Source organism: Lysobacter antibioticus, from assembly GCF_001442535.1.
Lineage (GTDB): Bacteria > Pseudomonadota > Gammaproteobacteria > Xanthomonadales > Xanthomonadaceae > Lysobacter > Lysobacter antibioticus.
This window is the reverse complement of the sequence record NZ_CP013141.1, coordinates 4,870,934-4,921,015: the sequence shown is the minus strand read 5'-3', so window position 1 is coordinate 4,921,015 and position 50,082 is coordinate 4,870,934. Positions and strand designations below refer to the sequence as shown.

The window sequence follows — 50,082 nt, the reverse complement described above, 5'->3', positions numbered from 1 at the left end:
TATCGCCGGAAGCGCAGCGCGTCGACGCCGCGCTCAAGGCTGACAGCCAGCAGTCCACGCCGCAGACCAGGCCGAGTTGAAGGCTGCGATCCAAGCCGAGAGTGAAGGCGCGTTCGGGCGCCGCCTGATCGTGCCGGCCGGCAACGGCGCCGAGGCGGCACTCGCCAGCCGCGTCGAAGCGCGCACCGGCCGCACCCTGCTCGAAGTCTGCGCGATGCTCTGCGGCCGCGCCGAACTGCCGCAGGCCCAGCCCGCACCGCTGCTGCGTGCGCCCGGCCTCGACATGCGCGATGTGCGCGGCCAGACGCAGGCCCGGCGCGCCCTCGAAATCGCCGCCGCCGGTGGTCACCACCTTCTGCTGATCGGCCCGCCGGGCTGCGGCAAGACCCTGCTGGCCTCGCGCCTGCCCGGCCTGCTGCCCGAGGCCAGCGAAGACGAAGCGCTGGAGACCGCGGCGATCGCGTCGGTCGCCGGCGGCGCGCACGGCCACGGTCTCGACCCGGCGCGCTGGCGCGAACGCCCGTTCCGCTCGCCGCACCACACCGCCAGTGCCGTCGCCCTGGTCGGCGGCGGCGCCGATCCGCGCCCCGGCGAGATTTCGCTCGCGCATCAGGGCGTGCTGTTTCTCGACGAACTGCCCGAGTGGGAACGGCGCGCGCTGGAAGTCCTGCGCGAGCCGCTCGAATCCGGCGTGGTGACGGTGTCGCGCGCGGCGCGCAGCGCCGAGTTCCCGGCGCGCTTCCAACTGGTCGCGGCGATGAACCCCTGCCCTTGCGGCTGGGCCGGCGACAGCAGCGGACGCTGCCGTTGCGCCGGCGACGCGATCCGCCGTTACCGCGCGCGCATTTCCGGCCCGCTACTCGACCGCATCGACCTGCACATCGAGGTGCCGCGTCTGCCCTCTTCGGCGCTGCGCCCCGACCAACCCAGCGGCGAAAGCAGCGCCGCGATCCGCGAGCGCGTCGTCGCCGCGCGCGAACGCCAGTTGGGGCGCAGCGGCAAGACCAATGCGCAGCTCAGCCAGGCCGAGACCACCGCGACCTGCGTCCTCAGCCAGTCCGACCATGCCTTGCTCGAACGCGCCGTCGATGCCTTGCAACTGTCGGCGCGTTCCATGCACCGCATCCAGCGGGTCGCGCGCACCGTTGCCGATCTTGCCGAGAGCCCGCAGATCGCCACGGCGCATTTGACCGAGGCGATCGGGTATCGGCGCGGCGATCGCGAGGTCGCGACCTAGAGCAAGCTTGGCACTCACGGGACGATCGGCGACTCAAAGAAAGCGACCCGCCGCTTTGGTGGCGAGAGCTTCGGGCGTTCGATCTGGATGGCTCGATGCGACGCGAGACCGCAGCCGCGCGGTCGCGACTCGCGTCGCTCCTACCCTTGAAGCAACCGTCTGGGCGCTCGATCTTGATCCCGCACGATCGATGCCCCGTACTCCGCCAGAGGCTTGCCGGTCAGCGTGGACTTGGCTTTGACGAGATCGGCTAGTGGCTCGAATCTTGCGATGTCGCTGCCGGCGATATCGCTTTGGGCGCACCTGACGCCTCCAACTGCCGGATGACGGCCTTGACGACGTCGCGGGTGGATTGCCAGTTCATGCCGGTGACGAGCCGGCCGTCGATTTCCACGTGCGAGCTGTTGCGGGCACCGTAACGGAACAGGCCCTTGCGCTCCTGCAAGCGCTGCTCGAGCGAGAACGGCAAGGTCTTGTAGTACGGCGCTTGCTTGTCTTCGAAGGCATCGGGATAACCGGTGACGCGCTTGCCGCTGACCAGCGCCGTGCCATCGGACAACGTCAGGTTCGCAAGGCCGGCGCTGCCGTGACAGACCGCCGAGACAATGCCCTGCCGCTGTTCATAGATGCGGACCGCCAGAGCCTTGAGGCCGGGGTGATCGACGACGCCGTACATCGCGGCGCTGCCGCCGATGTACATCAGCGCGGCATAGTCGACAGCACTCACGTCCTCGGGTTTGCGCGTATTGGCCAACGCCCACATGAAGTCGCCGTCGTAGATCCTGGCCGTGTGCTCCGGATCGCGGGTGTCGATATAGGCCAGCGGCACGGCCCCGCCTTCGGGACTGACGAACTGCACGCCGTAGCCGGCTTCGCGGAAGGCGGTGTAGGCGTGGATCAGCTCCGCAAAGCTGTTGCCGGCGCTGAGGCGGGTGCCGGGTATCGTGCCGACATTGGACACGACCAACACCACTTGGCGGCCATGAGCCGGCGCCTGGTAGCGGGTCGCGGTCTTGCTGATGACCTGCCATCCCTCGCCGAGCTTCTTGAGCAGGAACAGGTCGACGTAGCGTGCCTGGTCCTTGCCGACCAGGATCTCCGCCTTCGCGGTCGCGATGTTGCCCTCGACCTGCACGCTGATCAGACGGCCGGAGCGCCCATTGAACTGGTCCGGGTTCTTGCTGAACCAGCCGACATACTCCTCAACACCCACCTCTCGCATGCCGTTCGCCCCCTGGCTCAGGTACAGGCGGGCATCGGGATGGAACGCGCGTCGCAGCTGCTCGGTCCGGTTGTAGGAACTCCCCTGCAGGTAGTCCTGGATCACCGCTGCGACCTGGCGGTCGTCGGGAAGCGACTGGGCATGCGCCACGCCGCTGGACAACAGCAACACGAAGGCGCAACCCAGCAGTCGGACGAGGATTGCGCGGAGCGGGACGGCACGGATGGCGGCTGGGGTGAACGGCAGGTTTGGCATGGCGGGTTCCTGTCTGGGAAGCCCGCATGCTGCCGACTTTCCTTTTTAAACAATATCTTGGATGGCGTTTCCGGAGTTCGGAAACGTGTTTCAGGAGCCGGCGTTCGGCCGCGGTTGCGCCTGCGCTCAGCGGCCGGCGCCGTGCCTCGATCTTTTGAAGCTCACCTTTTTGAAGCCGGTGCATAACCTGGACATGCACAGGAACCCGAAAGCCAACGCTGTTGCGATTATCTCGATCGCTCGGCGCCTCTACGACGACCCGAGCCAACCGTCCTAGGACTTCTTCGACGACTTCCCGCGGGCGCCGACGTAGTCCGCGAGATGCTTGCCGGTCAGCGTGGACTTGGCCTTGACCAGCTCGGCCGGGGTGCCTTCGAACACGACTCGCCCGCCGTCGTGGCCGGCGCCGGGGCCGAGGTCGATGATCCAGTCGGCGTGCGCCATCACCGCCTGGTGGTGCTCGATGACGATCACCGACTTGCCGGAGTCGACCAGGCGGTCGAGCAGGCCGAGCAGTTGTTCGACGTCGGCCAGGTGCAGGCCGGTGGTCGGTTCGTCGAGTATGTAGATACCGCCCTTCTCGGCCATGTGGGTGGCGAGTTTGAGGCGCTGGCGCTCGCCGCCCGACAAGGTGGTCAGCGGCTGGCCCAGGCTGAGGTAGCCCAGGCCGACATCGACCAGCCGTTGCAGGATGGCGTGTGCGGCCGGGGTGTGCGCCTTGCCGGCGCCGAAGAAGGCTTCGGCCTCGCTGACCGGCATCGCCAACACTTCGCTGATGTCGCGGCCGCCGAATTTGTACTTCAACACCGAGGCTTCGAAGCGCTTGCCCTCGCAGTCCTCGCAGGTGGTCGCCACGCCGGCCATCGTCGCCAGATCGGTGTAGATCACGCCGGCGCCATTGCAGGTCGGGCAGGCGCCTTCGGAGTTGGCGCTGAACAAGGCCGGCTTGACCGCGTTGGCCTTGGCGAAGGCCTTGCGGATCGGTTCCAGCAGATCGGTGTAGGTGGCCGGGTTGCTGCGGCGCGAGCCGCGGATCGCGCCCTGGTCGACCGACACCACGCCTTCGTCCGCCGGCAGCGAGCCGTGCACGAGCGAGCTCTTGCCCGAACCCGCCACGCCGGTGATCACGCACAGCACGCCGAGCGGAATATCGACGTCGACCTTGCGCAGGTTGTGCTTGCTGGCACCGCGGATCTGCAACTGCCCCTTGGCCTTGCGCACGCTCGGCTTGAGCGAGGCGCGGTCGTCGAGATGACGGCCGGTGAGCGTGTCGCTGGCACGCAGGCCTTCGACGCTGCCTTCGTAGCAGACCGTGCCGCCGGCCGAGCCGGCACCGGGACCGAGGTCGACGACGTGGTCGGCGATCGCGATCGCTTCGGGCTTGTGCTCGACCACCAACACCGTATTGCCCTTGTCGCGCAGCTGCAGCAGCAACTCGTTCATGCGCTGGATGTCGTGCGGGTGCAGGCCGATGGTCGGTTCGTCGAAGACATAGGTGACGTCGGTCAGCGACGAGCCGAGGTGGCGGATCATCTTGGTGCGTTGCGCTTCGCCGCCCGACAAGGTGCCCGACGGCCGTTCCAGCGACAGATAACCCAGGCCGATCTCGACGAACGAATCCAGGGTGTGCAGCAGCTTGGCGAGCAAGGGCGCGACCGAGGGCTCCTTCAGGCCGCGCACCCAGTCGGCCAGGTCGCTGATCTGCATCGCGCAGGCGTCGGCGATGTTGATCTTGCCGATCTTCGACGAGCGCGCCGCCTCGCTGAGGCGGGTGCCGCCGCAGTCGGGACAGGCGCTGAAGGTGGTCGCGCGCTCGACGAAAGCGCGGATGTGCGGCTGCAGGGCGTCGACGTCCTTGGACAGGAACGACTTCTGGATCTGCGGGATCAACCCCGCGTAGGTCAGGTTGATGCCGTCGACCTTGATCTTGGTCGGCTCCTTGTGCAGAAGATCATGCAGTTCTTTCTTGGTGAACTTGCGGATCGGCTTGTCGGGGTCGAAGAAACCGCAGCCGTTGAAGATGCGGCCGTACCAGCCGTCCATGCTGTAGCCGGGGATGGTGATCGCGCCCTCGTTGATCGACTTGCTGTCGTCGTATAGCTGGGTCAGGTCGATGTCCGAGATCCGGCCCATGCCTTCGCAACGCGGGCACATGCCGCCGGTGCGGTTGAAGGTCTGGCGCTTGGTCTCGCCCTTGACCGTGATCGCGCCGACTGCCTGCACCGAGGCGGTGTTGAAGGAGTACGCGTTGGGCGAGCCGATATGCGGCTTGCCGAGGCGGCTGAACAGGATGCGCAGCATCGCGTTGGCGTCGGTGGCGGTGCCGACGGTGGAGCGGGCGTTGGCGCCCATGCGTTCCTGGTCGACGATGATCGCCGTGGTCAGGCCGTCGAGCACGTCCACTTCCGGGCGCGCCATCGACGGCATGAAACCCTGCACGAAGGAACTGTAGGTCTCGTTGATCAGCCGCTGCGATTCGGCAGCGATGGTGCCGAACACCAGCGAGCTCTTGCCGGACCCGGACACGCCGGTGAACACGGTCAAGCGGCGCTTCGGCAACTCGACGCTGAGGTCCTTGAGGTTGTTCACGCGCGCACCCTGCACGCGGATCAGGTCGTGGCGGTCGGCCGCGTGCGGCGCGGACGACGGCGTGTTCTTCCTCGTGGCCTTACTCATCGTGTCTCCATCGGTGGGGCGGGATGTCTGCGCGGGCGCGGTCTGGCTCGGGGGGGCATCGCTGGATTCAGTGCCCGCAGCATCGCCGCGGTTGCGGCGATGCTGCTGCGAGTTGGCGCGGCCGCCGGCAGGGCCGGCCACCGTCCAAGGCATGCGATGCGCGGCGAGCGCGCGCGGTTTACGGCCCGCTTGCGCCGCCGCGTTTGCCGAACCACTTGCTCGCATACGGCAGCGCGAACAGGTACAGCCCGGAAAGCAGCAACAAGGCCAGCGGCGCCAACGGCACGTAGGATACCCAGACGATGGGCTTTTCCTGCGCCAGGACGATGAAAGTCGCGATCACGGTCACCGTAAAGATCATCGATAGCCAACGGTGGATCTGCCGAATCCATTTGTTCCAGTTCACGAGGACCTCCTGCGAAGACCGGCCACCCGGCCCCGGCGGATTGCCGGGCGGATGCGCTCAGTCGGTGGTGGAAGCGTGTGGCGGCGATCGACGGTAACGCCGAGCGATCAAGATCGATGAGCGGCCGCGCTTACTCGATGGCGTTGCCGCGGGCGCCGGCCGAGCCGAGGCCCGCGCCGTGTCGCTGCCGAGGTCCGTGGCCGCGCTGGCGACGTCGCTGCGGGTCATGACGGCATTCGCTCGACGGCTCAGCGCAGCTGGTTGATGCGGATCAGGTTGCCGGAGGGGTCGCGCACCGCGCAGTCGCGAACGCCGTAGGGCTGTTCGATCGGTTCCTGGACGATTTCGGTGCCGGCCGATTCGAGCCGCGCGAAGGTGGCGTCGAGATCGGGCGTGGCCAGGGTGATGATGCCGTAGGTGCCCTTGGCCATCATTTCGGCGATGGTGCGGCGCTCCTCGTCGGTGATGCCCGGGCTGGCGGCCGGCGGATGCAGCACGATCGAGGTCGCCGGCTGGCCGACCGGGCCGACGGTGATCCAGCGCATGCCGCCGTAAGCGACGTCCTTGCGCACTTCGAAGCCGAGGGTGTCGCGGTAGAAAGTCATTGCCGCGTCCGCATCGTTGTGCGGGAGGAAGCACGCGTGAATGCTGATGTTCATGGCAGTCGTCCTGTGGGTTGGGGTACGTGCTGTCATGCTAGGTGCGGTTCGCGTTCGGCGCTTCTCGATTCCTGATCGATTGGGACGCCGGCTTCCCTCGCACGGCGTAATCCCCCGGCCCCAAGCGCCGTACGTTGCCGATCGTGCCGGGCGCTGCATCGGCCCGCTTGCGGTATCGCCCCGCTGAAGACCGGTCTGCCGCGACGCACCCAGGCTGGCGCGAACCCGCGCACGGCCGAGTCGCTGCGGCCTGCCGGTCACCCGCGCGATCCTGCCACGCCGCACCGGGGGGCTCAAGCCGTCGACGATGGCCGGTCCGTCCGCGGATTCGAGGCCGCGCCGGCGTGCGCGGCGACCCGATGCCGACCCGACTCGGGATGCTCCGAAGCGCCCCGCCGCCCTGCCCCGCAAACGAAACAGCCCGGCCGCATCCTGCAACCGGGCTGGTTTCATCCTTCGATGTCGGGCGCGCAGCGAACCTGCGACGCAATGGATCGCCCGCACTCGGTCGAGGTCGAACCTCGCTTACGGGGGCAGGATCTCGTGGGCCGTGTTGGAGGCGCTGGCCGCGGTGCCGACGTTCTCCGACAGCAGGTAGCCGCCGACGTCCACCGCCACGATGATCACCCAGTGCCACCAGCGGCGCTTGCCGGTGCTGGAAGTACCGCCGGTCTCGGCCACGTGCTTGGCCCAGAACTGGCTCGAATGACGGGCGACGCTGAGTCCGCCGAGGATGGCCTTGCCGTTGCGCGACTTGGCGTCGAGCTGGGCGATGGCTTCGGCTTCCAGCTCGGCGAACATGGCATCGGCCTGGTCCAGGTCGGCAGCCTTGGCGACGACCTGGTCGATGCGCTCGAAGAAGGAGAACTCGTACGCACTGTAGCGACCGCGCTGCGACGCCATCTTCTGCGCCAGCGGCATGGTCGGTTCGATATCGAGGATCGGCTGGTTGGCCTTGACGAACTGTTCGGTCGACATGCCGGCGTCGAAACCGCACTTGTCGACCACATAGGCCAGCGAGGTGGCCTGGGTCGCTCCGGTGTCGAGCAGGCAGCCCAGGTACATGTTGTGCTGGATGCCGGCCGTATCGACCGGGTTGGCGGCGGCGAATGCCGATGCACCGTAGGTGCTGCCCAACAGCAGGACGACTGCGGCGGCGAGAGACTTCGACTTCATTGGCGATTCCTTGCGAGGTGATGGATTCAGAGGGGGCGATACGGACGGGCGTGCCGTCCCTGGACTCGACGCCTGGGGAAGCGGCACCCGTTCCCCGGCGTTTTGGCGCTGCTGTGGCGCCGAATCCAAGCTAGGCAGCGCCGCCGCCGCGGCCAAGGACGAAGCCGGGCCATGCCGGGAGCAAGGCGGGTCGAAAGCGCGGCGGGACCCGGCTGCGGCGCAGGCAGCGGCGCTTTCGCAAGGCATGGCGCCGGCCGGCGCCGAGCGCAGCGGGGGCGCGACGCCATAAGAAACAAAGCCTTAGGCGAATTGATTCCCGTTTTATACCCGCGACCGAACTGGCGTCCGTCGCGCCGCTGCACCTACTCTGGAAACACGCCCTTCTTCTTCGGATCGCCCATGTCCCTGTCCCGCGCAGTCGTCTCCCTCGCGTTCGGCGTCCTGCTCGCATCGCCGCTCGCCGGCCGGGCCCACGAGGTCGTGCCGGCGGACTGGTGCATCAAGGAAAAGGAGACGCCGAAGATCGTCGCCAAGTTCGAATTCGACGGCCCGCAGCTGCACGAGCTGATGAACAAGTGCGGCATCGTCGAGAAAGAGGACGACTGGGACACGGCCACCGCGACCATCGTCAGCTATTGCAAGATCGTCGCGCCGCTGAAGGACGCCGTGCCCTTCGTGCTCGGCCCCAAGGAATACCTGGACGGCAGCCACCACGAGCGCTATCGGCTCGACCAGGGCCTGAGCGGCGCCTGCGCGGTCTGCCCGCCGAAACCTTGAGTGCCCCCTGAGCGCCTATCGAGTGCCACCCACAGCGTTCCACTGACCGACACGACAGGGAACGTCGCGTCGGTCAGACCAGGGCGTCGCGCCGGGTGTAGGCCAGCACCGCATCGACGCAGTGCTGCAGCGAAACGCGGGTTTCCGGCGCCAACCCGTCGCAACGGCCGAGCACGAAATACGCCGAGCGCAGCACGTCGCGCCAGCGCGGGTTGCGCGGCAGCTTGGCGACGGTGAGGTAGCGTTCCAGGGCGCGTGCGCGCAGCCGGCCATCGTCGATGTTGACCCGCCAGATCCGGCTTTTCTCGGCGAACTCCAGGCGGCTGGTGCCGGTGGTGCGTTCCCAGGCCTCGATCGAGGCCAGCATCAGTTCGACCAGACTGCGGCGGAAACCGTCGCGCACCGACGGCTCGACGCCGGCATCGGCCGGCTCGGCTGCGATCTCGACCGGCGACAGCGACGGCGCCGGCGACGCGGCGACTTCGCGATCGTGCGGCGCGAGCAAGATCAGGCCGTCGCCGCCCGACCAGGGTTCGAGTGTCGCGACCAGGGGCGCGCCTTCGCGCGCGGCGATCTGCACGCGTTGCCCGGCGCTGTCTTCCATGCGCTCCAGCGCCGAGGCCAGGGCGGCGCGACCGGTTTCGCCGACGAAGACCGACACCGGCTGCCCGACCAGGATCTCGTCCTCGCCCGCCCCGAGCCAAAGCCGGCCGGCACGGTTCACCGCCAGCACCTGGCCTTCGGCATCGAGCAGGCACAACGGCTCGTCGCGGCTGTCGAGCAAGCCCTGCAACAGACTGCGGTCTTCGGCCAAAGCGTCCGCTTCGCGCCGGTAACGGGCGAGTTCCTCTTCGTGGCGCACCCGCTGCGCCTCCTCGCGCAAACGCGCGCGCTGATGCCGGCGCTGCTGCAACAGCAAGAAGCCGAGCAACACCGCGACCGCCAGCACCGCGGCGAAACCCAACAACAGGGTGCGCTGGCGAAACTGCGCGCTGCGCAGACGGTTTTCGCTTTCGAGCGCGGCGATGGTGCGTTGCTGCTCGGCCGACTCGAAACGGACCCGCAACCAGTCCAACTGGCGGTCGTGTTGGGCGTGCGCCAGCGCGATCGCCTTGCTGTAGGCATCGCGCAAAGTAGCGTTGGCGGCCGGCGCATCGCCGGCGCGTTCCTGCGCGGTGGCCAGTTCCTGCAGCAACGGCACCCGCATCGGGTCGCCTTCGGGCATCGTCGCCAGGGCTTCGCGCAAGCGCGTGGTCGCGGCGGCGGTCGCACCCGACAACTGCGCGGTACGGGCGATCTGCAACTGCAGCGCCGGCGGCAGCGGCAGCTTCCAGGTATCCGACAGGGCCAGGGCGGCGGCGCTCCAACGCTGCGCCTGGGCCAGATCGCCCTGCGCCAATGCAACCCGGGTCAGGCCGTCGTGCACGCGCAACTCGTAAACGCGGTTGCCGCCGGCGCGGTACACGCTCAGCGCCTCCTGCAACCAGGCCGAGGCCTGCGGCGCATCGCCGCTGTCGAGCGCCAGCTCGGCCATCGTCTCCAGCACGTGCGCGGCCTCGACCGGCTCGCCCTTGGCCCGGTACGAAGCCAGCGCCTCGCGGTAATAACGCATCGCCGTGTCGGTCTCGCGCAGTTCGCGGTAGACGTCGGCGATGTTGTTCAAGACCGCGCCGGACACCTCGCCGCGCTTGCGCTGCAGGTCGAGACTGGCGGTCAGGCTGCGCAAGGCGCCGCGGAAGTCGCCGAGACGGCGCAGTGCGGCGCCGACGTTGCTGAGGTCGCGCGCAGTCGCGGCGGAATCGTCGAGCGCGCTCGACAAGCTCGCCGCGCACTCGAACCGTGCCAGCGCCTGCGGGATCCATTCGCGGCGGAAGTCGAGGATGCCGCGCCGCCGCTCCAGTTCGTAGCGCAGGGCGGCATTGCCCTCGCCGCCGATCACCGCCTCGGCGCAATCGAGCGAGCGCTCGGCGTCCTCGATATGGCCGGCATCGAGTTGCGCCTTGGACCGCGCGAACAAAGCCTTGACCCCGCTCTCGCCGGCGGCCTGCGCCGGCGCCAGCTTCGCCCGCTGCAGGCACAGCGCCGGCTCGGGCAGCGCGCGCGCAGGGGTGGACCCCGGACAACCGACCAATACGCCCTGCGCCCAGGACACCTCGCAGACCGCCAGCAGGGCGATCATCGCCCAACGGCGGCGTTTCGAGCCCGTGCTCGCCACGGCCTCGCGGTTCAGGCGCGAGGCGGAACACAACAAACGCATCAGACCATCCTTATCCGATCCGTGCGGAAGGCGAACGCTTCGGTCGCATGCGCCGGCATCGAGCGCGCATCCGTCGCGATCCCCTCCCTCCTCGATCGGCCCCGCGAGGAAACTTCGCCCCGGGCCGGTCCGCAACGGTCGATGGCCGACGACGGAACGACCTGAGGAATTCGGCCGCCGGCATCGCGATGTGCAACACGACGAGGCCTGCCCGCTCGCGCAGAGCGCCGCGGCGCCGACCGGCGGTTCGGCCGAGCTTAGCAGCCACGACGCTACCGCCAACAGGCGCAAGAACCCGCTCTGGGTCTCAGTTTTCGCGCGACGGTCGGCGTGCCGCGGCGCAGCCGACCGTCAGCGCCGCAACCGCGCCAGGGTTTCCTCGGCGAGGGTCCGGGTCAGTTCGTAAGTCGACAATTCGCGGCCCAGGCGCGCTGCCTGCCCCGACCACAACGACATGAAATCGGCGGCACCGGCTGCCTCGGCCTGCGCGCGCAAAGGCGCGAGCGCGCCGCCGGCCAGCGGGAACGCCGGCGCCAGCGCCGACATCGGCCCCACCTCGCGCATCAGGCGGTTGACGATGCTGCGCGCCGGACGCCCGGTGAACAGATTGGTCAGCGCGGTCTGGTCGTCGCGCGCTTCGTTCAAGGCCTGCCGATGCAGCGGCGACAACTTCGCCTCCGGGCAGAACAGATAGGCGGTGCCGATCTGCACCGCCGCCGCGCCGAGCGCGAACGCGGCGACGATGCCACGCGCGTCGCCGATGGCGCCGGCGGCGATCACCGGCACCCGCACCGCATCGACCACCTGCGGCAACAGCGCGAACAGGCCGACCTGGGTGGATATCTCGAGCTCGTCGCCGAGAAACAACCCGCGATGGCCGCCGGCCTCGGCGCCCTGGGCGATGATCGCGTCGCAGCCCTGCGCTTCCAGCCAGCGCGCTTCACTGACCGTGGTCGCCGAGGACACGATGCGCGCACCGGCGACGCGAACGCGATCGAGCAGGCGCGGCTCGGGCAGGCCGAAGTGGAAGCTGACCACTTCCGGCCGCACCTCTTCGACGAGTTCGCAGTAGGCGTCGCCGAAGGGGGTGCGGTCCGAGGCCGGCACCGGCATCGCCGGGTCGAGGCCGAACTCGCGGTAATACGGCGCCAGGCGCTCGCGCCAGGCCGATTCGCGCCCGGCATCGGCCGGCGCCGGGCGATGGCAGAAGAAGTTGAGATTAAGCGGACGATCGGTCGCGGCGCGGATCAACCGGCATTGCTCATACGCTTGTTCGACGCTGAGCAGGGCGCAGGGTAACGAACCCAGCGCGCCGGCCTGGGCGGCGCCGATCACCATGTCGGCGAGGGTCGGGCCGGCCATCGGCGCCTGCACGATCGGCAATTGGATGCCGAACAAGTCCTGGATACGACGGTCGGGCCACATGGCGTCGCGCCTCAATCGGGGGATACGGAGGCCTCAGGATGCGCCCGCCGACGACGGGCGTCGCCCCGCCGGCTGGCACGCTGCGTTGCAGCGCCTCATCGGCCGGGCGATCGGCCGGGCGATGCGCCCGCGCCCCAGACCGCGCCGGCCGGGTCGAACTCGGCGTTGGTCATGCGCTCGCCGCGCCAACCGAAGCCGCAGATCGCCAACGGCCCTTCGGCGAGCGCGTCGAGGCCGAAGGCTTGCTCGATGTCGACTTCGTTGATCGCCGAGGTCACGAACGCGCCGAGCCCGAGCTCGGTCGCGCTGAGATACAGGGTCTGCGACAGGTGGCCGCTGTCGAGCACCAGGGCGCGATAAGCCTTGGCGTGCTGGCGGTACTTCCAGAAGCTGCGTGCGTACCGCGGCGTCAGCACCGCCATCGCCGGCGCATCGGCGAACCAGTGCTGCCCGGCCAGCGCACGCAAGGCGAACTCGTGCAGCGGCGCCTGCGGTGCCGGCAAGGGTTCGAGCGCGTGATCGAGCGCGTGGTAGTGATACAGCCCCGGCTCGACACCGTCGACGCGCTGCACGATCAGATAAGCCTCGGTAGCGTGCAGGCCGCCGCCGGACGGCGTGTGCTTTTTGAGGAATACGGTGTCGTCCTCGACCTTGACCAGGGCCTGCGCGGCGAACACCCGTTGCAACATGTGCGCGAACAGGGCCTGCGGCAGCGTGCGCACGGCATCGAAGTTGCGGCAGGTAGAACGGCGCGCGAGCAAGGCATCGAACTCGTTGCCGTCGGTGCGCGGCAAGGCGATGCGTTGTTCGGCGGGGCACCGTTCGAGCACCGGCGCCGGCGGCGCGCCGAGTTTTCGGCGCAGGTCGGCCGCGGTATGCAGCTCGTTGGCGTCCATCGCGGCGACGGCGTCCAGCCCCTGCCAACGCGCCAGACGATGCAGCATCGCCGCCGGCGCAAACCAATGGCCGCTGCGCAGGCGTTCGTCGCGTTCGCGGTAAACGAGGCATTGCGGGTTCGCGTCGGCCGCGTCGCAAAGCACCAGGCCGGCTTCGAGCAACTGCGCCAGCGCCGCGGCATCGGCCGTGCCCAGCGCGCTGGCTTCGATCCAGTCGCCCGGGCTCAGGCGACCGAGCAGTTCGCGTTGTGCGGCGTCGACTTCGACCTCGCCGTCGAGGTGGGCGGCGAGCGCCAGCCAACGCAGTTGCCGCGACAAACCGGCGCCGCCGGACAGCAGCGACGACAGATCGAAGGCCACGTGCTCGCGCGGCTCGAGGAAAAGCACGGAGCAACGGCGGATGCGCATCGAGAGTCCTGGGCGGCGGCGATGGTCGCGGCGCGGCGAGCGGATCGCCGCCGGCCGGTCATGCGGGCTCCGTATCATGCCCATCGCCGCACTGCCGTTCCAGCGCGCGCATCGCAGCTGAACGGGTACGCCGCAGAGGGCTACGGACCGACCAACGGAACCGCGCGAAGGCGCGAATGGCCGGCGATTCGGCGTTTTTGCGTGCTAGGCGGGTGAGCGGATGCTGTTCGCCGCTCCTCAACAGCGATAAATTCGGCCGCAGACAGACCCGCAACGGGTCTTCACAAGGGGAAACAGATGTCTATCGACAACAATCAAAAGAACGGGCACCCGCCGCTGGCACCCGAGGTCGCCGACCGCCTGCTCGATCTGCTCAGCTCGGACGACAAGTTCCGCACTGAATTCGCCAAGGACCCCGGCGCCGCATTGCAAAACAGCCTCGGCCTCGCGCCGCAGCAGACCCAGGCGGCGCTGGCCGGTGCCAGCTGCCTGCGGGTCAACTCGCTGGCCAGCAAGGAAGAAGTGCAGGCCGCGCGCGACGAGCTGCGCGGCAACCTGACCGCGGCCGGCACCCACACCGTCGTGTTCATGCTCGAAGTCGGTCAGGTCCAGGCCAGCCTCGGCGGCGGCTCGGGCAGCACCCTGGCTTGAGTGCAGGCGCGACGGTAGGCGGGGGCCTGCCGTCGCGCTGATCGATCGTATCGGTCGCCAAACACCAGCTCGAACACAAGTTCGAACACCAGTTCGAAGCAACCGTTCGGAGAACCCGGTTCGGAGCGCTAGTCCGATGCGCCGGACCGGGCATCGGCTCGAATCGACCGGCCTGCGCGTCTGCGCAGGCTGGCACCGCCGTGCGGATCAGCCGCCTGGCTTGACCGCGGCGACGGCGACGGTGGCTTTCGCCGTGTCGCGCTGCGCCACCGAAGCATCGGCGACGTTCATCGCCAGATACACCTGGCCGCCAGCCGGATCGGCGTAGGCGCGGCCGCGATGGGCGGCGATCCAACGGGTTTCGGTGGCGGCATCGTCTTTGCGACCGGCCGCAAGCAGCGCATCGCGCAAGGCGACGTGGGCCTGGAAGGGTTCGCTGCCGTCGCTGAGGCCGCGCAATTCGCGGATCGCCTCATCGGGTTTACCGGCCAGACGCAGCTGCTCGGCGCGCGCGACCTGCAGCAACTTGCGCGACAGGCTGCTGCCGCTGCTGTTGACCGCCTTCACCACGCGCGGCAACAGGCGCTCGGCCAGGGCGCGGTCGCCCTGGCGTTGGGCCAGGCGCACCGCGGCCAGCGCATTCAAGGCCAGATCGTCGTGGTCGGCGCTGTTGGGCTTGCCGGCATCGGCCAGCACCGCATCGGCGAACAGCTCGATCTCGGCCGAGGTCGGCTGGTCTTTGCCGGAGACGCTGCGCACGACCAGCTCGGTGAACCGCAACGGATGCCGGACCAGGATGCTGGCGCCGCGCGAAGCGCGCGCGGCTTCGCGCGCGATCTCGGCGGCTTTGGCGTACTGGCCCTGGTCCAGGGGCACGGCGATGCGCTCGAATTGGTCGGGCAGGTGCCCGCTGACTGACCGGCCCTGCTCGGTCAGCGAATCGAGGATGCGGTTGGCTTCGTCGAAACGGCGCATCGCCGCCAGCGCCGAGGCATGGCGGCGGTTGGGCGGGTAATGGCCGCTGAGTTCGGCCTGCTTGAAGGAATCCAGAGCCTTGGCATAGCGCTCCTGCGACAAGTGGATGCGCCCGGCCAGCTCGAAGGCGACGTTGCGCAAGGGCTCCTGCGGCGCGGTCGCGGCGGTGGTCGCGGCCAGCGCGCTGTCGAAGCGGTTGGCGAGGAACTCCGACCAGGCGTATTGATAGCGCCCGGCGAAGTAATCCGGATACACCCCGGCCAGCAGCTTCCACTTGCCCGGCGCATGCAGCGACGGCTGCGGGCCGAATTCGGCCGCCCAGGCGTCGAGGTACAGGGCTTCGCGCGGGGTCAGGTGGTCGCGCAATTCCTGCGCGCGCTCCAGGTAGGGCCGTGCTTTGTCGGTGTCGGCGTTGCTGACGTAGACGCGCATGATGCCCATGTGCGCGAGGGCGAATTTCTGGTCGATCTGGACCGCGCGCTGGAAGTACTGCAGGGCTTCGTCGAACTGGCGATGCGCATAAGCCTTGCTGCCGAGCGCATAGGCGCGCAACGCATCGAGGTTGCCGGTCGCGACCTTGGGCAGCGGCTCGGAATCCTTGTCGATGCTCTTGAGCGCTTCGCCGAGCTTGCCGCGCAGCGCGCTGGTGACCTCGTCGATCGAGGTCAGCGCCGAGGCCGCGCCGACGCCGTCGGCCGACTCGGCATAGACCGTGGTCTGGGTATGCGGATCGATCACTTCGGCGCTGACCCGCACCCGGCCGCCGACTTCGGCCACCGTCGGCAGGATCACCGCGCGCGCGCCGTCGCGCAGCGCGATCTCCGAGGCGACCGCGCGGTCGAGCACCGTGTCGACCTTGCGCTGCATGCGATCGAGGGTGTCGCGCGCCTTGAGGTCGGACAGCACGTTGACGTAGCGCGACTGCTCCAGGCTGATGCGGAAGGCCTGTTCCAGCGAATCGTCGAGCACGCCCTGCCCGGTCAGGTTGCGCAGGTCGCCGACCACCACCCAGTCGCGCTGGTTGAAGGCGATCGCCGGCTGCGGCCGGGTCGCGAACCACACGCCGGTGCCGATCATCGCGAGCAAGGCGACTTCGGCGGCGAGCGCGGCCGGACGCCGCCACAAGGGAATGTCGCGCCAGGCCTTGGGCCCGTTCGGCGGCGCGCGCAAGGGCGCGATGCCGGGCTCGCCGACCTCGTAGATTTCCTGCGGCTCGGGCACGCCCTTGAAGCGCCAGCGGCCGTGCGATTTCCACAGCAGTTGCTGGCCGCGCTCGCCGAGTTCGCGCGCGGCGCGGTGCGCCAGCGGTTCGGCGATCGCCGACAGCAGGATCTGGCCGGGACGCGCGGTCGCCATCAGCCGGCCCGCCATCGGCTTGGCCAGGCCTTCGACTTCGACCGGCTTGGCGCCGACCTGCACCGCTTCGTCGCTGTTGCGCCAGGTCAGTACTTCGCCGACATGCAGGCCGGCGCGCGCCTGCAGGGTCAGTTTGCGCGGCGCGCCGAGCTCGCGCAGGCCGCGGGCATAGTCGAGGGCGAAGCCGAGCCCGTCGATCGGCCGCTCAAACAACAGCAGCAAGCCGTCGGAGCGGTCGATCAGGCGGCCGCGCCAACGCTGCTGCAACTGCAGCACCAGGCGGTCGTGCTCGCGGAACAGCGACGCAGCCGGACCGTCGCCGAGGCGTTCGACCAGGGTGGTCGAATCGCACAGGTCGGTCAGCAACAACGTCCGCAATTGCGGCCCGTCGGCGTTAGGTCGGTGGGCGTCGTTCATGACGGCATCCTTGTCGACGCGGCTCATGCCGACGTCAGTTCCGCGTCCTGCCAATGCACACGGTTGCCGCCCAACCGCTTGGCCTGGTACAGCGCGCCGTCGGCGTGCGCATACCAGTCGTTCCATTCGTGCTTCGCGCTGACCAGGCAGGCGCCGACGCTGACCGGACAGATGGTCGGCGGCGATTGCGGAATCAGCAGCAGGCCGTGCACGGTCGAGACGATGAAGTCGGCGAAGCGCATCACGTCCTGGCGGGTCGAGGCGGCGACCAGCAGACAGAATTCATCGCCGCCGAGCCGGCAGGCGATGTCCTCGGGGCCGGCCACCGAGCGCAGGATGTTGGCAACGCTCTGCAGCACGCGGTCGCCGACCAGATGGCCGTGGTCGTCGTTGACCTGCTTGAAGCGGTCGCAGTCGATCAGGATCAGGCCCATCGTGTCGGGCATGCCGACGGTGCGGCTTTCCTGCAGGTGCAGGGTCAGGCCGCGGCGGTTGTACAGGCCGGTCAGGTCGTCGGTGCGGATCAGCTCTTCGGTCTGATTGAGCTGGTGGGTCGTCGCATACAGGCTGTCGAGCGCCGCTTCCAGGTCCTGGTTGCGGCGACGCAGGCGTCGGATCAGGCTTTGTTCGTTGAGCACCACGCGCATGATCGCGCGGCGCAGGAAGTACGAGACCAGGGACGGGTCGCGGTCGACCAGCCTTTGAAATTCTTCGTGGCGCAGTTCGACCAACAGGCCGTCGGTGGCGGCGATCGCATCGGCGCTGCGGGCGTGGTCGCCGATCAGCAGGCCGAGCTCGCCGAAGAACTCGCGCACGCCCAGGCGCTTGGTGACCAGGTCGTCGCCGAAGTCGAGGACGATCGCACCGCGCGCGATCACGAACATGGTGGTGCCGAGTTCGCCGCGGCGGAACAGCACCTGCCCGGCTTCGACCCGGCGCGGCCGCCCGATCTCGGCGAACAGCTCGAATTCGCCGGGCGTCAGCACGGCCATAGCCACGTCCGTTGGCGCCGCGGTCGTCGTCGAGTTGTCGGTTTCGCGGCCCATCGAGGGCACCGCCATGTCGCGATTCATCCCGATCTCCCCACACCCCTCATCCTGTGGGGTTCCACCAGCAGGATAGCATCTGGTCTGAACTGCTAACGCGGGTTTGCGGCCGAAACGGCCAGCCCGCGCCGGCATCCGCGGACCATTGCGCAGCCATTACGTTGCAATATCGTGGCCGCGACGACAAGGTGTTGCGCGCAGGAAACAGCGCGAGGCTTGCGTTTTTCGCGGGAAGGGCCGGCCCAGGCGAAGTCGCGGCGGCCTGTTCATGGTGACCGGCGACCGGGCCCTCGCCCGCTCGGACCGACCAGCAGCCGGCGGCCGACCGCATCGGGGGCCCGACACCGAGGGCGACGTCGGCTTGTCGCAGCACACTTGAACGGGCCGCTCCTCCACGGCGTCCCAACCCGATTCCCGATTCCCCATTCCCCATTCCCCATTCCCCATTCCCCATTCCCCATTCCCCATTCCCCATTCCCGACTCCCAGCCCGTCGTGCCGCGCGCCACAACGAAGAAGGGCCCCTTGCGGAGCCCTTCCTCGTCCCTATCCCCTTGCGACGTGCGAACGACGGCTCAGGCGGCTGCCTTGCTGTCGTCGTGGAACTGTTCTTCCTCGGTCGAACCCTTCAGCGCCACGGTCGAGGACTGGTTGCCCTGGATGGTCTGTGTCACCGCGTCGAAATAACCGGTGCCGACCTCGCGCTGGTGCTTGACCGCGGTGAAGCCCTTCTCGGCGGCGGCGAACTCGGCTTCCTGCAGTTCCACGAACGCGCTCATCTGGCGGCGCGCATAACCGTGGGCGAGGTTGAACATGCCGTAGTTGAGGCTGTGGAAGCCGGCCAGGGTGATGAACTGGAACTTGTAGCCGTAGCGGGCGATTTCCTTCTGGAACTTGGCGATGGTCGCGTCGTCGAGGTTCTTCTTCCAGTTGAAGCTCGGCGAGCAGTTGTAGGCCAGCAGCTTGCCCGGGAACTTGGCATGGATGGCCTCGGCGAACTTGCGCGCGAACTCCAGGTCCGGCTTGCCGGTTTCGCACCACACCAGGTCGGCATAGGGCGCATAGGCCAGGCCGCGGCTGATCGCCTGGTCGAGACCGTTGCGGGTCTTGTAGAAGCCTTCGACGGTGCGCTCGCCGGTGGTGAAGGGCTGGTCGTTCGGATCGATGTCGGCGGTCAGCAGGTCGGCGGCCTCGGCGTCGGTGCGCGCGACGATCAGGGTCGGCACGCCCATGACGTCGGCGGCGAGACGCGCGGCGACCAGCTTCTCGACCGCTTCGCGGGTCGGCACCAGCACCTTGCCGCCCATGTGGCCGCACTTCTTGACCGAAGCCAGCTGATCTTCGAAATGCACGCCCGAAGCGCCGGCCTCGATCATCCCCTTCATCAGCTCGAAGGCGTTGAGCACGCCGCCGAAGCCGGCCTCGGCGTCGGCCACGATCGGCTGCAGGAAGTCGACATCGCCGCTGCCTTCCGAGCACTGGATCTGGTCGGCGCGCAGCAGGGTGTTGTTGATGCGGCGCACGACCTGCGGCACCGAGTTGGCCGGGTACAGCGACTGGTCGGGGTACATCTCGCCGGCGATGTTGGCGTCGGCGGCGACCTGCCAGCCCGACAGATAGATCGCCTTGAGCCCGGCCTTGACCTGCTGCATGGCCTGGTTGCCGGTCAGCGCGCCGAGCGCGTTGACGAAGTCTTCGGTGTGCAGCGACTTCCACAGCTTGTTGGCGCCGAGCTTGGCGATCGAATGCTCGACCGGCACGGTACCGCGCAGGCGCACCACGTCCTCGGCCGAATACGGACGGGTGATGCCGGCCCAGCGCGGGTTGGTGGCCCAGTCGGTACGGAGTTGATCGGCGGTCGGCAGGGTGTGGCTCATGACTTCGATTCCTTACGTATGGGTCGTGTGACGTGGGGTGTGGTGAGGTGGCAGCGGGTCAGTCGATGCGTTCGTAGGCCGGCAGGGTCAGGAACTCCGCGAGCGTGTCGGCATGGGTCAGCGCGTCGAGCATCGCGATGGCTTCGTCGAGCTTGCTGCCGCCCGGCAGCTTCATGCGGTCGGCGAGCTTGCTCGGCAGGCCGATCAAGGCGCGTTCGAGCAAGGCGAAATCGAGCGGCGTGCCGTCGTCGAGGAACAAGCCATCGGCGTGCAGCCACTGCCACAACTGAGTGCGGGCGATCTCGGCGGTCGCGGCATCTTCCATCAGCCAATGGATCGGCACGCAGCCGTTGCCTTCGAGCCAGGCGGCCAGGTAACGCACGCAGACTTCGACGTTGCCTTCGAAACCGCTGCGGGTGATGGTGCCGAACGAGGGCTTGATCAGGTCGTCGCGGATGATCAGCACGTCGTCGCGCAGCACGTGCTGCTGGTGCGGGGTCGGCATGCGTTCGTCGAAGATGCGCATCGCCAGCGGGATCAGCGCCGGATGCGCGACCCAGGTGCCGTCGTGGCCGGCGGTGACTTCGCGCAGCTTGTCGGCGCGCACCTTGGCCAGCGCGGCCTCGTTGGCGGCTTCGTCGCCGCTGATCGGGATCTGCGCGGCCATGCCGCCCATCGCATGCGCGCCGCGCTTGTGGCAGGTCTGGATCAGCAGTTCCGAATAAGCGCGCAGGAACGGCTGGGTCATGGTGACCTGGCCTCGCTCGGGTAGCACCTTGTCGCGATGCGCGCGGAAAGTCTTGAGATAGGAGAACACGTAGTCCCAGCGGCCGCAGTTGAGGCCGGCGATGCGGCCGCGCAGCGCGTGCAGGATCTCGTCCATCTCGAACACGGCCGGCAGGGTCTCGATCAACACCGTGACCTTGATCTGGCCGGCGGCCAGGCCCAGCGCGCGCTCGACCTGGTCGAGCACGTCGTTCCACAGCTGCGCCTCTTCCATCGACTGCAGCTTGGGCAGGTAGAAATACGGGCCGCGGTCCTTGGCGACCAGCGCGGCGGCGTTGTGGAAGGCGAACAGGCCCAGGTCGAACAGGCCGCCGGAGATCGGCGCGCCGTCGATGCGCAGGTGCTTTTCGTCGAGGTGCCAGCCGCGCGGGCGCACCATCAACACCGCCTGTTCCTCGAAGGGCTTGAGGGTGTAGTGCTTGGAGCCGTCCGGCGCCATCCAGTCGAGGGTGCCGGCGACCGCCTTCTTGAGCGCGCGCTGGCCGGTCAGCAGATTGGCCCAGGTCGGCGCGGTGCTGTCCTCGAAGTCGGCCATGTAGACCTTGGCGCCCGAGTTGAGGGCGTTGATCACCATCTTCGGATCGCAGGGGCCGGTGATCTCGACCCGGCGGTCGAGCAAGGCGGTCGGCAGCGGCGCGACCCGCCAGTGGCCGGCGCGGATCGCCGCGGTGTCGGTGCGGAAATCCGGCAGGCCGCCGGCGTCGAAGAAGGCCTGGCGCTCGCGGCGGGCGGCGAGGCGGGCCTGGCGGACCGGCTCGAAACGGCGGTGCAGCCCGGCGAGGAACTCGAGGGCGGCCGGGGTCAGCAATTGCTCCTGTCCGGCCAGGCTGGCCGTGAGCTCGATGCCGTCACCCGGCTGACGTTGCTCCTGTTGCGGTTGCTGCCATTGCGCGATCACTGCCGACATCGGTGCGACTCCTGGGGGGATCATCCTTGGTGAGGATCTGGCCGCTCCCGACGAGTCGGCCTCTTGCCCCAGACCATGCGCTGGCGTCTTGTATTTGACAATCAAGTTTTTTCAATGCATATCATTTGAGTAACTTATATATAGTTCTCAAGTGGCCACGACACGCAGCCTAAGTCCGCGATTTGCTTACAAAGGCGACCGGCTCAAGCCACTGCGGGCCTTCTGCCAGACTGCGCGCCTGGGCTCAGTCTCACGAGCTGCTGAGGCGCTGTACTTGAGCCAGCCGGCGGTCACCCTTCAGCTTCAGGCGCTGGAGCGCGAGATGGGGGTGCGTCTGCTCGAGCGCAGCGGCCGCCGCCTGGCCCTGACCCGCGAGGGCCAGGAGCTGTACGAACTGGCCCGGCCCCTGGTCGAGGGGCTCGACGCCCTCGACGGCACCTTCCGCGAGCGCATCCGCGGCCTGGACGCGGGCGAACTCAACGTCGCCGCCGGCAGTTCGACCATCCTTTATCTGCTGCCGAAGATCGTCGAAGCCTTCCGCGCCGCCCACCCCGAGGTCCGTCTGACCCTGCACAACGTCACCGGCGCCGGCGGCCTGGACCTCCTGCGCTCGGACGCGGTCGACTTGGCGGTCGGCTCGATGCTCGACGTGCCCGGCGACCTCAGCTACGCCCCGGTCTACCGCTTCGAGCCGATGCTGATCACCCCGCGCGATCACCCGCTGGCCAAGCTCGACACCCTGACCCTGCAAGACCTCGGCCCCTACGGCCTGATCCTGCCGCCGCAGCGGCTGACCACTTACCGGATGGTCGACGTGGTGTTCCAGCAGAACCGCGTGCCGTACACGGTCGCGCTCGAAGTCGGCGGCTGGGAGGTCATCAAGCAATACGTGGCGATGGGCCTCGGGATCAGCATCGTCACCGCCATCTGCCTGACCGACGCCGACCGCGCACGCCTGTCGGCGCGCTCGCTGGCCGAGTACTTCCCGTCGCGCAGCTATGGCGTGGTGGTGCGCAAGGGCAAATACCTGTCGCCGCAGGCGCGGGCGTTCACCGAGCTGATCCAGCCGGACCTGTTCGTCCGCGGCGATTACTACGCGACCGGCCAATCCGATCGCTGATCGCCGATCGCCGCTCGTTGGCGATGGAAAAAGCGGGGCGGGAGCTCGCGCCCCCGCCCCGTCGAAGTCACTCGGACTTCAGTCTTGCTCAAGCTCGATAGTGCAGGCTCGATAACGCCGGTTCAGTACTGCACGCTCAAGCGCACGCCGCTGAAGGCGGTGGCACCGTGCAGGCTCACGTAGACATAGCCGGCCGGCGGGTTGTTGACGGTCAGCGTCTCGGTGTTGCCGCTCGCGGTCGAACGATAGTTATGCGCCGAGCGCGTGGCCCAGGCACCCAAAGTGTTGACGTAGAGGTCGGCATTGCCGGTACCGCCGGAGGTGGTGATGCGCAACTGCGTGGTGCCCTGCGGCACTTGCACATACATGTACACATAACCGTCGGCCGAGGCGGCGAGGTTGCTGCGCGAACAGTTGCGGCCGAGCTCGCGGGCGTCGGCCGCGCTGCATTCCGGCAGACTGCCGCCGCTGGTCACCGTCACGCTCTTGGCGACCGTGGTGCGTGCACCGCGGTTGTCGGTCACGGTCAGCTGCACCGCATAGGTCCCCGCTGCGGCATAGGTCTTGACCGGGTTGGTCGCGGACGAGCGGGTGCCGTCGCCGAAGTTCCAGGCGCGCGAAACGATGCTGCCGTCGGCATCGGAGGAGCCATCGGTGAAGCTCACCTTCAGGCCTTCGATACGGGTGGTGAACGCCGCCACCGGCGGAGTGTTCGAGGTGCCGCCGGTGACCGTCACCGACTTGCTCGTGGTCGCCGTCGCACCGCGGTTGTCGGTGACCGTGAGCTTCACCGTGTAGGTGCCCGCGGCGGCGTAGGTCTTGCTGGGGTGGGTGGCGGTGGAGCTGGTGCCGTCGCCGAAGCTCCACGCGCGCGAAGCGATGCTGCCGTCGGGATCGGACGAGCTGTCGCTGAAGTTCACCGTCAGACCGTTGGCGGCATGGCCGAACGCGGCCACCGGCGACTGGTTCGGCGTGCCGCCGCAACCGGGCGCGTCCGGCGTGGCGACGCAGGGCAGCCAGGCACGGAAGGCCGCGTCGTTGTTGCTGCCGATACCGCCCATGAAGGTGGCGTAGCCGGTGTAATTGCCGGGGCGGAAGTAGCCCAGGATGCTGTTCACTTCGCTGCGGCGCTGTTCGAACATGAAGCGCACCGCCAGATAGCCCCAGCGGTAGACCAGGTTCTGGCCGCTGTTGTAGTCGTTCTGATAGACCCGGCTGAGCGCGTAGGTACCGCGCGCGGCCTCGCTTTGCGCCGCCGTGTTGGCCAGGTTGCGGTACGAGAACGACATGTATTCGGCGAAGCCTTCGACCCACCACACGGTCTTTTGCTTCATCGCCGCATTGAAGTCGCCGAACATGTTGAAGCGGCCGTCGAGGTAATGGATGTACTCGTGGGTGAGGTTCCAGATCTCGAAGGTCTGCGGTCGCATCCATTCGGCCTCGTAGGCGATGAAGCGCGCCTGGTTGCCGGTCGCGGCCGGATTGCCTTCCAGGTACATGCCGCCGTTGTTAGTGTTGATGCCGTAGAGCGCGCCGGCATAAATGCCGTAGTCGGTGCTGCTGTCGAACACCACCATTTCCAGCGCGGCGTTCTGGTCGTTCGCGACCGGCACGCCGCCGGTGGCCATGGTCCGATGGAAATAGGTTTCTTCGCCGGCGACGATCGCGCAGGTATCGGCCAGCTGGGCCGCGGTCATCGATTGCGCGCGCAGGCGCAGGGTCGGACTGCAGGTGTGGCGGATCGGCAACGCTGCCGCATCGACCCGGGCCTTGAAGTCGCACAGACCGTAGTAGCCGCAGTTGGCCTTGTCGAAGTAATCCACCATCTCGCCGATGCCGACCCACAGGCGCGCGGTCGGCCCCGACACCGATGAGCGGTCGAGCAGGGTCTTCGCCCGCGACTGGGCGATGCTCTTGACGTTGCCGGTGTACTGCAGGAAGCGACCGATTTCGCGGCCGGCGTTGGCCACCAGATAGTCGTCGGCCTGGCCCAGCATCGCGAAGTGGGTGTTGGCGAAGTTGTACAGCGTGTCGACGATCGAGGGATCGGCCTGCACCGCGACGCGGAACGCCTCGTCCTGGTGGCCGCGGAAGGTCACGTTGTAGGCGTTGTTGACCGCCACCTTCATCCAGTAATACGCGTTGTAGCTGCTGTTGTAGCTGTCGAGCAGGCGCTTGACCACGTACAGATAGCGCGCGTTCTCGATCGAACTGTCGATCAGGGTGACGAACTCGGCCAGGGTTTCGCCGTGCACGTCGTTGACCAGGCCGAAGTTCGCGTTGGCGGCGAAGGCGTCGAGCGCTGGACGGATCGCGTTCTTCAACGGCGCGCCGTAACTGCCGACGCTGGTGTCGTAGAACTGCACGTAGTAACCGGCGCGCAGGAACAGCACCAGTTGCAGAGTGCTGCCGACGTTGGTGCCGTTGTAGTCGCGCGCGGACGTGGCCAGGGCGTTGGCGACGGTCACCATCTGCGCTTCGCGGAAGGTGCCGTAGGCGGTGGTGCCGCTCAGGCCGAACAACTGGTTGATGCAATCGGTGTCGGCGCTTTTGACCGCGGCGACCAGGGCGTCGCCGCTGAGACTGGCGAACTGATTGACGTCGCAAGCCGCCGCGGCCGCCTGCAGGCTGCGCGCGCTGAATTTGGCCAACGACGGCCGCTGCAGGATGTCGCGACGCGCGTCGGCGCCGTCGTAGTCGGTGTCGGCGCGTTCGCGCAGCAACGGCTGGTAGGGAATGCGCAGCGAGGGCTCGGCGGCGCGGTCTTGCTGGTGCGCGTCGAAGATCTGCCGTTCTGTCGCCGGCGACTTACGCACTGCGGCGAAGCGCGCGGCGGCCGCCTGCGCGGCCATCGCGCCATGGCCGGTGGCCAGGTTGGCGGTTTGCAGCGAGGTGGCGGCGCTCGAGCCGGCTTGAATCGAACTGGCTTGAATCGAACTCGATCGAAGCGGGTTCGATTCGGCGGACGCGCCGCTCAGGGTGTCCCAGGGCAAGGCATAGCTCAGAAAGCTGACGGCGGTAACGACGGCGCCAAGCATGAGCGCTTGGGTCGGCCCCGGTTTGGGTGCAAAAGACATCGCATTCTCCTTTGATTGGACGTCGGGCCCGATGCGGCGGCGACATGCGGCCTGGCGATCGGGTCCGTGGCTCCGGATTGCGGAAAGTCATCGACGGTCGGACGAGTGGATGAGGGCGGCTCTCCTTGCTCGGTGAGTTGCTGACTCGGTGGCGGGGACGCGCGCATCGCGCACGTTCGTGGGGGACGGGACGGCCGGCGGATCCAGGACGGGCGCGGCAGACGTCGCGAATCGGTCGGCGCGCGTTGGCGCAGCCCCCATCCGCCGGGCAGCCGGGTTCGCGGTGCAGGCCTGGCCTGCCCCTCGATCGGTCCCGAATCTGTTCACCGGCGGGCCCCCTGCCAGGCCGGTCACGCGCCTGACATGTCGCCAGGCTATTTTGTATACCGTATACGGTATCTGCTAACTTGGACCGATTCCGTGACGTCAGTCTGTGGAGACGATCACCGTGCCGGTCAGACGCCCGTGCGCCGACGGACGGCGATCCCTGTCACCGCCCTGCCTGCGGCGAAGAACGCCCCATTCGACGCCGCCGCCGGCCGCGCTTTCGCGAGCACGGGATTCGCGAGCCTCGAATTCGAATGAGCCGACCCTCGCCAGCCCTGCTTTCCGGCCATGCCCTCGCCGAGACGTACGCAGCGCCCGCGGACAGGCCGCAGACGCTGGCGGTTGGGTAGACTGAACGCATGAGCATCGTCCCCCGTTCGCTGTCCGACCAAGCCTTCGAAGTGGTCCGCGAACGCATTTTGTCGACGCAGATTCCGCCGCTCGCGCCGATCCGCCAGGAGCTGCTCGCCGAGGAACTCGGCATCAGCAAGATTCCGCTGCGCGAAGCCTTAGGCAGGCTGGAACAACAGGGCTTGTTGAGCTCGCATCCCAACCGCGGCTTCTTCGTGCCGGCGATGACCGCCGGCGAGGCCGAGGAAGTGTTCGCGCTGCGCCTGAAGATCGAACCCGACGCCGCCGCGCATGCCTGCCTGGAAGCCAGCGAGGACGAACGCAAGGCCGCCGGGACGGCCCTGGCCGCCCTGGAAACGGCCTCGAAGGCCGACGTCCACAGCGCGGTGCGCTTCAACCGCACCTTCCACCTGTCGTTGGTGCGGCCGGGCGGCCGCCACGTCACCACCCAGTTGGTCGAACGCCTGCAGGTGCTGGCCGAACGCTATGTGCGCAAGCACCTGGAGCCGGAAGGCCGCGAGGCCCGCGCGAGCAGCGAGCACCACGAGATCCTCGACGCCTGGTTGGCGCGCGACTCCGCGCGCGTGGCCGACCTGCTGTGCGCCCACATCGTCTCGACCTTGAACGATCTGCGCCTGCAGCTCGAACAGATCGACAGCGCCGGCGAGGCCGGCAAACCCGGCGGCAAACGCGCCAGGCGTCCCCGCAAATAAACGCGCCGACAAACGCCTGAATTAACCCGCAGAAACCGGCCGGCCAGGTCAGCCCAGATCAGGTCGTGCCGTGGTGCTTGCCCTGCCAGGGCTTGTACCAGTCGCGGATGCGGCGCATGTCGGCATCCATGTCGTCGCCGAGCTGGAACGCCTCGCCGATGCCGATGATCTTGTCGGGGTAGTGGAAATACGCCGGCACCACCGGCACGTCGGCCGCCTTGGCGATCTTCCAGAACCCGGCTTTCCAGCGCTCGACGACTTTGCGCGTGCCTTCGGGCGCGAGACCGAACCAGAAATGCTCCTGGGCGCGGATCATCGCCGCGGCCTGTTCGATCACGCCGTGCGCGGCGCTGCGGTTGACCGGGATCACCCCGAGCGAACGCAGCAGCCCGCCGAGCAGAGGCACGCGGAACAGCGAGTCCTTGCCGAGGACCTTCACGTCCAGGCCCATCGCCGCCTTGGCCGCGAACCCCCAGACGCCGTCCCAGTTCGAGGAATGCGGCGCGCCGATCAGCACCGCGCGCGGAATGTCGGGAAACGCGCCGACCATGCGCCAGCCGCCGAGCCGCAGGATGGTGCGGCCGACCCAGCGGGTGAAACGGTTGAAACGCACTTGCGGCACGTTCGGCGGCAAGGTCAGGACGATGTCGTCGCGGGCTGGCTGCTGCATGCGTGCTCCGTCAGTCCCAATTACTTTGCGAACGACCGCGCTTGGTCGTGCTGCGTTCGCGCTTGGCGCCGAGGCGGCGTTCCTTGGAGGCACGGCTGGGTTTGGTGGCGATGCGCGGCTTGGGCGCGCGCAGGCCGCTGTCGACGAAGGCGGCCAGGCGCACGCGGGCGTCCTCGCGGTTGCGTTCCTGGGTGCGGAACCGCTGCGCGCTGATCACCAGCACGCCGTCGGTGGTCACGCGCCGGTCGCGCTTGCTCAGCAAACGCTCGCGCACGGCCTCGGGCAACGAGGGCGATTGCGCGATATCGAAGCGCAATTCCACCGCAGTCGCGACCTTGTTTACGTTTTGCCCGCCCGGACCGGTCGAACGCACGAAGCGCTCGACCAATTCCTGTTCGGGAATCGTGATCGACAGATCCACCATGCTCTCCTCCGCCGGCGATTGTAGACCGGCGCGCGGTCGCGTCCATTACGCGGCCTCGACGGGAGCCGGGCGAACCGCGGCTGAAGCCGGGCTTGACCGCGGCGGGCGGCTGTGCGGGCCGTCGTTGACGCGGCCGCGGGCGAGGCGGACCATGCCGGGACCGGTCCAAGGAGGAAGTCCGTATGCGCCAGCGCCTGCCCCGCCCGCTCGCCGCAGCCCCGCTCGCAGCGGTCCGGCTCGCAGCGGTAATGTTCGCCGCACTGTTCGCCGCCGCGCCGGCCACGGCGCAGGACGCCTACCTCGACCCGGCCAACGTCGACGCCATCGCCTCGCCGCGCGCGCAACGGCAAACCCTGCAATCGGCCCAGGCCATCGCCGAGGCGGTGGTCGGGCGGCCGGCCAATGCCACCGACCAGGAAGTCCTGCGCAAGTACGCCGGCGTGCAGAGCGGCTTCATGCAGCAGTTGCAGAATGCCGCCAGCGCCGCCTCGGCAAACCAGTACGACGACGGCCGTCAAGACAACCGCTACGACGACAGCAACTACGGCCGCGACGCCTACGGCAATGTCTACGACCGTAACGGCTTCGAGCAGAGCAACGGCGGCTTCAGCGCCTCCGAGCTGCAGACGCTGACCCAGCTGTCGCGCACCCCCGAGGGCCGCCGCGTGCTGGAACAGATGTCGCAGCAGGGCTACGGCGCCGACGGCCGCAACGGCTACGGCTCGGGCACACCGAAGCAGGTGCTGCGCGACGCTTTCCTGCAGGACCTGCTCAATGCGGCCTCCAACGCCGCCGCGCGTCCGGTCTATCGCCAGTACGAGCGCCGCCCCTGATCGCTGCGGCGAGCGGGCGAACCCGATAAACCCCGCAACGACGGCCACTGACGGCCTCGATGCAGCCACGGACGATGCCGTCCCCCTTCAAGGAAGAACCACGATGTCCACACTGTCCCGCAGCCTTTCCATCCTATTGCTGAGCACCGCCCTGTGCGCGGCGCCGGCCTTCGCCGCTCGCCCGAGCGATGCCCAGATCGACCAGCTCATGCACTCGATGAACTACGAGCGCATGAAGGGCGAGATGCTCAAGCAGATGCGCGAACCAGCCGAAATGATGGCCATGGCCGAAGCCGGCGACGGGCTCAGTGACAAGCAGCGCGAAGCGCTCGCGCGCAGCCTGGCCCGGCAGATGAGCATGGTCGAGGAGATGCTGGACTGGAAGGCCGTCGCGCCGATCTATCGCAAGGTCTACGGCGAGACCTTCGACGCCGCCGAAGTGCAGGCCCTCATCGATTTCTACGGCAGCCCGGCCGGGCGCAGCATCATGGAGAAGATGCCGCTGGCGATAGGCCGGACCATGCAGGAACTGCAGCCGCTGATGAAGACCATGTTCGAGCGCATGCAGCGCGAGCTGCGCGACGAGGTCAAGGACATCGTCGACGGCGACGGCAAGACCGCACCGGCGCTGTATGCGCCGCCGGCGCCTCCCAGCCCGCCCCAGCCTGCGACGGGCGGCTGAGCCGGTTTCGTCGGTAAGCGCTTCGTCCGTAAGCGCGGAGCAAATCCCCCTGCCCCCTTTGTCAAAGGGGGAAAAGGCCGGTGCCCAGGGGGAGGAATGTCGTTTCTGGTCGAATTCTTCGCCGCGCTAATTCGCTTACCTTGCCGAGGCGATGGCCGCCAGCCGCATCGCTCTCAGGCGCCCTGCGGCGCCTCGAACAAGGCCAGGGCCTTGGCGAACTCCGCGTCCGGCGGCGCCACCGCGACGATGCGTTCGCCGCTGAGCGGGTGCAGGAACGACAAGCGCTGCGCGTGCAGCAACATGCGATGGATGCCGAGCATGCGGAAGCTGCGGTTGTGGCGGCCGTCGCCGTGGCTGGTGTCGCCGATCAGGTGATGCGACAGGTGCTTGAGGTGGCGGCGGATCTGGCGGAAGCGCCCGGTCTGCGGCTGCGCCAGCAGCAGCGCGTAGCGCGAGGTCTCGAAGCCCGCCGACGGCAAGGCCAGCTCGGTGCGTCCGAGGCAGCGGAAGCGGGTTTGCGCCGGTTTCTTGACCGGCTTGCCGGGCCCGCCGTCGAGGTCGTGATCGACCTCGAACGCATCCTCGGCCGGCCAACCGCGACACACCGCCAGGTAGTCTTTCTCGACCTCGCGCGACATCAGCACCTTGCCCAGGGCCGAGGCGGCTTCGCGATCGAAGGCCAACAGCAAACAGCCGCTGGTGGCGCGGTCGAGGCGGTGGACCAGGAAGATCGGCCGGCCGAATTGCGCGCGCAGGCGGTCGGCGGCGAAGTCGGTCTCGCCGCGCGCGAGCGCGCTGTCGTGAACCATCAGCCCTGCCGGCTTGTCGATGATTGCGATCGTCTCGTCGGCGTACAGCACCGGCAGGCCGGCGGCGGGCACCTCCGCGCGCGGGTCGGCGTCTGAATCTGGGATCGAACTGAACGTCGGGTTCATGAGGCCGTACACAGGCGCTAGGGTGATCGACCGCTATCTTCGTCTATTGCGCCAGGCACTCCCAGAGTGCCCATGAAATATTCAACGCTCACAGAGCGCCCATCGAACATTCAACGCTCACAGCGCATCGAACATTCCAGGATTCTCATGCCCCAGCACCGCACCCGTCTCGCCCCGCTCGCCGCCTCGCTCGGCTTCGCCCTCGCCCTGGCCCTGTCGACGGCCCAGGCCGAATCGCCGCAGCCGCCGGCCGGCGTCAGCGCCGGCCCCTGCGTCGAGGGCATCTGCGAGTACCGCTTGAGCAACGGCCTGCGCGTGCTGCTGTTTCCCGATGCCAGCCAGCCCACCGTAACGGTCAACCTGATCTACGGCGTCGGCTCGCTGCAGGAGAACTACGGCGAGACCGGCATGGCCCATCTGCTCGAACACCTGCTGTTCAAAGGCACGCCGCGCCACCGCGACATCCCCGCCGAAATGAAGAAGCGCGGCATCGGCTTCAACGCCGAAACCTCGCTCGACCGCACCAACTACTTCGCCTCGTTCCCGGCCAACGACGCCACTCTGGACTGGCTGCTCGGCCTGGAAGCCGACCGCATGCTGAACTCCGACATCGCCCGCAAAGACCTCGACAGCGAAATGACCGTGGTCCGCAACGAGATGGAGAGCGGCGAGAACAGCCCGGTCGCGGCGCTGATGCAGCGCGTACGCTCGACCGCCTATCTGTGGCACCACTACGGCAACAGCACGATCGGCGCGCGCAGCGACGTCGAAAACGTGCCGATCGAGCGCCTGCAGGCCTATTACCGCGCTTGGTACCGGCCCGACAACGCCACCCTGGTGCTGGCCGGTCGCCTCGACCCCGCCGCCACCTTGAATGCGGTCGCGCGCCATTTCGGTCCGCTCGCCAAGCCGTCCGAGCCGATGCGCAAGTTCTACACCCTCGACCCGGCCCAGGACGGCGAGCGCGACGTCACCGTGCGCCGGGTCGGCGACATCCGCCTGTTGATGGCCGCCTATCACGTGCCCGCCGGCACTCATGCCGACGCCGCCGCGCTCGGCGTGCTCGACGAGGTGCTCGGCCACGTGCCCGGCGGCCGCCTGCACAAGGCCCTGGTCGAAAGCGGCCTGGCCGCGAGCGTCGGCGGCAGCAGCGAGCAACGCCAGGACCCCGGCCTGATGAGCGCGCTCGCCGCGGTACCGAAGGACGGCGATGCCACCAAGGCCGAGCAGGTGCTGATCGCCCAGCTCGAACAGATCGAACGCCAGCCGGTCACTGCCGAGGAAGTCGAGGCCGCCAGGCAGCGCCTGCGCAACGGCTTCGAGCTGGCCTACACCAACGTCTCCGGCGTGGCGATGGGCCTGTCGGACGCGGTGGTCGCCGGCGACTGGCGTCTGTACTTCCACTACCGCGATGCGCTCGAGAAAGTCAGCGCCGACGACGTCAACCGCGTCGCCCGCCGCTACCTGACTTCAAGCAACCGCACCTTCGGCCGTTTCGTCCCGACCGACGCGCCGCAGCGGGTCGAGATCCCGGCCGCGCCGAGCGCCGCCACCGTGCTGCAGGGTTATACCGGTAAGAGCGCGATCGAGGCCGGCGAACACTTCGACCCGACCCCGGCCAACATCCAGGCCCGCACCGAGGCCGTCACCATCGACACCGGCGTCGGCGGCGGCCTCAAACTCGCCCTGCTGCCGAAGAAGACCCGCGGCGCCACCGTCACCGTCTCGGCCTCGTTCAACTTCGCCGACCTCGCCTCGCTGAAGAACCGCGAAGTCGCCGGCAGCATCGCCGGCGCCTTGCTGATGCGCGGCAGCGAAGGCCTGAGCCGCCAGCAGATCGACGAGCGCTTCGAGGCGCTCAAGACCAGCGCGCGCATCAGCGGCAGCCTGCAATCGGCACGGATCGACCTGACCACACGCCGCGAGCAACTCGGCGAAGCGCTCGCACTGGCGGCCAAGGTGCTGCGCACGCCGACCTATCCGGACAAGGAGTTCGAGCAATACCGCCTGCAGGCGATCACCGGCCTGGAAGCCTCGCGCCAGGAACCCGGCAGCATCGCCGGCATCGCCATGGCCCTGCATTTCGATCCCTGGCCGGCCGGGCATCCCTTGCATGCGATGAACCTGGACGAGTCGCTGGCGGCGATCAAGGCGCTCAAGCTCGACGATGTCCGCGCCTATCACCGCGACCTGTACGGCAGCGCCGAAGGCCAGATCAGCGTGGTCGGCGATTTCGACCCGATCGCGCTGAAGCAACAACTGCGCACCCTGTTCGCCGACTGGCGCCCCAAGCACGCGTTCGCCCCCATCGACACCCGCTACACCGCGGTCGCCGCCGAACAGCGCCGTTTCGACACCCCGGACAAGCCCAACGGCGTGCTGCTGGCGCGCGCCAACCTGTCCTTGAAGGACACCGATGCCGACTTCCCGGCCCTGGTCGCCGCCAACTACATTCTTGGCGGCGGCACCATCAAATCGCGCCTCGGCGACCGCATCCGCCAGCAAGACGGCCTGAGTTACGGCGTCGGCAGCGACCTCGACGCCGACAGCAGCCGCAGCGGCGTCGACGATGCCGGCAACTGGTCGATCGAAGCGATCGCCGCGCCGCAGAATCTGGACAAGGTCGAACGCGCGATGCGCGAGGAACTCGCACGCCTGATCAAGGACGGCGTCGGCGCCGACGAGTTGCGCGATGCGGTGTCCGGGCTGCTGACCCAGCGCGAGCAGGCCCGCGCCTCCGATCCGGCGATCGCCGCCGGCCTGGCCAGCAACCTGTTCTATGGCCGCACCATGCAGTTCTCGGCCGACCTGGACGCGAAATTCAAAGCCTTGACCGTCGATGCGGTCAACGCGGCGATCCGCAAACACCTCAAGCCCGAGCAATTGAGCGTCTACACCGCCGGCGATTTTTCAGCCGCAAAAAAGGCGCCGGCGAGCAAATAAGGCGAGAGCAAAAGCAAATCCCCCGCGCCTGCTTCGCAGGCGCGGCCCCCTTTTCCATAGCGGGCTACGGCGGGTCCTGCAGTGATCGGCACACGGTCTTGAATCGCGAACGCGGCTAGATCGGCAACAGCAAGCGAGCCGCCGCGGCGCCACCCGTGCTTGCCGTTGCTTGCCGTTGCTTGCCGTGAAGATTCTGCCATTGCCGTGGCTGTGCGTAGCTCTGCATTAGCGAAGGCAAGCGAAGGCCCGGAGGGCGGCCCGCAGGGATGCGGGCCGTTTTTCATCGGGACAGGGATGTCCCGTATGAAAAAGCCCCGCGTTGGCAACGAACGCGCGGGCTTGTGATTCAAAGAAAAGCAACTTCTTTGGTTACCTTTGACCGGAGGGAATCCAGACGGACTTTTGTTGCTTATGACAAAAGAAAGTAACCCGCCGCTTTAGTGGCGGAAGCTCTTAGCGTTTGATCTGGATCTAGATCTTGCTTGATCGATACGCCGCGAGACCGATGCAGCGCGGTCGCGGCTCGCGCCGCTCCTACCCTATGCGAGCGCCGCTTCGATGAACGACGATGGCCTTGCTGTCTCTGCGCATTCGCGGTCGCGACTCACGTCGCTCCTACAAAGGCGGAGCCTGCAACGCAACGCGGCGAATCCATCCCCTATAGGAGCGAAGTAAGTCGCACCCCGCTGCCCGATCAACCCGAGCTCTTGCTCCGCGGCCACGCCGCCAGCAACGCCCACAGGCCGCCGAGCCCGGCGATCCACGACGAGGCCGGGATCGACCAGAACCTCGGCCCGCCCGATTCCATGCCGTACAACACCGCCGCGACCACCAACAGGCCGGTGCCGAGGATCGCCGCGACCGTACGCCGCACCGCGTCCTTGATCGTGCGGTTGAGCTCGGTGATGTCCTGCGAGCGCATCTTCAACTCGTGCTGGCCCGACACTTGCTGGTTCAACCAGCTGTGCAGCAGGCGCGGCATCTCCGGCGCCCGCGTGACCAGCTCGGGCAGACGCTTGCGGAACTCGCTCGCCAGCCGCTGCGGGCTGTAGCGGTCCAGCAGGATGCGCTGCAGCACCGGCCGCGCCACCGCCCAGATGTCGAGCTTGGGGTCGAGCAGACGGCCCACGCCTTCGATGTTGAGCAGGGTCTTCTGCAACAGGATCAGCTGCGGCTGCAGGGTCAGCTCGTAACGCTGCGCGGTGCGGAACAGTTTGACCAGCACCTCGGCCAGCGAGATCTCGCTGAGCGGACGAGTGAAGTACGGCTCGCACACCGCGCGCGTCGCCGCTTCGAGCTCGTCGATGCGGATGTGCGGCGGAATCCAGCCGGCCTGCACGTGCAGTTCGGCGATGCGGCGGTAGTCGCGGTTGAAGATCGCCATGAAGTTCTCGGCGAGGTAGTACTGATCCTCGTCCGACAGCTGGCCCATGATGCCGAAGTCCAGGGCGATGAAGCGCGGGTTGCTGCGCCGCGCCGGGTCGCTGTCGACCCAGATGTTGCCGGCGTGGGCATCGGCGTGGAAGAAATTGTCGCGGAACACCTGGGTGTAGAACACCCGCACGCCCTTGGAGGCGAGCGCACGCCGGTCGATGCCCGCGGCGTCGAGCGCGGCGATGTCGTCGGATGGAATGCCGTACACGCGCTCCAGGGTCAGCGCGCGCTCGCCGGTGTGCGACCAGATCACTTCCGGCACGTACATGTCGTCGCTGTCGGCCCAGAAACGGCGCAACACGCTGGCGTTGGCGCCTTCGCGCTGCAGGTCCAGCTCGGCGGCGAGCGTGCTCTCGATCTCGGCGACGATGGCGCGCGGGCGGATCTTGTCGGCGCTGGGATGGGCGCGGTCGACCAGGGCGGCGAGCGCCTTGAGCAAGGCGATGTCGCCGGCGATCTTGCCCTCGATATCGGGACGCAGCACCTTGACTACGACTTCGCGCGGCGGCTTGCCGTCCTGCGCCGGCAACCGCGCCGCATGCACCTGGGCGATCGAGGCCGAAGCCAGCGGCTCGATATCGAAGGATTCGAAGGCCTCGCCGATGCGGCGCTCGAGCGCGTCCTCGACGATCTTACGTGCGGTCTCGCCGTCGAACGGCGCGACCCGGTCCTGCAGCAGGGCCAGCTCGATCGCGATGTCGGGCGGCACCAGGTCGCGGCGGGTCGAGAGGATCTGCCCGAACTTGACGAAGATCGGCCCGAGTTCCTGCAACACCAGGCGCAGGCGCGCGCCGCGCGACATCGCCGCGATCTCGTCGGAAGCGCGCGGCACGAACGGGCGCGCAAGCTTGAGCCAGCGTTCGACCGGGGTGCCGTCGAGCAGGTCGTCGAGGCGATAGCGCAGCAGCACGCGGCCGATGCGCCAGGCACGCACCGCCGACCTCATGCGCCGCGTCCCGCGCGGTCGCGCAAGCGCGCCACGCGTGCGGCCGCGCGCTCGACGTCGTCGCGCAAGGTGTCGACGTCGTCGTGGAAGGCGTTGAGTTCGTCGCGCGGAACCACGTCGCGCGATTCCTCGGTGACGTATTCGGCGGCGTTGCTCGCCAGCGCGCCGGCGGCGTCGCGGGCATGGCGCAGGGCGCCGGCGAGGGTGTTGGCGACCTGCACCCCGATCACATCGCCGAACACCGCGGTGAAGGGTTGCTGCCAGTCCGGATCGAAGCGTTCGGCCAGGCGCTGCAGGCGCCGCGCCAGATCGGCGTCGCCCTCGATGCGCAGCTTGCCGACCGGCGCGGCGTGTTCGTTGCGCGCGCCGCCGAGCAGGTTCGGCAACTGCGACAGGATCGCGCCGAGGGTGCTGCGCACCGACAGGTCGGGCTCGTCGCTGTCGCGCACCGGCCCGACTTCGAGGCGCTCGCCGGCCACCACGATGCGCAAGGCCAGCGGCGGCGACGCCAGGTGCAGGGCGACGCTGCGGCCATCCAGCGGGCGCAGGGCTTCGCGGGTGTCGGGATCGAGCGCGAGCGCGCGGTTCAACGCGGCTTCGAGCGCGCGGCCGGCCATCGGCTTGAGCGCGTCCAGGGGCGAGGCGGTGTCGGTCATGCGGCCATTCTAGCCGGCGCGCGCCGGCTGGCTGTTACGCGGATGTCGAGGCGGCGCCGCCGGCCTGGGCATGGTGGGCGCGCACCCGCGCCAGGCCCTCGTCGAAACCAACCTGGGGCACGTAGCCGAAGTCGCGCCGGGCCGGCGCCATGTCGTACCAGTGCGTGGTCGACAGCTGCTCGGCGAGGAAACGCGTCATCGGCGGCTCGCCCTTCAGCGGCAGCAGCGTCCACAGCAGCTCGCAGACCGCGCCGATGGCGTAGGCGGCGCGGAACGGCAGGGTCTTGTCGGCGGTCGGCGCGCCGACCGCGGCGAGCAGGCCGTTGACCGTCTCGCGCACCGTGCGCGGTTCGCCGTTGCTGATGAAGTAGGCGCGGCCGGCGCAGGGCGCGCCCGGGGCGAGATGCTCGAAGGCGTCGAAATGCGCCTGCGCGGCGTTGTCGATATAGGTCGTGTCGATGCGGTTGTGGCCGTCGCCGACGAAGCGCAGGCGACCGCTGCGGGCGCGTTCGACCAGACGCGGCAGCAATTGGTTGTCGCCGACGCCCCAGATCAGGCGCGGGCGCAGGGCGACCGTGGCCAGGTCCGTCCCGTTGGCGGCGAGCACGGCCTTCTCGGCGATGGTCTTGGTGGTCGCGTAGGCGGCCTTGAAGCCCTCGCCGTAGGGCACCGTGTCGGCGGTGCCGCCTTCGACCGGATGGGTGGCGCGATGAGTCACGCTCGGCGTCGAGGTGTAGACGAGTTTGCCGATGCCGTGGGCGCGGCAGGCTGCGAGCACGTTCTCGGTGCCGACCACGTTGGCCTGGTGATAGCTCTCGTAACTGCCCCAGGCGCCGGCCTTGGCGGCGTTGTGGAAGACCGCCTCGCAGCCTTGCGCGGCATCGATCACGGCCTGGCGGTCGGCGAGATCGCCGCGCAGCTGGATCACGCCGAGCGGTTCCAGCGCGGGATACAGGCCGCGATTGAAACTGACCACCTCATGCCCGCGCGCGACCAGGCCGCGACACAGGGCCTGTCCGAGAAAACCGCCGCCGCCGGTGACCAGAATCTTCATCGTCATTACGTCCGTGAAAGTCGTGAGTGCAGCGCGCGGCTGCGGAAACCCTGCGCATCATAGGCCGAGCGCAGCGGCCTTCGGCGTGCGCTGGCCCGGAAAAGCATCCCCACGTCCGCTGCGCGGCCGTTCGCCCCCTTTGCCAAAGGGGGCAACAGCGATAGCCGCCGCGGTGCCGTCTATGGAGCCCTTGTAGCCTCTTCGCCCCGTCCTATCGAGCCCCCCCTTTGTAAAAGGAGGGCCAGGAGAGATTTGCTTTTCGCCCCCGAAGCACCGAGAGCCAAGTCTCGCCATGCGCGCCTCGACCTGCGTCAATCCGACGCAGCTCCTCGCCCGCCTCAGCCCCGCGCGGCCTGCGCAGCGAGCTTCTCGCGGCCGATCTTGGCGTTATGGCGGATGTCGACCGGAAAGCCGGGATGGAAACGGATCCGTTCGATACCGGCGGTATGCGCGTGCTGGGCGCCGATCGTGCGCAGTTCTTCGGCGATGCGCTCGCACTCGGCGGGCGCGGTGCGCGGTTCGTGCAGCTCCACCCACAGCAACGGCACCTGCGCACCGAATGCGCCGGTGCCGACCAAGGCGGTGCGGCGCACCTTCGGATGGGTGTTGAACACCGGCTCGACCTGTTCGGTGTACAGCGGGCCGCTCGCGGTTTCGACGCGATGGGTCTTGCGGCCGCAGAACCACAGCCGGCCTTCGCCGTCGAGATAACCGAGGTCGCCCATGCGGTGGACGATGCGGTCGAGCTCGCCGCGCACTTCGCGGATCTTCGCCACACGGGTGGCGGCATCGCGACGGAAATAGCTGTCGGTCGCGGTCGGGCCGGCCACGGTGATCTCGCCAACCACGCCGGCCGGCAGCACCAGATCGTCCGACCATTGTTCGATCGCGGCATCGTCGATGCGGATGATCCGCACCTCGTTGCGCTCGACCGCGCGACCCACGCAGGTGCCGGCGCCCTGCTCGGTGGCCGCGCGGGTGGACTGCAGTTCGCGGCCTTCGATCACCGCCACCGGCAGACACTCGGTGGCGCCGTAGGGAGTCCAAAACTGGGCGTCGCGCGGCAACAACTCGCGCAGCGCCGCCACCGTTTCCGGCGGCACCGGCGCACCGGCCGAAGTGACCCGCTTGACCCCCGGCAAGGCCTGGCCGTGCTTGGCCAACACCGCCATCAGTGCAGGCGAGCCGAACAACTGGTCGACGCCGAAACGGTGGATGGCGTCGATCAGCTTGACCGGGTCGGCCTGCGCCGGCCGGGTCGGGTCCATGTCGGGGATCACCGAGGTCAGGCCCAACGCGGGATCGAACAAGGCGAACGGCGGGAAGGTCGGCAGGTCGACGCCGCCGGGGGCGATGCCGAAGGCCTCGCCCATCATTTCGATCTGGGCGACGAAATGGCGATGGCGGAACACCACGCCCTTCGGCACGCCGGTCGAGCCGCTGGTGAACACGATCGCGGCGACTTCGTCGGGGCGGGTGTCGGCGAGTTGCGAGGGCGCACCGGCACCGTCGCGTTCGACCCGCGCCAAGGTGTCGTCGGCAAGGAAAGCGCGCCGGCCGGTGGTGATGCGGATGCGCGCCGACTTCGCCCAACCGAGCACGACGCGGGCGATGTGGGCCAGCGGAATGCCGATGAAGGCCTCCGGCTCGGCCTCGTCCAGGCATTGCCGCAAGGCGCGCTTGTCGATGCCCGGGTCGATCAGCACCGGCACCGCGCCGGCCTTGAACAGGGCGAACATCAGCAGGAAAAACTCCGGCGACGGCCGCACCATCACCGCGGTGCGGGTGCCGCGCACGATGCCGCGCTTGGCCAGGCCGGCGGCGATCGCATCGCTGCGGCGGTCGAGTTCGCCGTAGGTCAGCTCGACGTCGTAACTCGCCAGGCCGTCGCTGCGGCGCGTGCCCGGGCAACGCATCGCCACCCGCTCGGGCGATTGCGCGGCGCAGGCCGGCAGCGCGGCGGCGATGTTGCAGGTGTCGTTGCGGCTCGCAGCGGCGGCGCCGGCTTCGATGACGCCGGCTTCGATGACGGGTGCTGACGTCGGGGTCGTCATCGGCTCAGCTCAAAGGGTGTCGGTCGAGGAAGGCGCGGATTTCCGGCACCAGCACTTCGGCCTGATCTTCCAGCACGTAATGGCCGGCATCGTCGAAGGCATGCACCTGCGCCTGCGGCAGCGCGTCGGTGAAGCCCTTGAGGAAGTGATGGTCGAAGACGAAATCGCGCAGCCCCCAGCCGATGAAGGCCGGGCGGTCTGCGTACTCGGGCAGCTTGCGGCCCATCGCCTGCACCAGCGGCCAGGCCAGGTCGCCGTCGGCGAGCGGAATGTCCTGGACGAAACGCGAGGTGGCGATGCGGTTGGCCCAGGAGTCGTACGGCGCCAGGTAGGCGCGGCGCACCTCGGCCGGCATCGGCTTGACCACGCCCATGCGCGCGGCGCCGCCGGCGAAGGCGTTGAAGCCGCGGATCAGGCCGGTGCCGATCGCCGAATCGCGGCCCAGGCGCAGGCGCTTGGGCAGCGGCTTGGCGGCCGGCAGCGGGAACGCGCCGGTGTTGGTGATGACCAGGCGCTTGATCTGCTCGGAATGCTTGAGCCCCCAGCCGAAGCCGATGCCGCCGCCCCAATCGTGCACGGCCAGGGTCATCGGCCCGGTCACGCCGAGATGCTGGAGCAGGCGCTCGACGTCGTCGACGCGCGACTGCAGGGTGTAAGCGTAATGCGGCTGCACTGCCGGATCGTCGGAGGGCTTGTCCGACAGGCCCATGCCGACATGGTCGGGGACGATGCAGCGATAGGCCTTGCCGGAACTCGGATCGCGCAGCGCCAGCACCAGCTTGCGCCAGTAATAGCTCCACGACGGATTGCCGTGCAGCATCACCACGACCTCGCCATCGCGCGGGCCTTCGTCGAGATAGCTCATCTCGATCCCGGGGCGGACCTGGAAACGCTGCGGCTGGAAGGGGTAGTCGGGGAAACTGCGGCTGGACGTCATCGGCGGCTCGTTGGCGGCACGCGAACGGGCGCGGACCTGGGCGGACAGGGCGCCATTATCGGCTGCATCGGCCCGATGGGGAACGTTCCCGCCGCTTCGATGCCGGATCGCTGCCGCTTCGGCGACGTTGCCACGCCGAAACCGCCGATCCCGGGTCGAGCGCCGGATCGCCCCGCGGCGCGGATCGAAACAAAACCTATCGTTTGAACATGCCGGCCCTGTGCGATTGCCGCGGTCCGCTTGTCGCACACTCCAGCCCCATGACGATTCGCATTCCGCCGCGGTGATCCATGCGTAGCAAGCTGTTCGTGCCCGGGTCGCGGCCGGAATTGTTCGCCAAAGCGCTGGCCGGCCCGGCCGATGCGCTGTCGTTCGATCTCGAGGACGCGGTCGCCGAAAACGCCAAGGACGCCGCGCGCGCCGCGGTCGCCGCCTTCGTCGCCTCGGCGGCGGTGGCGGCCTCGCCCAAGGTCGTCATCGTGCGCGTCAACGACCCCGCTTCGCCGCACTTCGCCGCCGACCTCGCCGCGGTCGCGCGCGCCGGCGTGACCCTGATCAACCTGCCCAAGATCGAATCGGCGAGCGCCCTGCGCGCGGCCGTCGCGGCGGTCGAACGCGCCCAGGCCGACAACGCCTTCGCGCCGCCGATCCAGGTCCTGGTCAACATCGAAACCCCGCGCGCGCTCGGCCATGCCGCCGAGATCGCCGCCGCGCATCCGCGCGTGGCCGGGCTGCAACTCGGCCTGGGCGATCTGTTCGAGGCCGAAGGCATCGACCGCCGCGACCGCGCCAACGTGCATGCGGCGATGTTCGCCGTGCGCATGGCCGCGGCCCAGGCCGGCGTGTTCGCGCTCGACGGCGCCTACGCCGACCTGCACGACGACGCCGGCTTCAGCGCCGAGGCGCAGGCCGCGCACCGGCTCGGTTATCTCGGCAAGACCTGCGTGCATCCGCGCCAGGTCGCGCTGGCCCACGCCGCCTTCGCGATCAGCGCCAGCGAACTGGCAGCGGCGCGCCGGGTGCTGGCCGCGGCCGAGGCGATGCCGGCCGACGGCCGTGGCGTCTTCGTCGTCGACGGCCGCATGATCGACCTGCCCTTCCTCAAGCGCGCCCAGGCCCTGGTCGCGGCCGCGGAGCGCACATGAGCCCGCCGCGTATCGACCACCCGACCGCCCCCTCACGCTCGCCCCGAGGCTTCGCCACGCTCGCGCAGCGCATCGCCCGGCGCCTGCTCGTCGTTTGCGCGGTGCTGACGATCGCGATCGCGCCACTGCATGCGGAACCGCTGACGCCCTTGCGCAGCGCCAGCCTGCCCGCACTCGACACGCCCTCGCCGCTGCTCGGCGTCGCCGCGCTCGACGGCCGCACCGTCGCCATCGCCCGCGACGGCGCCTGGGGTCTGGCGCCCGGCGACACCGCCTGGACCGCCTTGCGCGCGCGTGGTCCCGCCACCGATACGGCCACGCTCGCCGCGCTGATCGGCGACGGCAGCCGCGCCTATGCCGTCTCCGACGCCGGCGCCGGCGCCACTGCGGTCGCGCAGTTGTCACTCGACGAGCATGACCTCGGCCTGGCGCCGCTGCCGCCGTTGCCGGCCGCCCTCAGCGAGGTGCGTGGCGCCTTGTCGGCCGAGAGCTTGTTCGTCGCCGGACGCGATGCCGACGGTGCGATGCGCCTGTTCCAGCGCGGGCTCGCCGATGCGACCGCGGCCTGGAGCGCGGTCGCGATCTGGCCCGGCGCGGGCGCGCCGCGCTCGTTGGCGGTGCAGACGCATTCCCTGTTCGTCGCCGTCGCCGACCCGCACGGCGGCGCCGATCGACTACTGCGCTGGTCGGCCGAACACGGTTGGCGCCAGGCCGGCGCCGTGCCGGGGCAGGTGCTGCCTGGGGCCGGGCGCGCCCTGGGCCAGGCCCACGTGCTGTATCCGGTGATCGCGCCGGGCGCGACGGCCGCGACGCCGATGACCTACCAGACCATCACCAGCGCCTGGGCGCCGCTGCCCGGCGCGCAACTGGCCGGCGCGCAGCTCACCGCCGCCTGGCCCGACGGCCTGCTGTGGACGCAGGCCTCGGCCGACGGCCGCCGCACCGCGTTCACGACCGTGCAAGTGCAGGCCAACAAGCTGCTGCTGCACTGGCTGGACTGGTTGGTGATCGTGGTCTACCTGGCCGGCATGATCGGCATCGGCCTGTATTTCTATGTGCGCGAGAAGCGCAACTCGACCGCCAACTTCTTCGTCGGCGGCCGCAGCATTCCGTTCTGGGCCGCCGGCGTCAGCCTGTACGCCGCCAACACCAGCTCGATCAGCTTCATCGCCATTCCGGCCAAGGCCTTCGAGAGCAACTGGCAATACCTCACCAACAACCTCATCGCCGTGCTCGGGCTGATCTTCGTCGCGATCTGGATCGTGCCGCTGCTGCGCCGGCTCGACCTGATGTCGGTGTTCTCCTACCTGGAGACGCGTTTCCATCCGGCGATCCGCATGCTCGCCAGCGCGCTGTGCATCCTGACCCAGATCGGCAGCCGCATGAGCGTGATCCTGTTCCTGCCGGCGCTGGCGATCGCCACCATCACCGGCATCAGCGTGTTCTGGAGCGTGCTGCTGATGGGCGGCTTCACCATCGTCTACACCGCGATGGGCGGCATGAAGGCGGTGATCTGGACCGATTTCGTCCAGGTCATCGTCAAGATGGGCGGCGCGGTGTTCGCCATCGGCTTCATCGTCTGGCAGCTGCACGGCGGTTTCGGCGAGTTCCTGGCCATCGCCCGCGCCGAAGACAAGATGCACCTGTTCGACTTCAGCTTCGACATGACCAAGGCCACGGTCTGGGGCTTCGTGTTCCTGGTGCTGTTCGACGTGGTGCTGACCTTCCCGAAAGACCAGGTGCTGATGCAGCGCACCCTGTCGACCAAATCCGACCGCGAGGCCGGGCGTTCGATCTGGGCCTTCGCCGCGATCATGATCCCCGGCGGCTTCGTGTTCTACATGATCGGCACCGCGCTGTTCGTCTACTACAAAGCGCACCCGGAGCGGATGAACCCGCTGCTGCCGATCGACGCCACCTTCCCCTTGTTCATCGCCGCCGAACTGCCGGTCGGGGTGACCGGGCTGATCATCGCCGGCATCTTCGCCGCAGCGATGGCGACCTTGTCGGGGATCATGAACAGCGTGGCCACGCTGATCTCGGTGGATTTCTACGAGAAACTGGCCAAGCGCGGCACCGCCAAGAAAAGCGTGTTCGTCGCCGAACTCACCACCGTCGCGGTCGGCCTGGTCGGCATCGGCGCGGCGCTGTTGCTGTCGCGCTTCGACATCCATTCGCTGTTCGACGTGTCGATCGAACTGGCCGGCCTGCTCGGCGGCGGTTTCGCCGGCGCCTACACCCTGGGCATGTTCACCCGCCGCGCCAATTCGCCCGGGGTGGCCATCGGCATCGGCATCAGCATCGTGCTGACCCTGGTGATCTGGTCGTTCCGCCTGGTGCATCCGTACTTCTATCTGGCGATCTCGATCCTGCTGTGCATCGTGTTCGGCTATCTCGCCAGCCTGTTGTTCCCGCCGCCGGCGCGCTCGCTCGACGGATTGACGATCTACCGCGACAAGGATGCCGCGGCCGCGGCCGCGCCGGCCTCCCCCTGATGGCATACGCGGGCCCGACGACCCTCGTGTAGCCTCGGCTTGCCGCGATTCGCGCGACCGTCCCGACGCCAGCGAGAGGTCATGGAAACCCAATTTCTCAACACCTTCGTGACCATCGTCGACCAGGGTTCGATGGCCGCGGCGGCGCGCGTGCTCGGCATCACCCCGGCCGCGGTGGCGCAACAGATCCGCACCCTGGAGCGCGAGATCGGCGCGCCGCTGATCGCCCGGGTCGGCCGCACCGTCAGCGTCACCGAGGAAGGCGCGCGGATCCTGCCGCGCAGCCGCGAGCTGTTGCGCAGCGTCGCCGACCTGCGCAGCGTGGCCAACGAAAGCGAGATCTCCGGCGAGCTGCGCCTGGGCGCCTGCCCGACCGCATTGGCCGGCATGCTGCCCGACGTGCTCGCGCGCATGGTCGAGACCTTTCCGCAGATCAACGTCTTCATCAAGCCCGGCTACTCGGCCGATCTCTACCACGCGGTGGAACAGGGCGACCTGGATGCGGCAATCGTGCTGCAGGCGCCGTTCCCCTTACCGAAGACCTGCGAATGGCAGCTGTTGCGCGAAGAGCCGCTGATCGTGCTGGCGCCGGCCTCGATGGCCGAGCGCGATCCGCACGACCTGCTCGCCAACGAACCGCTGATCCGCTACGACCGCCACCAGTGGGGCGGCCGTCAGGCCGACGAGTACCTGCGCGCGGCCAACATCGTTCCGCGCGAACGCTTCGAGCTCAACGCCCTCAACGCGATCGCGGTGATGGTCGACCGCGGCCTCGGCGTGTCGCTGGTACCGGACTGGGCCAGGCCCTGGCCGGAAGGCCTGAACATCGCGCGCATCGCGCTGCCCGACGCCTCGGCCAAGCGCTGCATCGGCATCGTCTGGTCGCGTTCGAGCGTGCGCGTGCGTCTGGTGACCGTGCTGCTGCAGGAAAGCCGCAAAGCCATGCAGGCCAAAGTCTGAGCGGGCGCGCGCCGCGGTCGGCGAGCACGGCGCCGCTCGCCGCGCATGCTGCACCGCCGCAAGAAAACCCTGATTCTCAAGCAACAAATCCTAGTCTCTGAACATAGTCCGCAGCGGTTCTATGCGCGCAGTCGAACGCATAGGCTCGCACTCACTCCGGGGACATGCGATGTCGGGGACGTCGCCACAGGGACGCGGCCACGCCGCCGTCGGTCGACGCCGGGGTTCATGCGCACGCCGTTCCGGCGCGCGCCGCCAACCGCAGCCTGGACGGGACACGACATGCTCAAGCCACTCACCGCCGCGATCAGCAGCATCCTGCTGCTTTCCGCCATCGCCGGTCCCGCCGACGCGCAGGAGGCCGCGGCGAGCGCCGCCGACGACGACGCTGCGACCGACCAGGCCGCGGTCGATCTCGACAACGTGGTGGTGACCGGCACGCGCAGCCCGAAGGCGGTCGACCGCATTCCCGGCGCGATCACCCTGGTGTCGAAGGAAGAAGTGCAGCGCAACCTGGTGCTGACCGAGGACGCGACCGCGGTGTTGGCGCGCTCGGTGCCGGGCTACGCCGAATCCTCGCAGGCGATGAGCAACACCGGCGAGAACCTGCGCGGCCGCGTCGCCCTGCGCCTGTTCGACGGCGTGCCGCAGGGCTCGCCGCTGCGCGAGGGCACGCGCAACGGCACCTTCACCGACATGGGCATCGTCGGCCGCATCGAAGTCATCAACGGCCCTTCCGCGTCCGAAGGCATCGGCGCGGCCGGCGGCATCATCAACTACCTCTCGGCCGCCCCGACCAAGGAAGGCAACGAGTTCACCGTCGTCTCGCGCTACACCACCCAGTTCGAGGACGACAGCGAGGGCTGGAAGCTCGGCTTCAACTTCGCCCGCAAGTCCGGCAACTTCGACCTGCTCGCCAGCGCCTCCTTTCTCGACCGCGGCATCACCTACGACGGCAGCGGCCGCCGCATCGGCATGAACACCAGCGGCTCGCTGGCCGACACCGAATCGCGCAACCTGTTCCTCAAGGCCGGCTACGCCTTCGGCGAAGACGGCGTGCAGCGCATCGAAGGCTCGGTCAGCCACTTCAACATCGAAGGCAAGGCCAACTACGTGCAGGTGCTGGGCTGCCGCCCGGACGAGGCCGCGCTGTGCGGGGCCACCCGCACCAACACCTCCCAGCGCGGCAGCATCTTCGGCTCCAAGGCCGCGATCAACGACTTCAAGCAATACCAGCTCACCTATATCCATTCCGACTTCTTCGGCGGCACCCTGACCCTCAACGGCTACAAGGCCGACCAGGAGATGCGCTACCTGCCGGAGAACACCATCGACAAGCAGGACCCGCTGATCGGGCCGCTGGGCTCGATCTACGACCAATCCGAAATCGTCACCAACAAGAAAGGCCTGCGCACCTCCTGGGCGCGGCCCTCGCTGTTCTCGGTCAGCGGCCTGGAATTGCGGCTCGGCTTCGACCTGGTCGAAGACACCGCCGAGCAGCGCCTGGCACTGACCGACCGGCTGTGGGTGCCGCCGATGGAGTACAAGAGCCGCGCCCCCTGGGCGCAGCTGTCCTGGGACATCGGCCCGGTCACCCTGAGCGGCGGCATCCGCCGCGAAGACGGCGAGCTGCACGTCGACGGCTACACCACCACCTGGTACCGCGACCGCCGCCACGTCGACGGCGGGACCTTGGACTACCAGGAAAACCTGAGCAACTTCGGCGCGGTCTGGCGCATCACCGACGGCTGGTCGGTGTTCGGCTCCTACGGCGAAGGCTTTACCCTGGCCAACGTCGGCATTCCGCTGCGCAATATCCAATGCTCCAACGACCCGGGCGACACCCAGCCCGACGGCTGCCCGAACGATCCGCGCATCGGCGTCGCCGACCTGCTAGACCTCAACGCCATCGTGGTCGAGAACACCGAGCTCGGTTTCAACTGGCGCGGCGAACGCGGCGCGCTGAGCGCATCGCACTACGACTCCAAGTCCGACTACGGCCAGTCGTTGGCGATCGATCCGGCCACCAACGATTTCGTGTTGCTGCGCGCGCCGGTGCGGATCAAGGGCTACGAGCTGTCCGGCGACTGGCGCTTCAACGAAGCCTGGCGCTTCAGCGCGGTGTATTCGCACACCCGCGGCAAGACCTCGTTCTGGGCCGCCGACGCCGCCGGCCGCTACGGCGCGGGCGGCACGAACAAGCCGATGGGCGTGCTCGACATCAACCCCGACAAGTTCGCCTGGACCCTGACCTGGAAGTTCCACCCGCGCGGCGACGTCAGCCTGGGCGCCACCACCCTGTTCTCGCGCAACCTGTCCGCCAGCGACGTGCGCGGCTTCGACGGCGCGCGCTTCAATTTCAGGGAAAGCACCCGCGGCTACACCTTGTTCGACCTGGGCATGAACTTCGATACCGAACGCTACGGCAAGTTCTCGCTCGGCATCGAGAACCTGTTCGACAAGCAGTACATCCTGAGCTGGTCGCAGCCGCCCGGCGGCTTCCAGAACTACTGGGCCGGTCGCGGCCGCACCTTCTCGCTCACGCATACCTTCAAGTTCTGAACCGTCTGCCGCCATCGTCGCGTTTCCCTCGAACCGTCGCCGGACCGGCGCTTCCGCCGTCGTGTCCGCGGCGGTGGTTTTTTGCCGGCGCCAGCGGGCAGCGTTTGCGCTTCGCGGGGGTCGCCGTGTTGGCGCTGGCCGGCCTGTGCATCGGCTCGGCGTCTGCGGCCACGACCGTCGACAGCCATGCCGCCCCACCGCCCGCCATTGCAGACATGACCGGGCTGCACGGGCTCATGCGCTCGGTCACCGGCGAGGACGGCTACCTCGGCGCGGTCACCCTGATCGCGCGCGACGGCCGCATCGTCGACTGGCAGGCCTACGGCCACCGCGACCTGGCCCGCCACGAACCGATGCGACGCGATGCGATCTTCCGCCTGTACTCGATGACCAAGACCATCACCTCGGCCGCGCTGATGCTGCTGGTCGAGCAAGGGCGGGTGCGGCTCGACGACCCGGTGTCGGCGTATCTGCCCGAGCTGGCGCGGCCGCAGGTCGTCGTCGGCGGCCATATCGATGCGCCGCGGCTGCGCGATGCCGCGAGCGAGATCAGCATCCGCCAATTGCTCACCCATACCGCCGGGTTTCCGGCCGGGCTCGAAGGCGACGAGCTGGCGACGGCGATCGTGCGGCGCCACGACCCGCATGCGGCCGCCGACCTGCAAGGCTTCGTCGAACGCCTGAGCCGCGCGGCGCTCGCCGCCGATCCGGGCACCCGCTTCGGTTATGAAGGCGCCGCGCTGGAGGTGTTGGCGCGGGTGATCGAGGTGGTCGCCGAGCAGCCCTTCGATGCCTTTCTGCACGACCGCATCTTCGTGCCGCTGGACATGCGCGACAGCGGATTCGAGGTATCGCCTTCGCAACGCGAACGCGTGGTCGACATCACCCGCATGGACGACGATGGCCGGCTGCGGATCGCCGACGGCCCCAGCGCGCGCGAGCCCGGCGCGCGCTTGAACGCCTACCCGAGCGGTGCCGGCGGGCTGTACTCGACCGCGCGCGACTACGCCCGCTTCGCCCAGATGCTGCTCGACGGCGGCTTGATCGCTGCGCCCTCGGATGCGCTGCCCGATGCCGCTGCCGACGCGCCGGCGGCGTTCGCTTTGCGCGATACCGGCCCATCCGGCCCTGCGGCGCCGAGCCCAGGCTCGACCGCCCGGCCGCGACCGCGCTTGCTGCGCGCCGACACCGTCGCTGCGATGCTGCGCAACCAACTCGGCATGCTCGATCCGCCGGTGAACCAATACAGCGCCGGCGAAGGCTTCGGCTTCGGCGGTTATGTCGTGATCGACCCGGCCAAGCGCGAGCGCCCCGGGTCGCGCGGGCAGTTCGGTTGGTCGGGCGCGGCCTCGACTACCTACGCGATCGACCCGCGACAGCGATTGATCGCCATCGCCTTGTTGCAGCATCTGCCGCACGGCGAGGCGCGGCGGGATCTGCCGCGCATCGGCAGCGACTTCTATCGACAGGTCTATCGGGCCTTGGACATCCCCGCCACCGCCGAAGCGGAGACGACGAAATGAGCCCTGCATCGTCCTGCTGCGTTCTCGTCGCCGGCTCGGCCAACCTCGACTTCGTGGTCCGCGCCAGCCACGTGCCGGCGCCCGGCGAGACCGTGCTCGGCCGCGAGCTCGCCCTGTTCCCGGGCGGCAAGGGCGCCAACCAGGCCGTCGCCTGTGCGCGCGCCGGCGGCGCGCCGACGCGCATGCTGCTCGCCCTCGGCGACGACGCCCACGCCGTGCCGATCGAGCGCTCGCTGCGCGAAGCCGGTGTCGAGCCGCACATCGTGCGCGTCGCCGACCGGGCCACCGGCACCGCCTTCGTGTGCGTGTCCGACGACGCCGAGAACGCGATCACCGTCGCGCCCGGCGCCAACGACGCCCTGCGCGGCGAGGATCTGCCCGACCTCAGCGGCGTCGGTCATCTGTTGCTGCAGCTCGAATCGCCCTTGGCCGCAGTCGAAGCCTGGGCGCAACGTGCGCGCGCGGCCGGTGTCCGGGTGGTGCTGAACGCGGCGCCGGCACGGCCACTGCCGAGTTCCTTGCTGGATGCGGTCGATCTGTTGATCGTCAACGAAGGCGAACTCGCCGTCCTCAGCGGCATCGCCGGCGACCTCGACGCCGCGCTGGCGTGTATTCCGACCCGCGGCGTGGTGGTGACCCTCGGCGCTCGCGGCTGCCGCGCGCGCCTCGACGGCGAGCACCTGCACCAACCCGCGTTCGCCGTCAGCGCAGTCGACACCACCGCCGCCGGCGACACGTTCTGCGGCACACTGGTCGCGGCGCTCGCCCGTGGTCTGAGCTTCGCCGCCGCGCTGCGCCGCGCCTGCGCCGCCTCGGCGCTGGCCTGCACGCGG

Annotated in this window: 34 protein-coding genes and 1 pseudogene (1 of these 35 running past the window's edge); 14 read left to right on the top strand and 21 right to left on the bottom strand. The window is 68.6% G+C overall.

Annotated features, from left to right (window positions below):
* Positions 1–76 precede the first annotated feature (76 nt).
* A pseudogene (locus tag GLA29479_RS19990) lies at positions 77–1,237 on the top strand (YifB family Mg chelatase-like AAA ATPase); the annotation flags it as partial.
* Between the two features lie 250 nt (positions 1,238–1,487).
* On the opposite strand, the gene GLA29479_RS19985 reads toward GLA29479_RS19990, so the two are convergent.
* From GLA29479_RS19985 to GLA29479_RS19960, 5 genes are all read right to left on the bottom strand, one after another.
* Entirely contained in the window at positions 1,488–2,714 is a 1,227-nt protein-coding gene (locus GLA29479_RS19985) for a nuclear transport factor 2 family protein (protein ID WP_057972623.1), read from the bottom strand.
* Positions 2,715–2,987: 273 nt separating this feature from the next.
* Complete coding sequence (locus GLA29479_RS19975; RefSeq protein ID WP_057973285.1) at positions 2,988–5,390, bottom strand: ATP-binding cassette domain-containing protein; 2,403 nt, start codon at positions 5,388–5,390, stop codon at positions 2,988–2,990.
* A 178-nt stretch (positions 5,391–5,568) separates the two neighbouring features.
* The gene (locus GLA29479_RS19970) at positions 5,569–5,796 is read right to left on the bottom strand and encodes a hypothetical protein (RefSeq protein WP_057972621.1); all 228 of its coding nucleotides are present in this window, start codon (positions 5,794–5,796) and stop codon (positions 5,569–5,571) included.
* A 248-nt stretch (positions 5,797–6,044) separates the two neighbouring features.
* Positions 6,045–6,455 carry a VOC family protein gene (locus tag GLA29479_RS19965; RefSeq protein WP_057919391.1) on the bottom strand — a complete coding sequence of 137 codons (411 nt, stop codon included), beginning with the start codon at positions 6,453–6,455 and terminating at the stop codon, positions 6,045–6,047.
* Between the two features lie 525 nt (positions 6,456–6,980).
* Complete coding sequence (locus GLA29479_RS19960) at positions 6,981–7,631, bottom strand: hypothetical protein (protein WP_057919392.1); 651 nt, start codon at positions 7,629–7,631, stop codon at positions 6,981–6,983.
* 399 nt (positions 7,632–8,030) lie between these two features.
* Between GLA29479_RS19960 and GLA29479_RS19955 the strand changes: the two genes are divergently transcribed.
* Positions 8,031–8,408 carry a hypothetical protein gene (locus tag GLA29479_RS19955; protein ID WP_057919393.1) on the top strand — a complete coding sequence of 126 codons (378 nt, stop codon included), beginning with the start codon at positions 8,031–8,033 and terminating at the stop codon, positions 8,406–8,408.
* 73 nt (positions 8,409–8,481) lie between these two features.
* Here GLA29479_RS19955 and GLA29479_RS19950 read toward each other — a convergent pair whose 3' ends face one another.
* The 3 genes from GLA29479_RS19950 to GLA29479_RS19940 all read right to left on the bottom strand — a co-directional run bounded on the left by GLA29479_RS19950 (position 8,482) and on the right by GLA29479_RS19940 (position 13,394).
* Positions 8,482–10,665, bottom strand: coding sequence for a tetratricopeptide repeat protein (locus GLA29479_RS19950; RefSeq protein ID WP_057972620.1), 2,184 nt, complete (start codon positions 10,663–10,665; stop codon positions 8,482–8,484).
* Between the two features lie 351 nt (positions 10,666–11,016).
* Positions 11,017–12,090 (bottom strand): NAD(P)H-dependent flavin oxidoreductase, encoded by a 1,074-nt coding sequence (locus GLA29479_RS19945; protein WP_057972619.1) that lies wholly within the window; start codon positions 12,088–12,090, stop codon positions 11,017–11,019.
* A 95-nt stretch (positions 12,091–12,185) separates the two neighbouring features.
* Entirely contained in the window at positions 12,186–13,394 is a 1,209-nt protein-coding gene (locus GLA29479_RS19940) for a putative peptide maturation dehydrogenase (RefSeq protein ID WP_057972618.1), read from the bottom strand.
* A gap of 297 nt (positions 13,395–13,691) precedes the next feature.
* Here GLA29479_RS19940 and GLA29479_RS19935 point away from each other — a divergent pair, with 297 nt between their 5' ends.
* On the top strand, positions 13,692–14,045 hold the full coding sequence (locus GLA29479_RS19935) for an NHLP-related RiPP peptide (RefSeq protein WP_057919397.1): 354 nt from the start codon (positions 13,692–13,694) through the stop codon (positions 14,043–14,045).
* A 207-nt stretch (positions 14,046–14,252) separates the two neighbouring features.
* Here GLA29479_RS19935 and GLA29479_RS19930 read toward each other — a convergent pair whose 3' ends face one another.
* From GLA29479_RS19930 to aceB, 4 genes are all read right to left on the bottom strand, one after another.
* Positions 14,253–16,793 (bottom strand): putative peptide modification system cyclase, encoded by a 2,541-nt coding sequence (locus GLA29479_RS19930; protein ID WP_057920241.1) that lies wholly within the window; start codon positions 16,791–16,793, stop codon positions 14,253–14,255.
* 23 nt (positions 16,794–16,816) lie between these two features.
* The gene (locus GLA29479_RS19925) at positions 16,817–17,839 is read right to left on the bottom strand and encodes a GGDEF domain-containing protein (protein WP_425478955.1); all 1,023 of its coding nucleotides are present in this window, start codon (positions 17,837–17,839) and stop codon (positions 16,817–16,819) included.
* Between the two features lie 574 nt (positions 17,840–18,413).
* Complete coding sequence (aceA, locus tag GLA29479_RS19920) at positions 18,414–19,715, bottom strand: isocitrate lyase (protein ID WP_057972617.1); 1,302 nt, start codon at positions 19,713–19,715, stop codon at positions 18,414–18,416.
* A 58-nt stretch (positions 19,716–19,773) separates the two neighbouring features.
* Positions 19,774–21,408, bottom strand: a complete 1,635-nt coding sequence (gene aceB, locus GLA29479_RS19915) for a malate synthase A (protein WP_057972616.1) — start codon at positions 21,406–21,408, stop codon at positions 19,774–19,776.
* Positions 21,409–21,559: 151 nt separating this feature from the next.
* On the opposite strand from aceB, the gene GLA29479_RS19910 reads away from it, so the two are divergent.
* Complete coding sequence (locus GLA29479_RS19910; RefSeq protein WP_031371358.1) at positions 21,560–22,528, top strand: LysR family transcriptional regulator; 969 nt, start codon at positions 21,560–21,562, stop codon at positions 22,526–22,528.
* Between the two features lie 122 nt (positions 22,529–22,650).
* Here the strand turns inward: GLA29479_RS19910 and GLA29479_RS19905 are convergent, their stop codons facing one another.
* Positions 22,651–25,605: a collagenase gene (locus GLA29479_RS19905; protein ID WP_082638832.1), complete on the bottom strand. Its 2,955-nt coding sequence runs from the start codon at positions 25,603–25,605 to the stop codon at positions 22,651–22,653.
* Positions 25,606–26,291: 686 nt separating this feature from the next.
* Here GLA29479_RS19905 and GLA29479_RS19900 point away from each other — a divergent pair.
* Positions 26,292–26,996, top strand: a complete 705-nt coding sequence (locus GLA29479_RS19900) for a GntR family transcriptional regulator (protein WP_082638831.1) — start codon at positions 26,292–26,294, stop codon at positions 26,994–26,996.
* Positions 26,997–27,054: 58 nt separating this feature from the next.
* Here GLA29479_RS19900 and GLA29479_RS19895 read toward each other — a convergent pair whose 3' ends face one another.
* Entirely contained in the window at positions 27,055–27,666 is a 612-nt protein-coding gene (locus GLA29479_RS19895; RefSeq protein WP_031371361.1) for a 1-acyl-sn-glycerol-3-phosphate acyltransferase, read from the bottom strand.
* A 10-nt stretch (positions 27,667–27,676) separates the two neighbouring features.
* Positions 27,677–28,090, bottom strand: coding sequence for an alternative ribosome rescue aminoacyl-tRNA hydrolase ArfB (gene arfB / locus GLA29479_RS19890; protein ID WP_057972614.1), 414 nt, complete (start codon positions 28,088–28,090; stop codon positions 27,677–27,679).
* Positions 28,091–28,272: 182 nt separating this feature from the next.
* Between arfB and GLA29479_RS19885 the strand changes: the two genes are divergently transcribed.
* Positions 28,273–28,923 carry a hypothetical protein gene (locus tag GLA29479_RS19885; RefSeq protein WP_144436645.1) on the top strand — a complete coding sequence of 217 codons (651 nt, stop codon included), beginning with the start codon at positions 28,273–28,275 and terminating at the stop codon, positions 28,921–28,923.
* Between the two features lie 103 nt (positions 28,924–29,026).
* On the top strand, positions 29,027–29,605 hold the full coding sequence (locus GLA29479_RS19880; protein ID WP_169795697.1) for a DUF2059 domain-containing protein: 579 nt from the start codon (positions 29,027–29,029) through the stop codon (positions 29,603–29,605).
* A 173-nt stretch (positions 29,606–29,778) separates the two neighbouring features.
* Here the strand turns inward: GLA29479_RS19880 and GLA29479_RS19875 are convergent, their stop codons facing one another.
* Positions 29,779–30,540, bottom strand: a complete 762-nt coding sequence (locus tag GLA29479_RS19875) for a pseudouridine synthase (RefSeq protein ID WP_082638829.1) — start codon at positions 30,538–30,540, stop codon at positions 29,779–29,781.
* Between the two features lie 147 nt (positions 30,541–30,687).
* Between GLA29479_RS19875 and GLA29479_RS19870 the strand changes: the two genes are divergently transcribed.
* On the top strand, positions 30,688–33,483 hold the full coding sequence (locus GLA29479_RS19870) for a M16 family metallopeptidase (protein ID WP_057972611.1): 2,796 nt from the start codon (positions 30,688–30,690) through the stop codon (positions 33,481–33,483).
* A 694-nt stretch (positions 33,484–34,177) separates the two neighbouring features.
* On the opposite strand, the gene ubiB is transcribed toward GLA29479_RS19870, so the two are convergent.
* The 5 genes from ubiB to GLA29479_RS19845 all read right to left on the bottom strand — a co-directional run bounded on the left by ubiB (position 34,178) and on the right by GLA29479_RS19845 (position 40,564).
* Positions 34,178–35,863 carry a ubiquinone biosynthesis regulatory protein kinase UbiB gene (ubiB, locus tag GLA29479_RS19865; protein ID WP_057972610.1) on the bottom strand — a complete coding sequence of 562 codons (1,686 nt, stop codon included), beginning with the start codon at positions 35,861–35,863 and terminating at the stop codon, positions 34,178–34,180.
* The gene (locus GLA29479_RS19860) at positions 35,860–36,519 is read right to left on the bottom strand and encodes a ubiquinone biosynthesis accessory factor UbiJ (protein WP_057972609.1); all 660 of its coding nucleotides are present in this window, start codon (positions 36,517–36,519) and stop codon (positions 35,860–35,862) included. The genes ubiB and GLA29479_RS19860 overlap by 4 nt, the downstream gene beginning before the upstream one ends.
* Positions 36,520–36,553: 34 nt before the next feature.
* Entirely contained in the window at positions 36,554–37,573 is a 1,020-nt protein-coding gene (gene oleD, locus GLA29479_RS19855) for a 2-alkyl-3-oxoalkanoate reductase (RefSeq protein ID WP_057973284.1), read from the bottom strand.
* 338 nt (positions 37,574–37,911) lie between these two features.
* Positions 37,912–39,627: an olefin beta-lactone synthetase gene (gene oleC / locus GLA29479_RS19850; RefSeq protein WP_082638828.1), complete on the bottom strand. Its 1,716-nt coding sequence runs from the start codon at positions 39,625–39,627 to the stop codon at positions 37,912–37,914.
* Between the two features lie 4 nt (positions 39,628–39,631).
* Positions 39,632–40,564 carry an alpha/beta fold hydrolase gene (locus tag GLA29479_RS19845; RefSeq protein WP_057972608.1) on the bottom strand — a complete coding sequence of 311 codons (933 nt, stop codon included), beginning with the start codon at positions 40,562–40,564 and terminating at the stop codon, positions 39,632–39,634.
* Between the two features lie 290 nt (positions 40,565–40,854).
* On the opposite strand from GLA29479_RS19845, the gene GLA29479_RS19840 reads away from it, so the two are divergent.
* The 6 genes from GLA29479_RS19840 to GLA29479_RS19815 form a co-directional block, all read left to right on the top strand.
* The gene (locus GLA29479_RS19840; RefSeq protein ID WP_057972607.1) at positions 40,855–41,709 is read left to right on the top strand and encodes an HpcH/HpaI aldolase/citrate lyase family protein; all 855 of its coding nucleotides are present in this window, start codon (positions 40,855–40,857) and stop codon (positions 41,707–41,709) included.
* Positions 41,706–44,204 (top strand): sodium:solute symporter, encoded by a 2,499-nt coding sequence (locus GLA29479_RS19835; protein WP_057972606.1) that lies wholly within the window; start codon positions 41,706–41,708, stop codon positions 44,202–44,204. The genes GLA29479_RS19840 and GLA29479_RS19835 overlap by 4 nt, the downstream gene beginning before the upstream one ends.
* 81 nt (positions 44,205–44,285) lie before the next feature.
* Positions 44,286–45,164, top strand: a complete 879-nt coding sequence (locus GLA29479_RS19830) for a LysR family transcriptional regulator (RefSeq protein ID WP_057972605.1) — start codon at positions 44,286–44,288, stop codon at positions 45,162–45,164.
* Between the two features lie 282 nt (positions 45,165–45,446).
* The gene (locus tag GLA29479_RS19825; protein WP_057972604.1) at positions 45,447–47,726 is read left to right on the top strand and encodes a TonB-dependent receptor; all 2,280 of its coding nucleotides are present in this window, start codon (positions 45,447–45,449) and stop codon (positions 47,724–47,726) included.
* Between the two features lie 125 nt (positions 47,727–47,851).
* Positions 47,852–49,249: a serine hydrolase domain-containing protein gene (locus GLA29479_RS19820; RefSeq protein ID WP_144436644.1), complete on the top strand. Its 1,398-nt coding sequence runs from the start codon at positions 47,852–47,854 to the stop codon at positions 49,247–49,249.
* Positions 49,246–50,082: the 5' portion of a ribokinase gene (locus GLA29479_RS19815; RefSeq protein ID WP_057972602.1), read on the top strand. Its footprint extends 24 nt past the window's final position; 837 of the gene's 861 nt are visible here — the first part of the coding sequence; the start codon lies at positions 49,246–49,248; its stop codon lies beyond the right edge, outside the window. The genes GLA29479_RS19820 and GLA29479_RS19815 overlap by 4 nt, the downstream gene beginning before the upstream one ends.

Bases quoted from the DNA above. Each gene is read 5' to 3' on its own strand.
- GLA29479_RS19985 (WP_057972623.1), bottom strand. From the start codon at position 2,714: ATGCCAAACCTGCCGTTCACCCCAGCCGCCATCCGTGCCGTCCCGCTC.
- GLA29479_RS19975 (WP_057973285.1), bottom strand. From the start codon at position 5,390: ATGAGTAAGGCCACGAGGAAGAACACGCCGTCGTCCGCGCCGCACGCG.
- GLA29479_RS19965 (WP_057919391.1), bottom strand. From the start codon at position 6,455: ATGAACATCAGCATTCACGCGTGCTTCCTCCCGCACAACGATGCGGAC.
- GLA29479_RS19960 (WP_057919392.1), bottom strand. From the start codon at position 7,631: ATGAAGTCGAAGTCTCTCGCCGCCGCAGTCGTCCTGCTGTTGGGCAGC.
- GLA29479_RS19955 (WP_057919393.1), top strand. From the start codon at position 8,031: ATGTCCCTGTCCCGCGCAGTCGTCTCCCTCGCGTTCGGCGTCCTGCTC.
- GLA29479_RS19950 (WP_057972620.1), bottom strand. From the start codon at position 10,665: ATGCGTTTGTTGTGTTCCGCCTCGCGCCTGAACCGCGAGGCCGTGGCG.
- GLA29479_RS19945 (WP_057972619.1), bottom strand. From the start codon at position 12,090: ATGTGGCCCGACCGTCGTATCCAGGACTTGTTCGGCATCCAATTGCCG.
- GLA29479_RS19940 (WP_057972618.1), bottom strand. From the start codon at position 13,394: ATGCGCATCCGCCGTTGCTCCGTGCTTTTCCTCGAGCCGCGCGAGCAC.
- GLA29479_RS19935 (WP_057919397.1), top strand. From the start codon at position 13,692: ATGTCTATCGACAACAATCAAAAGAACGGGCACCCGCCGCTGGCACCC.
- GLA29479_RS19930 (WP_057920241.1), bottom strand. From the start codon at position 16,793: ATGAACGACGCCCACCGACCTAACGCCGACGGGCCGCAATTGCGGACG.
- GLA29479_RS19925 (WP_425478955.1), bottom strand. From the start codon at position 17,839: ATGGGCCGCGAAACCGACAACTCGACGACGACCGCGGCGCCAACGGAC.
- aceA (WP_057972617.1), bottom strand. From the start codon at position 19,715: ATGAGCCACACCCTGCCGACCGCCGATCAACTCCGTACCGACTGGGCC.
- aceB (WP_057972616.1), bottom strand. From the start codon at position 21,408: ATGTCGGCAGTGATCGCGCAATGGCAGCAACCGCAACAGGAGCAACGT.
- GLA29479_RS19905 (WP_082638832.1), bottom strand. From the start codon at position 25,605: ATGTCTTTTGCACCCAAACCGGGGCCGACCCAAGCGCTCATGCTTGGC.
- GLA29479_RS19900 (WP_082638831.1), top strand. From the start codon at position 26,292: ATGAGCATCGTCCCCCGTTCGCTGTCCGACCAAGCCTTCGAAGTGGTC.
- GLA29479_RS19895 (WP_031371361.1), bottom strand. From the start codon at position 27,666: ATGCAGCAGCCAGCCCGCGACGACATCGTCCTGACCTTGCCGCCGAAC.
- arfB (WP_057972614.1), bottom strand. From the start codon at position 28,090: ATGGTGGATCTGTCGATCACGATTCCCGAACAGGAATTGGTCGAGCGC.
- GLA29479_RS19885 (WP_144436645.1), top strand. From the start codon at position 28,273: ATGCGCCAGCGCCTGCCCCGCCCGCTCGCCGCAGCCCCGCTCGCAGCG.
- GLA29479_RS19880 (WP_169795697.1), top strand. From the start codon at position 29,027: ATGTCCACACTGTCCCGCAGCCTTTCCATCCTATTGCTGAGCACCGCC.
- GLA29479_RS19875 (WP_082638829.1), bottom strand. From the start codon at position 30,540: ATGAACCCGACGTTCAGTTCGATCCCAGATTCAGACGCCGACCCGCGC.
- GLA29479_RS19870 (WP_057972611.1), top strand. From the start codon at position 30,688: ATGCCCCAGCACCGCACCCGTCTCGCCCCGCTCGCCGCCTCGCTCGGC.
- ubiB (WP_057972610.1), bottom strand. From the start codon at position 35,863: ATGAGGTCGGCGGTGCGTGCCTGGCGCATCGGCCGCGTGCTGCTGCGC.
- GLA29479_RS19860 (WP_057972609.1), bottom strand. From the start codon at position 36,519: ATGACCGACACCGCCTCGCCCCTGGACGCGCTCAAGCCGATGGCCGGC.
- oleD (WP_057973284.1), bottom strand. From the start codon at position 37,573: ATGAAGATTCTGGTCACCGGCGGCGGCGGTTTTCTCGGACAGGCCCTG.
- oleC (WP_082638828.1), bottom strand. From the start codon at position 39,627: ATGACGACCCCGACGTCAGCACCCGTCATCGAAGCCGGCGTCATCGAA.
- GLA29479_RS19845 (WP_057972608.1), bottom strand. From the start codon at position 40,564: ATGACGTCCAGCCGCAGTTTCCCCGACTACCCCTTCCAGCCGCAGCGT.
- GLA29479_RS19840 (WP_057972607.1), top strand. From the start codon at position 40,855: ATGCGTAGCAAGCTGTTCGTGCCCGGGTCGCGGCCGGAATTGTTCGCC.
- GLA29479_RS19835 (WP_057972606.1), top strand. From the start codon at position 41,706: ATGAGCCCGCCGCGTATCGACCACCCGACCGCCCCCTCACGCTCGCCC.
- GLA29479_RS19830 (WP_057972605.1), top strand. From the start codon at position 44,286: ATGGAAACCCAATTTCTCAACACCTTCGTGACCATCGTCGACCAGGGT.
- GLA29479_RS19825 (WP_057972604.1), top strand. From the start codon at position 45,447: ATGCTCAAGCCACTCACCGCCGCGATCAGCAGCATCCTGCTGCTTTCC.